Here is a 57,671-nt window from a genome sequence, read left to right on the forward strand (position 1 = left end):
CAATCTCAACCGCGACTACATGAAGGCCGACGCGGTTGAGATGCAGGCGATGCTGAACCTGATCGGTGCCTGGGATCCGATTGTCTTCGCCGACCTGCATGTCACCGATGGTGCGCAGTTCGAGCACGACATCTCGATCACGATGGAGCCGGTGCACTCCGGCGACGCCGCGCTGCGCAAGGCGGGCCTGGCCCTGCGCACGGCCGTGCTCGAACGCCTGTCGAAGCGCGGCTCGCTGCCGCTGGCGTTCTATCCCTCGTTCGTCGACTACGACAACCCCGCCTCCGGCTTCGCCGACGGCGTCGCCCCGCCACGCTTCTCCACCGGCTACATGCCGCTGCGCAACCGCTTCGGCATCCTCGTCGAGACGCATTCCTGGAAGGACTATCCGACCCGCGTGCGAGCAACCCACGACACGATCCGTGCCCTCATCGAACTGGCGATGCAGGAAGGCGCGCGCTGGCGCCAGCTCGGCGCAGAGGCCGACGCGCGCGCGGCACGCCTCGCCGGCAAGCCGTTCGCGCTGGCCTACAAGGCCACCGACAAGGCGCGCACGATCGACTTCCGCGGCTATGCGTACACGCGCACGCCGTCGGCGATCTCCGGCACGCTGATGACGCGCTACGACGAAAACACACCGCAGGTGTGGAAGCTGCCGCTGCGCGACGATGTGCAGCCGTCGCTGGTCGTGGACGCCCCGCTCGGTGGCTATCTCGTACCGGCGGCGTGGGCCACACGCATCAGCGCACGCCTCGACCTGCACGGCATCGAGTACCGGCGTCTCGCGCAGGCATGGCCGGGCGCCGAAACGGAAACCTTTCGCGCCACCTCGAAGAAGTTTGGCGACGCGTCCTTCGAGGGCCGCCAGACACTCACCCTCGAGGGGCGATGGTCGGCCGCTGTCAACGACATCCCCGCTGGCGCGCTGTTCGTGCCGATCGCACAGGCGAAGTCGCGCCTTGTCGTCGCCCTGTTCGAACCGCAGGCACCCGACTCGTTCGTCGCCTGGGGCGACTTCAACACCGCCTTCGAGCAGAAGGAGTACATGGAAGCCTACGTCGCCGAAGACGTCGCCCGCGCCATGCTCGACAACGACGAAGCCCTGCGCGCCGAGTTCGTGCAACGGCTCGCCGAAGACCCGGCCTTCGCCGCCAGCCCGGACCAGCGCCTCGAGTTCTTCGCACGGCGGCATGCGTCGTGGGACGAGCGCCGCGACCTCTATCCGGTGATGCGCATCGACACGGTTCCGGGCCACCGTTGAGAAGCGGCCGTAGGAAGCGGCTTCAGCCGCGATGCTCCTTCTGTACAACCCCACAAAGAAACAACATCACGCCTGAAGGCGTTTCCTACAGCTCAACATTTTCCGGGAGGAAAGCATCGCCCGTGAACGGGCTACTACGGAAGCAATGGATATGGCAGTTCCTGCGACGGCAAACGCCCCGCTTGTGATCCGCCCGGCGATCCGCCCAATATCGCACCCATGAAGCGCCTCGTCCTATCCGCCACGCTGGCCTGCCTTGTCGCGGGCTGCGTGAAGACCACGCCGGATCTCCTCCTCGGCAGTCTCGAACGCGACCGCATCGCCGTGACCGCGGAAGCCGCGGAAACGATCCTGCGCATCGAGGTTGCCGAGGGCGACGAGGTAGAGGCTGGGGCGGCGATCCTGTCGCTCGACGCACGCCGTATCGAAGCCGAGCTCGCCGCCGCGCGGGCCGAGCGGCAACGTGCGGCGGCCGCCCTCGATGAACTGCGTCGCGGCACACGCGCGGAAACAATCGCCGCCGCGCGTGCGCAACTCGCCGGCAACGCGGCAACGCTCGACAACGCGCGCCGCGAACGCACGCGTATCGCCGAAATCCGTGCACGCGGCTTGGTCGCCCAGGCCGAACTCGACCGCGCCGACACCAGCCTGCGCAACGCCAGGGCGCAGGCCGATGCGGCACGCGCGCAACTGACCGAACTGCTCAACGGCACGCGCATCGAAGACATTGAACAGGCCGAAGCGATGCTGGCCGCGGCGAACGCGACGGTCACGCGCCTGGAACTGGTCCGCGCCCGCTACGACATCCGTGCACCACGCGCGGGCCGTGTCGATGCGCTGCCGTTCAAGCTCGGCGACCAGCCGCCGCCCGGCGCGGTGTTGGTCAGCCTGCTCGATGGCCCCGCATACGCGCGCGTCCACGTGCCGGCGAGCCGGCGTGCGCGGATCGACGTTGGCACGACCTGCCGCGTGCACGTCGAAGGCATCCCCGGCGCGTTCGATGCGCGCGTGCGCAGCCTGCGCGCCGATCCGGCATTCACGCCGTACTACGCGCTGACCGGCGACGACGCGAGTCGCCTCGCCTATCGCGCCGAGATCGTCCTGGACGAAGCCGATACCCGCCTCGCCGTCGGCCTGCCCGCACAGGCCGAGTGCGGCACGAGCACGCCCTGAAATGCACATGGGCACTTCCGTACCCGACGCCGCTGCCGAAACCGCGACGCCGTCCGGCACGCGCGCCGACGCGGTGATCGTCGCCCGTGGTCTGACCCGGCGTTTCGGCGCCTTCACTGCGGTCGATCACCTGGACCTCGACGTGCGCCGTGCCGAGGTCTATGGCTTCCTCGGACCGAACGGCTCCGGCAAGTCGACGACGATCCGCATGCTGTGCGGCCTGCTCGATGCCAGCGAGGGCACGGTCGAGGTGCTCGGTCGCGCCCTGCCGGCCGGCGCCGAGGCGGTCAAGCGCCGCATCGGCTACATGACGCAGAAGTTCTCGCTGTACGAAGACCTCAGCATCGCCGAGAACCTCGAGTTCCTGGCCGCCGTGCACGAACTGCGCGGTGCGGCGGCACGTCGGCGCATCGACGAACTCTGCGCGCGCTATCGCCTCGACGAGTTGCGCACACGTCTCGCCGGCACGCTGTCGGGTGGCCAGAAACAGCGCCTTGCCCTGGCCGGCGCGGTGCTGCACGAGCCGGAACTGCTGCTGCTCGACGAGCCGACCAGTGCAGTCGATCCGCAATCGCGGCGCGATTTCTGGGATGCATTGTTCGATCTCGCCGAGGCCGGCACGACCTTGCTCGTCTCGACCCACTACATGGACGAGGCGGAACGTTGCCATCGGCTCGCCATCCTCGATCGCGGCCGGCTCGTCGCCGACGGCACACCGCACGAATTGATGGCCGCCCTGCCCGGCGCGACGCTGCGCATCGAGTGCGCGCAACCGCGGCGCGTGCAGCAGCTCGTCCTGAACGATGCGCACGTGCTCGGCGCGGCGCAGATCGGCAGCGACCTGCGCGTGCTGACCAACCGTCGCGATGACGGCGCGGACTGGCTGCGCGGCGTGCTTGCCGCGGCCGGCGTCGAAGCAAGGGTCGAGCCGGCGCCGGCGAACCTCGAGGACGTGTTCGTCGCGGCGACGCGCGCGCGCGCCGGAGGCGATGCATGAACCTCGTGCGCCTGTTCGCCGTGGTGCGCAAGGAGCTGCGCCAGCTCGCCCGCGACCGCCTGACCTTTGCCATGATCGTCGGCATCCCGACCCTGCAGCTGCTGCTGTTCGGCTTCGCCATCAACCTCGACGTGCGCCACCTGCCGGCAGCCGTGCTCGACGAGGCGAATACCTGGCGCTCGCGCGAACTGGTCGCCGAACTGTCCTCGTCGCAGGTACTCGATTTTCGCCATCGCGTGGCCGTTCCGCAGCAGGTCGAGATGCTGATGCGGCGTGGCGAGATCAGCGCGGCGGTGGTCGTGCCGCGCGATTTCGAGCACCGCCTCGAACGCGGCGGCGAGCCGGCCTGGCAGGTCGTCGTCGATGGTTCCGACCAGTCCGTGCAGGCCGCCGCGCGCCAGCTCGCCGCGTTCCCGCTGGCTGCGCTCGACTTCGGCGGACCCGCAGCGCGCCCCGGCACGCGCGCCAGCGGCAGCGTCGAGGTCGTCAACTTCTACAACCCGGAGCGGCGTGCGCCGGTCAACACCGTGCCGGGCCTGATCGGCGTGATCCTGACCATGACCATGGTCGTGTTCACGGCGATGGCGATCGTGCGCGAACGCGAACGCGGCAACATGGAGATGCTGATTGCCACGCCGCTGTCGTCGGCCGAACTGATGCTCGGCAAGGTGTTGCCCTACGTCGGCATCGGCTTCGTGCAGGTGAGCCTGATCCTGCTGCTCGGCTTGATCGTGTTCGCCGTGCCGGTGCGCGGCTCGTTGGTCGCGGTGTACGCCGCCTCGCTGGCCTACATCGCCGCCACGCTCGCCCTGGGCATGCTGATCTCGACGCTCACGCGCACGCAGTTCCAGGCCATGCAGATGGCGTTCTTCCTGTTCCTGCCGCAGATCCTGCTGTCGGGTTTCATGTTCCCCTACGACGGCATGCCGCGTCCGGCGCAATGGCTGGCCGAGGTGTTCCCGCTGACCCATTTCCTGCGCCTGATCCGCGGCGTCATGCTGCGCGGAGCCGGCCTGGCTGAGCTGTGGCCCTCGCTGGCCGCGCTCGGCGCATTCGTCGTCATCGTGCTGTCGCTGGCCGTACTGCGTTTCCGCAAGCGCCTCGATTAGCTGTCGGTCGCAGGTCTTGCGCGTGGGAGCGCATCCCGCGCGCGATCTTTTCTCGGAATGGAAAAGCAATTGCGCACACGGTGCGCTCCCATACCCGGGATGAGCAGGACCCCCGGTCATCAAACCCCGCGACGATACCCCCCGCGTTGCACCTCCTGTCACCAACACCCGGGGGGATTGCCATGACCGCCTGCCACGCCACCACCTCGAACGACTGGAGCCTGCCGCGCACCGTGAGCCTGGCCGGTGCGGTCAGCGTGCACGTCTTTGCCATGCTGTTGCTGGCCATGCCGGCGATGCGTCCGACCACCGTCGCGGCGATCGCCGAGACCGTGCAGGTCATCTGGCACGAACCCGAACCCGAGCCGGTCGCGCAACCGCTGCCACCCGAGCCGAAGCCCCTGCCCGTGCCGAAGCGACCGGCGACGCCCGCGCCGGTCGTGATCGAGACGCCGCTGACGGAGATGTCGATACCGGCGCCCGTGGTCGAGCCGGCACCGCTGGTCGATGCGGTGGGCATCGAAGCGCCGGTGGCGGTCGATGCCGAGCCGGGACGCGGTGTCGACGTCAATCTCGACTACGCCTCGCGCACCGCGCTGGCCTATCCGAAGGCCTCGGCGCGCAATCACGAGCAGGGCACGGTGCTGCTGCGCGTGCACGTCGATGCCGAAGGCAGGCCGGTCAAGATCGAAATCGTGCGCAGCAGCGGCCACGACCGCCTCGACCGCGCTGCGCGCGACGGCGTGCGCGAATGGCGCTTCCGCCCGGTGCAGCGCAACGGCATTGCGGTACCGGCGTCGGGGCTGGTGCCGGTGGCGTTCAGCCTGGCGCAAGGCTGAGCCTTGTGCGGCCGGGCACCCTGTCCGGCCGCACACAACCGACTCGCGTCCTTCAGCGACGGGGGTGGAGCCGCTGCCGGTACTCCCCATGGCGTAAAACGGCGTGGAAAAGGATCATGGCCCGGACGATCAAGAGCGTCCCTCGTCCGGCCTGTCGGCCACCTTCTCCCCGCTCATGTGGGGAGAAGGGCCAGCAGCGCTGTCCCGCACGCGACCCTGGCCCTCGTTGTCCCAGTAGCCGAACAGGCGCCGCGCGACGAGCTTGTACAGGCGCTTGCCGCTGGCCTTCCAGGCGCCGGCTATCCACGAGCGCTTGGCCAGCACGCGGTGTTCGACCGGAGTCAGCGCCTCGGGGCAATAACTGCGCTTGTGCTTGAGCAGGTGGCGCAGGTCCTCGCGCGCGAGCAGGCGGAACAGGCTGCCGCGGCGTCGGCTGACCCAGGCGATCTGGAAATCGACGACGGCCGGCGAACCATCCGCGCGTTGCAGCCAGTTCGGCTCCTTGGCGAGGTCGTTGTGGGCGACGCCGCGCGCGCGCAGGCGCTTGAGCAGGGCGTGCGCGGCGCGGTAGTAGCGCGGATCGCGCGGCTGCGCGCGCTGCATCGGTGCACCGTCCATGTAGCTGCGTTCGAGCACACCGCGTTCCCAGACGATCAGTTGCGGCACGCCATCCAGCCCGGTCAGCGCACGCAACACGCGCGCCTCGCGTGCCGCCGCCGAGCGCGCGAACCAGCGCAGGCCGAAGCGCGCGGCGCGCGTATCGCGGCGGATGCGCCGGCCCGCACCGTCATCGACGATCTCGATGCGGCCGAGCGCGTCGGCCTTGAGCAGGATGGTTTCCATGCCGCGCATTATCGCGGCAGAAGCGTCTACCCGCGCTCGAAGCGCTCCAGCTCCTCGATCTGCGCGCGCGCCCGGCGCAGGCTGGCGCCGGTGACGGCGGCATCCATCACCCGCGCCAGGCGCGGACGAGCCGGATCGCGCGACCAGCGATGGAACCACGCGGTCGCCAGCAAGCCAGCCGCACCGAGGCCGAGGCCGATCCAGATCACGCCAGGAGCCTTCGCGTGCAAGTCGACACCACCGAGGCCGGCCAGCACGGCGAGCAAGGGCACCCACAGGAACCACCACGGCAGGCCGGCGACCATGCCGCTGATGATGTAGGTGCGGCGCAGCGCGGCGAGCTGCTTCTGGATGGCCACGACCGGAGCCGCATAGTCGATCTCGCGGATGCGCCGGATCGTCTCGCCGGCGAAAGCGACCGTGGCGATGCCATAGACCTGGACGATGATGCCGGCGATCAGTGCGGTCAGCGGCAAACCCTCCGGCAGCGCGTGCGCACGCATCCACAGCAAGGACGCGAACAGGATGAACGGCACGCCGAACAGCGCCTGAGCGACCTGCCCCCAGAACAGCGGGCGCAGGCTTGAACGCGTACGGTCGAGCTTCTTCTCGCGCAGCAGGCCAAGGTTGTTCGCGTCCTCGCGTTCGAGGCGGCGGTTGAGAGTCTGCCAGGCGGCCTTGAGGTCATCATTTTCCATGAGGGCTTCCATCGTTCGTTTCCGGGTGGGTGGGGGAATCAGAGTTGGGAATCAGAGTTCGTCGCGCAGGCGCTGCTTGAGGCGGCCGATGCGCGTAGACACGTTGGTTTCGCTCAGGCCGAGGATCTCGCCGATCTCGCGCTGGCTGCGTTCCTCGAGGTAGAGCACGAGCAGGGCGCGCTCGAGCGGCGGCTGGCGCGCGATGAAGGCTTCGAGCAGGCGCGCGTGCTCGGCCGCCTCGTGGTCGCTGCCGTGTTCGTCGGCGACGTCGTGCAGGCTTTCGTCGAAGGCTTCCTCGCCACGCCGCGAGCCGGCGGCGCGCACGAAGCTGATCGCAACATTGAGCGCGATGCGGTACATCCAGGTGCTGAAGCGCCGCTGCGGGTCGTAGCCGGGCCAGGCGCGCCAGAGCTGGGCGGCGATCTCCTGGGCGAGGTCGGCGCGGTCGTCCGCGTCGCGGCAGTACGCGTTGGCGACCTTGAACACGATCGCGCGATTGGCCTCGAACAGGTCGTCGAAGCTGTCGTGCCGCGTGTCACTCATGTCGATGGCCTGTTCCATTGCGGGGGTTCCGGCGAGGGTGAGGAGCCTGCGCGGCAGAAGTTCTTCTGCCGCGCAGGCTCCTCGTTGCCGACATGATTCGCGGCGCGGCGCGATTCCTCACACGTCCGTCGGCAACCTATAGACTGCGCGCCTGCCCGCTGCCTGCAAAGCGCATGACCGCCGACATCCTGCTCTACGTGCTGTCCGCCGCGCTGATCCTCATCGGCATCGCCGGCACGATCCTGCCGGCCCTGCCCGGCGTGCCGCTGGTGTTCGCCGGCATGCTGCTGGCCGCCTGGACCGGCGACTTCGCCGAGATCGGCTGGGCGACCCTGGTCCTGCTCGGCGTGCTGACCGCGATCGCCGTGGCCGTCGACTTCATCGCCGGCGTGCTCGGCGCGCAACGTGTCGGCGCCAGCCGCTGGGCCCTGTTCGGCGCCGCGGTCGGCACGATCGTCGGCCTGTTCTTCGGCATCCCGGGCCTGCTGCTCGGCCCCTTCGTCGGCGCCGCGGTCGGCGAACTCGTCGCCGGCAGCAACCTGCACCGCTCGACCATCGTCGGCATCGGCGCCTGGCTCGGCTTCCTGTTCGGCACGATCGCCAAGATCGGCCTGTGCTTCACGATGCTCGGCGTGTTCGTGTTTGCGCTGGTGTTTTGACCCATCGTGCCGGGAAGAAAGGCCGCGCCCATGGCGCGGCCTTTCCGACTCGCTTACGACTCGAAGCCGTGCTTGAAGATGAGGTCGTAGGCCGAACAATTCGCTGCGGTCGGGCCGTCGCACGGATCGGAGACCGGCAGGCCCACCATCGGGAATTCGTCACCATCGCAGGCTCGAAGCCGTCCATCAGGCCGCCTCCATCGGTATCGACAGATGGATAGGCATAGCCCAGGTGCTTGTTGCTGCCGGAGGGGAATGCCGCCGTATAGCCTTGCGCCTCGAAGCTGACGCGATCGCTTTCAAGGAACGTCACACAACCACCGTCCGCGCTCTTGCACGCGCGGTAGAACTTCTCGGCACCGGGCGGAATGCACATCGGTTCCGGCGTGCAGGGCTGGTAGATATAGCCCTGGTTCGTGCGGAGGTTGTAACCGGCGATGCAACCCGCCGCGATCAATCCGGCATCACGTACAGCAGCACCGCGAGGAACTGCAGCACGCTGCCGGCGAGCACGAAGACGTGCCAGAGCGCGTGGTTGTACGGCAGTCGGCGCCACAGGTAGAACGGCACGCCGAGGGTGTAGCAGACACCGCCGCCGAACAGCAGCCAGAGGCCACCGGCCGGCAGTTTTTCCAGCAGGGGACCGATGGCGATGATGCCGACCCAGCCCATGGCGAGGTACAGCGCGACCATGACGAGGCGGTTGCGCACGCGCTTCAATTCCAGCGCGATGCCGAGCGCGGCCAGCGTCCACACGATCGCGAACAGCGCATAGCCCCACGGCCCGCGCAGGGTGACCAGAGTGAACGGCGTGTAGGTGCCGGCGATGAGCAGGAAGATCGCGGCGTGGTCGAGGAAGCGCAGCACCGGCTTGGCGCCGGCGTGCGGGATGCTGTGGTAGAGCGTCGAGGCGGTGAACAGAAGGATCAGCGTGGTGCCGTAGACGATGCCGGCGGCCAGCGCCCAGCCGTCGTCGGCGAGCGCGGCGAACGCAACCAGGGTGGCGAGGCCGGCGATGCTGAGCACGATGCCGAGCCCGTGGGTCAGGCTCGAAGCAATCTCCTCGGCAAGGGCATAGCGCGGTGCGAGCGCGGTCATCACGAACCCCGGCGATCGATCAGGCAACGATGTTGCGTTGCAAGAAAATACGCCGGAGCGGGCGCGATGACCAGCGCGATGTCAGCGTTTTTCGATGATGAAGCTGCCGAAAGCAACACCGAGATCCCAGCCACGGCCCTTGCCGGTCAGGGCCAGCGAAATCGGCCCCTTGGTGACGACCCGTGCAGTAGCCGACTTGACCGCGCCGGCATGCGCCTCGGCGGTGGCATAGCCACCGATGACGTCCTCGATGTTGTAGAGGTCGCTGAAGGTACCGATGCCATCGTCGATCTGCGACTTGCCGAAACTGAGGCCGCCGCCCTTGGCCGAGATCTTCACCTTCAGCGACTGGCCGTTCGTGCAGCGGACCACACCGGTGCCGGAGGCCTGCTTGTAGAAGGCCGACCATCCCGACATGGTGAACGTGAGCTTGCAGTCGAGCGGCTCGGCATGCGCGGCCGAAGTGGCGAACAGCACACAGGCGGCGATGGCGAGCAGGGGCATCCAGGGGCGCATGGGGGAATCTCCACGGAATTGACGCTGGTCATTCTCGCCGCGCAAGCGAGCGCAGACAATGTGCGGCACCCCTGCATTGCAGCAGCGTTCATGTGGCAACGTGCCGACCGACGCAGGATCATGCGAAAGCCAACGGCGAGGAATCCGTCATGAGCAAGCCCGACATCCTCATCCACTTGCGCCGCTGCGAGGGTGGCCTGCAGGCCGCCGAAGCCGGCCTGCGCCTGGCCCGGCGCCTCGGCGCGCATGCGCTCGGCCTGCACGTGGTCGCGCTGTCGCCGGTCGCGTTCGCCTCGCCGGAGGCGGTCGCCCTGCATGCCTCGGAGGCGCATCACCTGATCGCGGATGCGCGCGCCCGCGCGCCGTGGTGGCAGGGCGAACTCGACCGCTTCGGCGTCGCCGGCGATTTCCAGGTCGTGCAGGGCGACACGGTCGAGGCGCTCTGCCATGCCGCGCGCTGGAGCGATCTCGTCGTGGTCGAACGGCCCGTGCTCAACCCCGACGCACCGCTCGGCTGGGGCATCGTCTCGCGCACCGTGTTCGGCTCATCGGCGCCGGTCGTCGTCGTGCCCGAGGCGGCGCGCGTCGAACACATCGGGCGCCATATCGTCATCGCCTGGAACGCCAGCCGCGAATCCACGCTCGCCGTGCACGGTGCGCTGCCGCTGCTGGCCCGCGCGGAACGCGTGATCGTGCTCGAGGGCGAACCGGCCGGCGACGGTTTCGGCGCCGACATGCTGCCGAAACTCGACCTGCGCGCCTGGCTCGCGCGACGCGGCATCGAGGCCGGCTTCGAGGCCTTTCGCCCGGCGCGCGATGCACACGGCCACGCCGTGCTCGAAGCTGCGCACGCACACGACGCCGATCTCATCGTGACCGGCGCCTGGGGCCATTCGCGCATCACCGAACTCGTGTTGGGTGGCGTGACCCGCCATCTGTTCCAGCACAGCGATCTGCCATTGCTGGTGGCTCACTGAGGCGCGCCATCCATCGCCGTTAATGCGGACGCGTTCCCTTCCCCTGCTGCGTCGGGGAAGGGGCAAGTCCCTGCTGCGCAGGCTACTTCGCGTTGACCAGGGCGAGGGTCATGTCGAGCATGCGGTTCGAGAAGCCCCACTCGTTGTCGTACCAGGCCAGCAACTTGACCAGGGTGCCGTCGATGACGCGGGTCTGGGTGGCGTCATAGATCGACGACAGCGGGTTGTGGTTGAAGTCGATCGAGACGAGCGGCTGCGTGTTGACGCCGAGCACGCCCTTGAGCGCGCCGTCCGCGGCTTCCCTGACGATCGCGGTGATCTCGTCGGCCGAGGTCGCGCGCGCAGCATCGAACGTGAGGTCGACGACCGACACATTGATCGTCGGCACGCGCATGGCGAAGCCGTCAAGCTTGCCGTTGAGTTCGGGCAGGACCAGCCCGACCGCGGCGGCGGCGCCGGTCTTGGTCGGAATCTGGCTCATCGTGGCCGAACGCGCTCGGCGCAGGTCGGAGTGGTAGACGTCGGTCAGCACCTGGTCGTTGGTGTAGGCGTGGATCGTCGTCATCAGGCCGCGCTGGATGCCGATCTTCGCATGCAGCACCTTGGCCAGCGGGGCGAGGCAGTTGGTCGTGCACGAGGCGTTGGAGATGACTTCGTGCTTGGCGCTGAGCTGGTCGTGGTTGACGCCGTAGACGAAGGTGCCGTCGACGTCGCTGCCGCCGGGCGCCGAGATGATGACCTTCTTCGCCCCGGCGGCGATGTGCGCGCCGGCCTTGGCCTTGCTGGTGAACAGGCCGGTGCACTCGAGCACGACGTCGACGCCGAGGTCCTTCCACGGCAGCTTCGACGGATCGCGCTCGGCGCAGACCTTGATGCGGTCGCCGTTGACGACCAGGTCGCCACCGTCGACGGCGACTTCGCCGGGGAATTTGCCGTGCGCGGTGTCGTAGCGGGTCAGGTGCGCGTTCGTCTCGGCATCGCCGAGGTCGTTGACGGCGACGATGCTGATCTCGCCGTTGCGCTTGGCCTCGTACAGTGCGCGCAGCACATTGCGGCCGATGCGGCCATACCCGTTGATCGCGACCTTGACTGCCATGGAACGGCTCCTCGTTGGAAGGGGAAGTAGCGGAAACGCGCATTCTATCGGCCCTGCCAAGTGCACGCACAGCACCATTGGCATGGGGCCATTCGGGGCACCTCGACGCAGTGCGACCAGTCCATCGTGGATCGCCCCCTTTTTCGCAGCGCCCGGAGCCCGTTCACGGGCGATCGGGGGATTGCGATGGATCGAAGGGAAAGCATCGCCCGTGAACGGACTCCTACACGGCAAGGCCTTGGCAAACCGTGCAGCCTTGCGCGCCGACGCACGGCCTCCCACCATTGCCGGCGTCAAACCAAGGAAGCCTGCATGTCCGGACAAAGCCAGTTCCAGCTGCTGCGCACGCGCCGCTTCGCCCCGTTCTTCGCCACCCAGGCGCTCGGCGCGTTTAACGACAACGCCTTCCGCCAGGCGATGATCGTGCTGATCGGCGCCTTCCTCGGTTTCAGCTCGCAGCAGGCCGCCTTCTACGAAATGATCGCGCCGGCGATCTTCATCCTGCCGTTCTTCCTGTTCTCGGCGAGCGCCGGCCAGATCGCCGAGATGTTCGAGAAGACGCGCCTGATCCGTTACATCAAGCTGCTCGAGATCGCGGCCATGCTGCTGGCCGTGTACGCCTTCCATGCGCACCAGGTCTGGCTGCTGTTCGTCGTGCTGTTCCTGATGGGCCTGCACTCGACGATGTTCGGGCCGATCAAGTACGCGATCCTGCCGCAGGCGCTGAAGAACGAGGAACTGGTCGGTGGCAACGGCCTGGTCGAGATGGGCACTTCGCTGGCCGTGCTCGCCGGCATGATGGCCGGCGGCTCGTTGATGGCACTCGGCGACTGGGGCGCGAGCGCGGCGTCGGCGCTGGTGGTCGGCATCGCCGTGGCCGGCTACCTCGCCGCGCGCGCGATCCCGCCGGCGCCGGCGACCGCGCCGGGGCTGCGCTTCAACTGGAACCCCTTCAGCGAAACCCTGCGTGTGGCGCGCTACATCACGAAGAACCGCACGATCTTCAACTCGATCCTCGGCATCTCGTGGTTCTGGTTCTTCGGCACGATGTTCACCTCGCAGTTGCCGGCCTACGTGCGCGACTACCTCGGCGGCGGCCCACAGGTGCTCATCCTCGCGCTGGCCCTGTTCTCGGTCGGCGTCGGCATCGGCTCGCTGCTGTGCGAACGCCTGTCCGGGCGCAAGGTCGAGATCGGCCTGGTGCCGTTCGGCTCGATCGGCATGACCTTGTTCGCGGTGGACCTGTACTTCGCGCGCCCGCTCGCGACGGCCGCGACCGGACTCGGCGCCTGGGATTTCGTGCTGGCCGCCGGAAGCTGGCGCGTGATCGCCGACCTCGTGCTGATTGGCCTATTCGCGGGCCTGTTCATCGTGCCGCTGTTCGCCCTCGTGCAGAGCCGCACCGAGCGCAGCGAACTGTCGCGCGTGATCGCCGGCAACAACATCCTCAACGCGCTGTTCATGGTCGCCGCGGCCGGCCTCGGCCTCGGCCTGACTGCGCTCGGCCTTTCCATCCCGCAGATCTTCCTCGTCGTCGCCTTGCTCAACGCGGCGGTGGCGATCTACATCTACACGCTGGTGCCCGAGTTCCTGATGCGGTTCCTGAGCTGGGCCCTGGTCAACACGCTGTACCGCATCCGCACCGAGGGCCTCGACCACGTGCCCGAGGAAGGCCCGGCCCTGATCGTCTGCAACCACGTGAGCTACATGGACGCGCTGATCGTCGCCGGCAGCGTGCGCCGGCCGGCGCGCTTCGTCATGTACTACAGGATCTTCAACATCCCGGTGATGAGCTTCATCTTCCGCACCGCGCGCGCGATCCCGATTGCCGGCGCAAAGGAAGATCCGGCCCTGCTCGAACAGGCCTTCGAAGCGATCGATGCCGCACTCGCCGATGGCGACTTGGTCTGCATCTTTCCGGAGGGCGGCCTGACCGCAGATGGCAACATCGCGCCGTTCCGACCCGGTGTCGAACGCATCCTCCAACGCCGGCCGGTGCCGGTCGTGCCGATGGCGATCCGCGGCTTGTGGGGCAGCATCTTCAGCCGCAAGGACACCCGCCTCGGCCGCATGCGCCTGCCACGCCGCTTCCGCTCACGCCTTGTCCTCGCCGTCGGCGAACCGGTGCCGCCGGAGCAGGCCAGCGCCGCTGAACTTGAGCGTCGGGTGCGGGAATTGAGGGGGGAGTGGGCTTGAAAGCCGTGATTGGTGATTCGTAAAAGCGGAAAGCGCGAACATCAGCATGGCGTCGCAACCACGCTTCTTCGAATCACCAAACACGAATCACAGCCTTACCCAGCCCAGCCCCCGATCACCACGATGGCGATCACCGCCAGCAAGACGAGCATGACGCGGCGCAGGAGCTTGCGCGCGTCGGCCAACTCGATGACGGCGTCGGTGGTGCTGGCCTCGTCGGCGACGACGTCGGCATCGACACCGGCGCGGGCAACGGCGTCGAGGAAGCCGAGATCGAGACTGAACCAGCCGCGACCTTCGATGACGTGATAGTCGCGCCAGCAGCGCACCACCGCGTCGAAGTCGGAGACCACGGCCACCGACCAGGCCATCAGGTGCGCCGGCGCCCAGTCGAGCACGAGGGCCGTGCGTTCGAGCGTTTCCGCCGCCGCACCGGTCGATTCGCGGAAGCCCGCGGAACGCGTCAGCAATTGCACCAGGCGGTAGCCGAGCGCTCCGGCAGGGCCGAGGATGACGAACCAGAACAGCACACCGAAGTGGCGCGACAGCGCGGCACGAAAACTCGCCACGACCAGATCGGGTGCGTTGAAGGCGAGCGCACCAGCGCCCGTGTCGGCATTGAGTGCCTGCGCCGCGACCAGTCGGCGTTCGCTGTCCGGCGCCTTCAGTACCGCATCGATGTCGGCGTCGAGATCGCGCGGCCCCCAGCAGAAGTACAGAACGAAGACCATGAAGGCGAACTCGGGCAGGCCGAACCATGCGCCATGCAGCAGATGCTGCACCAGTGCCGTGGCCACCACCAGCAAGGCGGGCACGCCGAGCACGAAGCCGAGGCCACGGCGTTTCGCCTGCGCTTCGTCGAGCATGTCGCGCAGCCAGGCAAATCCGCGCAGGCGGGCAAGATCGGGCAGCGCCTGCGCGCTGGCGATGACGAGCAGGATCGCGATGAAGACCTTGGCCATCGTGGCTCCGCCTGCGGACTGTCCCGGATTGTAGCCACGTCGGCGCAAGCGTCCAGCAGAACGATCCGCACACGCGACCGGCGCACCCGGGACCGCATCACCGTCGGGCCAGCCCCGGGATCACCCTGATCCGAATCAGGCCGCGCCGCCGTCACGCAGAAACAGGCGATACGCCGGATTCGCGCTCTCATCGCGATGCGGATACCCGAGCGTCGCAAGGAAGCGGCGGAATGCCGGCATCTCGGCGGACGGCACCTGGATGCCGACGAGGATGCGGCCGTAATCGGCACCTTCGTTGCGGTAGTGGAACAACGAGATGTTCCAGTTCGGGCTCATCGCCGACAGAAAGCGCATCAACGCACCGGGACGCTCGGGAAACTCGAAGCGGTACAGCAGTTCGTGCCCGGCGCGCGTGCTGCGGCCACCGATCATGTGACGCAGATGCTGCTTGGCGAGGTCATCGTCGGTCAGGTCCAGAGTGGCGAAACCTTCACGACGCAGGGCACGCACGAGGTGACCCGAATCGCCGCGATCGCGGATCTGCACACCGACGAACAGGTGCGCGCGATCGCTCTCGCCGATGCGGTAGTTGAACTCGGTGATGCTATGTCCTTCGAGGACCGTGCAGAAGCGGCGGAACGAGCCGCGCTCTTCCGGAATCGTCACTGCGAGCACGGCCTCGCGCGCCTCGCCGACCTCGGCACGCTCGGCGACAAAGCGCAGGCGGTCGAAGTTCATGTTGGCACCGCAGGCCACGGCGACGAGGGTATCGCCACGCCGGCGATGTTCGCCGACCCAGGCCTTGAGTCCGGCGACGGCCAGTGCGCCGGCCGGTTCGAGGATGCTGCGCGTTTCCTGGAAGACATCCTTGATCGCCGCGCAGACCGCATCCGCATCGACGCGCACGATGCCGTCGAGGTACCGCCGGCACAGGCGGAACGTTTCCCTGCCGACCTGCTTGACCGCGGTACCGTCGCAGAACAGGCCGACATCCTTGAGGCTGACGCGGCGACCGGCTTCGAGCGAACGCGCCATCGCATCGGAGTCGGCGATCTGCACGCCGATCACGCGGATCTCCGGACGCACGGCCTTGACGCAGGCAGCGATGCCGGCCGCCATGCCACCACCGCCGATGGCGACGAAGATCGCCTCGATCGGCCCAGGATGCTGGCGCAGGATTTCCAGCCCGATCGTGCCCTGCCCGGCGATCACGTCAGGGTCGTCGAAGGGATGCACGAAAACGAGATTCTTGCGGCGCGCGATCACGTCGGCGTGTTCCTTGGCATCGCTGTAGGAATCGCCGTGCAGGACGATCTCGACATGCTCGCCGCCGAACGCACGCACGGCGTCGATCTTCACCTGCGGCGTGGTCACCGGCATGACGATGACGGCATGGCAGCCGAGCCGGGCCGCGGCCAGGGCCACGCCCTGCGCGTGGTTGCCCGCCGACGCGGCGATCACGCCACGTTTCAGCGAGGCCGCGTCGAGCTTCGAGATGCGGTTGTAGGCGCCACGCAACTTGAACGAGAACACCGTCTGGGTGTCTTCGCGCTTGAGCAGGACGCGGCAACCGGTGCGCGCGGAAAGCCCTGGCGCAGCCTCGAGCGCGGTCTCGCGCGCGACTTCGTAGACACGCGTGGTGAGGATGCGCTTGAGGTAGTCGATGGGCATGGCGGCGGCCGTCGTGGAAGCCGCAGCCTAAGCCGTGTGGCCGGCCGGAGGCAAAACCATCGCCCCGAACGGGCTCCCGCGACCTGACGGTTTTCCGCAGGAACCCCGGTGGGCCCGGTCAGGGGCTGGACATCACGGGAGCGGGGCGCAGTTGGCGCAGGTGCGGCGCCTACTGCGATTTGCGCATGTCGTCGATGTTCCAGTCGAACTGCAGGAAGATCACGGTCGGCTGACCATTTTCCTCACGCACGCGGCATTCGATCTGCTGGGTGTACTCGCTGGCCAGACCAGGATCGAACACGATCGGGGCGGTCAGCGCGGTGGCCGTTCCGGTCGGCGTTGCGCTCTCGGCAAGTCGATCGACGTCGACCTTGATGCTCTTGTCGGCGAGGCGGCCGCGGATCTCGGCCATGCAGGCGTCGGCGGCATCGCGGTTCGGATTGCCGCAAGCCGCCAGCAGGCCCGACAGGATGAGCAACAACGTGCTACGCATGACGGAACTCCGGCAAGTGCGGCGAGGATCGCGCACCGTGATGCGCTTCACGGCGCCACGATACGCCGGAGTATAGGCGTCTCGACCGGCCTGTCCAGCGGCGGCGCGGCGAATCGATCAGTAACGCGGAACCGACGGATCGACCTCGCGCGACCAGGCATCGATGCCGCCCTCGACGTTGTGCAGGGCGCGGAAGCCACGCTCGCGGAAATGCTCGGCGGCGCGCCGGCTCGAATTGCCATGGTGGCAGAGGAAGGCCAACGGCGTGTCCTTCGGCAGGGCGACCAGGCGATCGTGCGACTCCGCATCGAGCACCTCGGCACCGGCGAACGGGGCGCGCGCGCGATCCTCGGCCGGACGCACGTCGATGACCGTGATCCGTCCTTCGCCGATCAACCGCTGCAGCGACTTCACGTCGAGCGCGTGCACCTTCGGCGGTGCGGCCGGCAGATCGATCGACAGCCCTTCGCCCTGCGCGGTCTCCACCCAGTCGATGCGCGCGCCGCGTGCGCGCTGCGCGCTGGCAGGATCGAACAGCACGTCGATGCCGCCGGCGTGCGCGCGGATCTCGTGGCCGGTCACCTCACGCAACTGGAACTGGGGCTGGTACCGCGCGTCGATGGCGAGGAACAAGCCCATGCCGTCGGCATCGGCGAGCGCGGTGCTGATCTCCGCGGCGGCGCGCTCGCTGATCGTGATGTCGGGCGGCGTGCGATCCGGTTCGGGCAGGCCGAGCAGCTTGTGCAGCTCGCCGCTCGCGGCCATGCCCTGCACGATGTCGGCGCCACCGATCAGTTCGCCGTCGACATACAGCTGCGGGATGGTTGGCCAGTTGCCGTAGTCCTTGATGCCCTGGCGGATCGCCTCGTCGGCGAGCACATCGACGCTGAGGTAGTCGTCGAGCAGATCGTTGAGCACGCCCGCGGTCGCCGCCGAGAAGCCGCAGCTCGGCGCATGGCGCGTGCCCTTCATGAACAGGACGATGCGGTGCTCGGCCAGCAGGTTCTCGATGCGCTGGCGGACGGTGGACTCGGACATGACGGTTCCTCGATGGTGACCGGCCATGATAGCGGGCGAAGACCCTTCCCGGTTTGGCCGGGGCGGCAGAATTGCGGGATACTTTGCCGCACTGGGTGACATTCAACGAACGGGGAAGGACCGATGATCCGCAGACTGCCGCTTTGCATCACCCTCGCGCTGGCCTCGACCGCGCATGCGCAGCCACCGGCCGCTGGCGCCGAGGCGACGATCCCGCTGACTTACGTCGGCGCGAATGCGCGTGTCTCGCTCGGCATCAACGACGATGGCGACGTGCTCGGCGAGATCCTCGGCATCCTCGGCAAGACCGACGAATCGGCCTGGCTGGCTGAACTCTGGCTCGGCCAGGGCGGCGCTGGCGGGGTCAAGTTCGGCTACAACTGGCTGCGCGGCGAGCCCGAATCGGGCAGCGCGGCGGTGTGGAAAGTGTTCGTCGCCGGCGACCAGAACGCATTCAAGGACCGCAAGGCCACGCTCGGCCTTGGTCGCGAGCGCGACGACTTCTTCTGGAGCGCCTACGTGTCCCAGGCCGCCTCCGGCAAGCGCCTCGCCGGCAGCGTGCTCGACATCGACACCAACCAGCTGACCGGCTCGGATGCCAACGGCAACTGGACACAGACACAAACCATCGAGACCCTCACCCGCTTCTTCGAGCATCCGTACGAGCATGGTGTAGGTGTGCGCTTCGGCGGCTACTTCGACGATGCACTCCTGCGCGTGCGCGGCGGCCTCGACTACGAGGAGGGCAAATTCGACTCCGACCAGACCACGCTCTCGCTCGGCGTCGACAAGTATTTCCGCAACAGCCGTTTCAGCCTGAGCCTGCAGGGCGAAGCGTTGCGCAAGACCGGCGATTTCGTCACCGACAAGACCGACACGCGCGGCTGGCTGCTGCTGCGCTACGACCTCGGCAACAACTTCCGCGCACGCGAACCGTTCCGCATGGTCGAGGTGACGACGCCGGCATCGAGCGCCGCCGCCGCACCGGGCGAACCCCAGGTGGTGCGCAACGAGGTGCGCATGGACGGCGACGCGTTCTTTGGTTTCGACAAGTCGACCCTGCGCCCCGACGCGATCGCCGCGCTCGACGAGCTGGTCGCCAAGCTCGAATCGGTGTCACGCGTGAGCCGCGTCAGCGTGGTCGGCCACACCGATTCGGTCGGCACCGTCGAGTACAACCAGCGCCTGTCGGAACGTCGCGCCGAGGCGGCCAAGGCCTATCTGGTCAGCCGCGGCATTCCAGCCGAACAGATCGACACGCGCGGCGAGGGTGAACTGAACCCCTCCTTCCCGAACGACACGCCGGAGAATCGCCAGAAGAACCGCCGCGTCGACGTCGAATTCCTCACCATCGAGGAAACCACGATCCCGGCGGCGGAACCCGAGCCGATCCCGGCCAAGGTCGAATGGGTGCGTGAACCGGTCAAGGCCAATCCGGCCTGGATCGAGCGCGCGCTGCGCAATCCGGCCGAGCACAAGCGTAGCGTCGACGTCTACGCGTTCCAGCGTTCGACCACCACCGAGACACTGGGCCCGCGCATCTACGCCAACCGCCCGCCGGTGGCTGCCAACGACACGGCCATAGTCGAGGTGAACTCGCCCGGCACACTCATCGCGGTGCTCGCCAACGACAGCGATCCGGACGGCGATGCGCTGACCATCACCGCCGTGTCGACGCCTGCGCACGGCAGTGCGACGATCGGCGCCGGCGGCATCACCTACACGCCCGCTCCGGGCTACGCCGGTGCCGACAGCTTCACCTACACGATCAGCGACGGTCGCGGCGGCACCGCCACGGCGACCGTTTCGATCACGGTCGGAGCCGCCAACCGTCCGCCGATCGCGGTCAACGACAATGCCGCGGCGCTCAAGGGCTATGACACCTACATCGACGTGCTCGGCAACGACAGTGATCCCGATGGCGACAACCTGACGATCACCGCGGTCGAGCACACCGGCCCCGGCAATGCCGTGATCACGATCGAAACCGGCAACATGATCCACTACCAGTCGATCCCCGGTTTCGCCGGCATCGATCACTTCACCTATACGGTCAGCGATGGTCGCGGGGGTACGGCCACGGCAACGGTGACCGTGCTGGTCTGGGAGCTGCCGATCGATCATTGATGGCCGATGCCTGCTCCGGCCTGTCCGGCCGGAGCACAGCCTGTAGGAGACGGCTTCAGCCGTGCAGCCTTTCTTTACGGCGTGCTGCAGCCAGAGCATCACCGCTGAAGCCGTTTCCTACAGGCATTCTTCTCCGGGCATGCGAAGAAGCGGATTCGTCGGATATCAGGTGCCCCAGGCCCTGCGCGCGATCGGCGCGATCGCCTCGACCCACAGCGTGTATTGCGCGGCCGACGGATGCAGGCCATCGGCGGCGAGCAGGTCGCGGCCCGCGCCGCGCGAGATCGCCGTCACGTCAACCCAGTGCGCAGCGCGCGTGATGGTGATCCCGCGCGCAATGGCGTTGAAGCGGTCGATGTCCGCGGCGACCTTCGCCGCATCCGCGGCATGCGCCGCCGCGAAAGGCGTGACGCCCCAGTCGGGGATCGAGACGACGACCACGCGCGCGGCATCTCCATCCGCAAGCTCGATCGCACGATCGAGCAGGATGCTGAACTCGTCGCGATAGTTGTCGACGTCACGGCCACGGTACTGGTTGTTGACGCCGATCAGCAAACTGACCAGCGCGCGGCCGGCAGCCGGTCGCGCCGCTTCGATCGCCGCGGCGAGTTCGTCGGTGCTCCAGCCGGTCGTTGCGATGACTTCCGGCGTGCCGATCACCAGCCCCTCCGCGGCGAAGCGCGTGGCCAGCTGCAACGGCCACGCTTCTGCAACCTCGACGCCTTCGCCGATCGTGTAGGAATCGCCGAGGGCGAGGAAGGCCGCGACCATGCCGGTCAGGCGACGTTGCGCGACGGCCGCGCGTTTTCGGCGAGGCGTTCGAGCGCACGTTCGATGCGCGCGAACACGTCGGCGACAACTTCGGCCTGCGGCAACAGGGTGATGCGGAAACGGTTGCGGTAGTTCACGTTGAAGCTGGAACCGGGCACGACCAGCACGTCTTCGGTCTCGAGCAGATGCAAGGCGAAGGCCTCGTCATCGAGCTGCGGCAGCAGGTTCGGCGCAACGCCGGGGAAGGCATACAGCGCGCCGGTCGGCGCGACCACGTCGAGAAAGGCGCTACGCGCGACCGCATCGAGCACGGCGCGGCGCGATTCGTACAGGCGCCCGCCTGGCGCGGTCAGTTCCGCGATCGTGTCCGGCCCTTCGAGCGCCGGGCCAACCGCCCACTGGCCCGGCACGTTGCCGCACAGGCGCAGCGCGGCGAGCAGGTCGAATGCACGCAGCATGTCGTGCACGCGCGCCTCGCTGCCGGACACGGTGAACCAGCCGACACGATAGCCGCAGGCGCGATGCACCTTGCTCAGTCCGCCGAAGCTGATGCACGGCAACTCGCCCGCCAATGGCGCGAGTGGCTGGAAGCAGGCATCGTCGTAGAGGATGCCGTCGTAGATCTCGTCGGAAAGCAGCACGAGGCGATGGCGCTCGGCGACCGCAACGATCGCCTCGAGCAGGGCGCGCGGGTAGTTGGCGCCAGTCGGATTGTTCGGATTGATCAGCACGATCGCGCGTGTGCGCGGCGTGACCAGGGCGGCGATCTCGTCGGCATCGGGAAGATGATCGCGGTCGGCAGGGCACGGATAGTGGACGGCGTGGCCACCATTGAGGATCGTCGCTGCGGTCCACAGCGGATAGTCGGGTGCAGGCACGAGCACTTCGTCGCCTGGTTCGAGCAGCGCACGCAGGGTGAGGTCGATCAACTCGCTGACGCCGTTGCCGATGAAGACACGATCCGGCGTCGCCGTGGACGAACCGCGCGCAAGCTGCTGACGGGCGACTGCCTCGCGCGCCACCAGCAGGCCCTGCTGCTGGCAATAGGCCTCGCTCTTCGGCAGCGCGCGCGTCACCGCTTCGCGGATGTGCGCCGGCGCCTCGAAACCGAAGGCGCCAGGATTGCCGATGTTGAGGCGGACGATCTGCCTGCCCTCGGCCTCGAGCTCGCGGGCGCGATGGCTCAGCGTTCCGCGGATTTCATAGCGGACTTCGGCGAGACGGGAACTGGTAGGTACGGTTTGCTGCGGCATGGCATCGGTATTGGGGCGGCGGAATCGCGGCATCCTAGCATCTGGTGCTGCGCTGCAAGGCAGGCCACCACACAATGCCCCTGCAAGAGCCCCTTCAGGGGCGATGCTCCTTTCGCACAACCTCCGAAGCAGGGGCATCGCCCGTAAACGGGCTCCTGCGGAAGGGCAGCTCGCGGGCGCCGACCACGCTTTTGACCAAATCCCCGCCCCACCCGGTGCAACCCGCGCCTGCTCCAACGCATCCGAGTAGTTCCGAAGTCATTCCCACCTCCGGCAGGCGCGCCCGAGTTCGCTGCCGCCGAGAATGGGGCCATTGACACGATCAGTTATGGTGTTGTAGTTTAGTACAACACTAATCAAGGTGCCTGATCATGAACGCCCGCCCGCCCCTCCTCTGCACCCTCGCCGCCGGTCTGGCCACCGTGCTCGCGGGCTGTTCGACCGGCACGGCCTCGCCCAGTGCGGACAAGGAAAAGCCGGCCGGGCAACCAGTCGAGGTGGCCCGCGTCGAACGTGGTGAACTGACCGCCCACTACGCCGCCACCGCCACGCTCGAAGCCGAGCGCGAGGCCACGCTCGTCGCCGAAGTGCCGGGCACTGTGCTCGAGATCGTGGTCGAGGAAGGCCAGCGCGTGCGCAAGGGCCAGTTGCTCGCCCGCCTCGACGCCGACCGCAGCCGCTTGCAGTTACGTGAGGCCGAGGCCGACCTGCAGCGCCGCCGCAACGATGTTGAGCGCGGCGAGCAGCTGCTCGCGCGCAAGCTGATCCCGGCAACCCAGCACGACCAGGCTGTCTCCGACTACGCCATGCGCCGCGCCGACGTCGGCCTCGCCCGCGTCAATGTCGGCAAGGCCGAGATCCGCGCGCCGTTCGACGGCACCGTCACGCGGCGCTGGGTCAAGCGCGGCCAACTGCTCGCCCACAACGCGCCGGTGTTCGACGTCGCCGATTTCACCGACCTGCGCGCCGACCTGCGCGTGCCCGAACGCGATGCCAGCGCACTCGCCGCCAACCAGCCGGTGCGCTTCACTGCCGATGCGCTTGGCACGCGCGAGTTCGCTGCGCGGATCGAACGCGTGGCGCCGGTGGTCGACCGCAGCAGCGGAACGGTGGGCGTCACCGTGCGCATCGACAATCGCGATCTCGCCCTGCGTCCGGGCCAGTTCGCCCGCATGGACATCGCCTTCCGCCACTTCGACGACACCGTGCTGATGCCCAAGGCGGCCGTACTCGGCAGCCGCAACGCCGCCGTCGCCTATGTCATCCGGGACGGCAAGGCCGTGCGTACGCCGATCCGCCTCGGCTACGAGAACGGTGCCCGTGTACAGGTACTCGAAGGTGTCGAGGCGGGCAGCGAGGTCGTCGTTTCCGGCCATGCCGCGCTCAGCGACGGCACCGCCGTGCACGTGCTGCCGGCCATCGACACCACAGCCGCCGTGCGCAACCTCGCTGCGTTGGGCGGCAAGCGCAGCTGAGCCCGCGCCGCGGCCACGGCATCGTCGCTACAATTGCGCCGATGCCGAACCCACCCGCGACCCTCGACGCCCTCGCCCGCATCGGCTGGCAGGGTACGCTGCCGGCGGAGGAAGACGGCACACGCATCGCCCGCGTCATCGCCCAACACCGTGCCGGCTACGAACTGCACGACGGCACGACCGCCTTCAACGCGCAGCCAGCGCCGCGTTTTCTCAAACCCGACGTCGGTCCCGAGGCTCGCCCGGCGGTCGGCGACTTCGTGCGCGTGACGCCCGCAAAACCACCGCTGATCGAAGCCATCCTGCCGCGGCGCAGCCTGCTCGAACGCGCCGCCGCCGGCGAACGCCACCGCCGTCAGCTCATCGCCGCCAACATCGACACCGTGATGATCGTCTGCGGCCTCGACGGCGACTTCAATCCAGCACGCATCGAACGTTACCTGTTGCTGGTCGAAGGCAGTGGTGCGCGCGCCTGCGTGGTGCTGACCAAAGCCGACCTGGCCGGCGATCACACCGAGCCAATGGCGATCGTGCGCGAGCGTGTGCCGGCGACGGTCGACGTCATCGCCGTCAACGCGAAATCCACCGCCAGCGTCGCCCCGCTGCTCGCCCTGCTCGGCCCCGGCACATCGAGCGTGCTGGTGGGCTCGTCCGGTGCCGGCAAGTCGACCCTGACCAACACCCTGCTCGGCGAGACCCGCCAGGCCACCCAATCGGTCCGCGCAAACGACAGCCGCGGCCGCCACACCACGACCTCGCGCGCGCTGATCCTGCTGCCGAGCGGCGGCTGCCTGATCGACACACCCGGCATGCGCGAGATCAAGCTGACCGGCGAGGAAACCCTCGACGGTGCACAGTTTGCCGACATCGACGCGCTCGCCGCGGAGTGCCGTTTCGGCGACTGCGCCCACCACGGTGAACCCGGATGCGCCGTGCGCGCAGCACTCGATGACGGTCGCCTCTGCACCGAGCGCTGGCACAACTACCTCAAGCTGCGCGACGAACTCGCCGCCGCCGCCGAAAGCCTCGAAGCCCAACTGCGCCGCAAGAGCGAATCGCGCGTGCTGACCAAAGCCCTCAACAAGCGCCTCGCGGAAAAATACGGGCGCCAGTGAGAACCACTTCGCGCCAACCCGCGCCACATCATCAACCGCAACCACGCCGGAGCGGATGTCATCCGGCGATGCTGTCGACGACCCTGTGGCATCGACGTGACGGATGCAGATCAGGGCATCCCAAGACATGAACGGCGCCCGCAGACCCCGATACCGATATGACCAGACTGATTGCCCTGCTTCTGCTGACTGCCGCCATGCTTTCGTTCGGCTCGCTGGTTTCCGGTGCCGGCTATCTTGAGTTGCTCTTGCCCGGCGGCCTCCCCGTCGGCAACGCGCTGGCGGCGACCGGGCTCTGCGCACTCGCCGCCGCTGCCCTCCAGCTCAGCACGCCCGGCTCGACCTGCCGCCGCGTCGCGCAAGGTGCCGTGCTGGCCGCGATTCTTTGGCTTCCGGTTTCCGTGGCGCTCGCCGGCAATCTTGCGCTCAACTTCTCCGCAAACCGCGGTTCGGCGTGGCTGGTACTCAGCCTGCTCACTGCCGTAGTCGTGCTCGGCTCGCTGGCATGGTCTGTCATCACAGCGCTGGGAGCTATGCTCAAGCGGTCGGGTGCAGCCTGACCATCCTCAGGAGCCTTTCCAGCCTTCCCGATCGCGTGAAGCCTTTGCTGCCGGCAGTCGCTCTGATCGGGAAGGCAGCTCCTGGATTCACATCGCCGAAGGCTCCTCGGGTTCGGCTGGATCCGACCCTGAGCGAGGTGTCCGACCGTGCGCTCGACATGGGCGTGGAACGGCGGGCCGTGGCGCGGCATGGACCCGGTTTCCGGACTCGGACGACCGACGGGGCGTTGTGGCGGCCACGGTGTCGATGTCCGACAATCGCCGGGACGCCGCTTCGCGGCGCGGAGCAGACGCGCGACCAGGCCATGAACGATCACGCGCACGAGCCGCATGTGGCAAATCGTGCCTATCGGGTGAGCGGAGCCATTCTTGGCGTGCTGCTCGTCGCCTCCGGCATCTACGTTCTGTGGACCGATGCCGTCGACCTGCTCGCGCTGGGCGGCGTAGCGCTGCTGATTGCATTCGGCGGCAACCTTCTGTTTTCGGCCTGGCGCGGACGCGCATCCTGGCTCGGCAAGCTCGGCCCGTTGCCCTAGCCCGTGGGTGAAGGCGCGACGGGGAGAGGATGGCGTCGGCTTTCGTGCGCGCAGTCACCACGCCGGGCAGGCGCTTGCAAGCACCCACTCTTCGCCTATGCTCGGCGCCGCATGGCCAACACAACCACCGTGGATGCAAACCACGCTGCCCTCGACCGTCGCCTCGTCGCCGCGGTCAGGGGCATCCGCGTGCTCGGTGCGTTGAGCTGGCCTTCGTCCGCACAGGAACGATTCCTCGCCGACTGGCGGCGCGGGCAGGTGCACCTGCCCGTGATCGAGTACGGGCGCGCCGATCATGCCGCGACGAAGGCCGAGCTCGACGACATCCAGCGCAGCGCCGACCCGCATCACCCGGTCGGCGAATACCTGCAGCGCAGCGCTGCAGCATGGCGCACGGCGACCGACCTGCTCGAGGCGGCCGGCACGCCGGCACTGACCCGGCATTCGATCGAACTGTACGGCCGCCCCGGACACCGCATTCCGGGCAGCGAGCAGAGCAATCTCGATGCGGCGCGCCACTTCATCGAGCTGGCCAGCGAACTCGATGGCGAGCTCGCGCTTGGCGACGCCGACTACTGCATCCCGGCCGACGTCCTGCGCGAGGACCTGCAAACCCAGCTCGACGCGTTCTTCGGCAGCGGCCGCGTGCGTGTCGAGGTCGACGACAGCCTGATCGCCAAGGCCGCGGCGGGGGCCACACGCATCCGCCTGCGCTCAGCGACCTGCTTCACCGAGTACGACCGCACACAACTGCTCGAACACGAGGCCTACGTGCATACGCTGACCGCGCTCAACGGACGCCGCCAGCCGAACCTCGCCTCGCTGGCGCTGAACTCGCCGCGCATCACCGCGACCCAGGAGGGCCTGGCCGTGTTCGCCGAGCTGATGACCGGCTCGCTCGACATCGAGCGCATCAAGCGCATCAGCCTGCGCATCCTCGCCATCGACATGGCCCTGCACGGCGCCGATTTCGTCGAGGTGTTCCGCTTCTTCCTCGATTCCGGCCAGTCGGAGACCGACAGCTTCTCGTCGGCCCAGCGCGTGTTCCGCGGCTCGCCGACGGGCGGCGGCTCGGCCTTCACCAAGGACACCGTCTACCTGCACGGCCTCTTGTCCGTGCACACGTTCTTCCGCTGGGCGCTCAAGCACAAGCGCCTCGACCTCTGCCGCAACCTGTTCGCCGGCAAGATGAGCCTGCACGACGTGGTCTCCCTGCAGGGCGAGTTCGCTTCCGGCTACATCGCTGCGCCGACCTGGCTGCCGCGCTGGGTGCAGCATGCCAACGGGCTGGCGACCATGCTCGCCTTCTCGCTGTTCGCCAACCGCATCCGCCTCGACCGCGTCGCGGCCGAGGATCTCGTGCTCGCCCTGTGAGCCGATCCCTTGCGTACACTAGCCGCTCGCCGCCGCCCCTCGACCGACATGTCCCAGAAAAAGACCGACGACCTCAAGCAAGCCGCCCTCGAATACCACCGCCGCGCACCGGCCGGGAAGATCAAGGTGGTACCGACCAAGTCGGTGGTGACCCAGCGCGAACTGTCGCTGGCCTATTCGCCGGGCGTCGCCTTCGCCTGCAACGAGATCGTGCGCGATCCCGGCGAGGCGGCGACGCTGACCGCGCGCGGCAATCTCGTCGCCGTCATCACCAACGGCACCGCCGTGCTCGGCCTCGGCAACATCGGCCCGCTGGCGGCCAAGCCGGTGATGGAAGGCAAGGGCATGCTGTTCCAGAAGTTCGCCGGCATCGACGTGTTCGACATCGAGATCGACGAGAACGACCCGGACAAGCTCGTCGACATCATCGCCAGCCTCGAACCGAGCTTCGGCGGCATCAACCTCGAGGACATCAAGGCGCCGGAGTGCTTCGCGGTCGAGCGCAAGCTGCGCGAGCGCATGAAGATCCCGGTGTTCCACGACGACCAGCACGGCACCGCGATCATCGTCGGCGCGGCGCTGATCAACGCGCTCACGATCGTCGAGAAGGACATCGCGAAGATCAAGGTCGTGCACACCGGCGCCGGCGCGGCCGGCATCTCCTGCCTCAACATGTTGGTCAGCCTCGGCGTCGATCCGGCCAACATCTGGGTGGCCGACCGCCTCGGCGTGGTCTGGCGCGGTCGCACCGAGGAGATGGACGAGAACAAGGCGCGCTTCGCGCGCGATACCGACGCCCGCACGCTCGACGAGATCATCGATGGCGCCGACGTCTTCCTCGGCCTGTCCGCGCCGGGCGTGCTGAGCCCGGACATGGTGCGGCGTATGGCCGACAAGCCGATCGTGTTCGCCCTGGCCAATCCGACCCCGGAAATCCTCCCCGAACTGGTGCGCGAGGCGAACCCGGACGCGATCATCGCCACTGGCCGCTCGGACTATCCGAACCAGGTCAACAACGCGCTGTGCTTCCCTTACCTGTTCCGCGGTGCGCTCGACGTCGGCGCGACGGCGATCAACGAGGAGATGAAGATCGCCTGCGTGCATGCGATCGCCGAACTGGCGCGTCGCGAGATGTCCGATGTCGCCGCACGGGCCTACGGCGGGCAGACGCGCTCGTTCGGGCCCGATTACCTGATCCCGCAGCCGTTCGATCCGCGCCTGCTGACCGAGTTGTCGCCGGCGGTCGCGCGCGCGGCGATGGCCTCGGGCGTCGCCACGCGCCCATTGGCCGACGCCGAGGCCTACCGCGAGCGCCTCAACAGCTTCGTGTTCCGCAGCGGCCTGGTCATGAAGCCGGTGTTCGACCGCGCACGCAGCGACCGCCAACGCGTCGTCTTCGCCGAGGGCGAGGAGGAAACCGTGCTGCGCGCGGTGCAGCACATCGCCGACGAGCACCTGGCCTGGCCGATCCTGATCGGTCGCCCTGCGGTGATCGAATCGCGCATCCAGCGCATGCGCCTGCGCCTCAAGCCCGGCATCGATTTCGAGGTCTGCAACATCGAAAACGACCCTCGCTTCAAGGACTACTGGAGCGAGTACCACGCCCTGCTCGAACGCCGCGGCGTCACCCCCGACAGCGCCAAGGCGATCGTGCGCTCGCGCCCGAGCGTGATCGCGGCGCTGATGCTGCGACGGGGCGAAGCCGACGCGATGCTGACCGGCATCGTCGGCCGCTACCACAAGAAGCTGCGCTACATCCTCGACATCATCCCGCTCGAACCCGGCGTGCAGTCGCCCTCGGCGATGACCGGCGTGGTCAACGACAAGGGACTGTTCTTCTTCATCGACACCCACGTCAAGCTCGACCCGACCGCCGAACAGGTCGCCGAGGCGACCCTGCAGGCAGCGATCCGCCTGCGCCTGTTCGGGGTCAACCCGAAGATCGCCCTGCTCTCGCATTCGAACTTCGGAAGCCACGAGGACGCCTCCGCGGCGAAGATGCGCCGCGCGCTCGAACTCGTGCGCGAGCGCGACCCGGATCTCGAGATCGAGGGCGAGATGCATGCCGACACCGCATTCAACGAGGAAGTGCGCGAACGCCTGTTTCCGAACTCGCGGCTCAAGGGCCTGGCCAACGTCTATGTCTGTCCAAACCTCGACGCCGCCAACATCGCCTACAACATCACCCGCGTGATGACCGAAGGCGTCGCCCTCGGCCCGGTGCTGATGGGCATGTCCAGGCCGGCCCACATCCTGACTCCGGCCGCGACCGTTCGCCGCGTCGTCAACATGACCGCGATCGCCGCGGTCGAAGCGCAGATCCGTGCGGCGAGGGAGCGGTGATGGGAATTGCTCCGTAGGAGACGCCTTCAGGCGTGATGCTTCTTCTTTTTGACGTTGTACGGCAGGGGCATCACGGCTAAAGCCGTTTCCTACGGCCGTTTCCTACGGCCGTTTCCTGCGGCGGTTTCCTACGGCCGTTTCCTGCGGCGGTTTCGTGCGGCCGTTTCCTACGGCGGTTTCCTACGGCGGTTTCCTGCGGCCGTTTCCTGCGGCGGTTTCCTACGGCCGTTTCCTGCGGCGGTTTCCTACGGCCGTTTCCTGCGGCGTTTTCGTGCGGTCGCCCTCGGCCCGGTGCTGATGGGCATGTCCAGGCCGGCCCACATCCTGACTCCGGCCGCGACCGTTCGCCGCGTCGTCAACATGACCGCGATCGCCGCGGTCGAAGCGCAGATCCGCGCGGCGAGGGAGCGGTGATGGGAACAGCTCCGTAGGAAACGCCTTCAGGCGTGATGCTCTTTCTTTTTGACGTTGTACGGCAGGGGCATCACGGCTAAAGCCGTTTCCTACGGCGGTTTCCTGCGGCGGTTTCCTGCGGCGGTTTCCTACGGTGTTTTCGTGCGGTCGCCCTCGGCCCTGTGCTGATGGGCATGTCCAGGCCGGCCCACATCCTGACTCCGGCCGCGACCGTTCGCCGCGTCGTCAACATGACCGCGATCGCCGCGGTCGAGGCGCAGATCCGCGCGGCGAGGGAGCGGTGATGGGATTTGCTCCGTAGGAGACGCCTTCAGGCGTGATGCTCTTTCTTTTTGACGTTGTACGGCAGGGGCATCACGGCTAAAGCCGTTTCCTACGGCCGTTTCCTGCGGCCATTTCCTACAGCGGTTTCCTGCGGCGGTTTCCTGCGGCGGTTTCGTGCAGTCGTTTCCAGAGACGGTGATTGGGCGGGCGCGGGCTTCACCGCCACGCAGCATGCAGTCGCCACAGCCGACGGCTACACTCGGACGTCCGCGGGCGGCGATGTGCCGCCCCCTGCCCATGGCGACACCTGAGGAATCCGCATGAACCCGTTGCAGGACATACTCGATCAGGACCTCGACCCGGTCGAAACCCGTGAGTGGACCGATTCGATCAAGTCGGTCATCGATGCGGACGGTACCGACCGCGCGCACCAACTCCTGCAGCGCATGGTCGAGGAAACACGCCGTGCCGGCGGCCACCTGCCATTCCAGCCGACCACCGAGTACATCAACACCATCCCACCACACCTCGAGGCCAAGTCGCCCGGCGACGCGGCCATGGAATGGCGGATCCGCTCGCTGATCCGCTGGAACGCGATGGCGATGGTCGTGCGTGCGAACCGCAAGCCGGGCGAACTCGGCGGCCACATCGCCAGCTTCGCCTCGTCCGCCACGCTCTACGACGTCGGCTTCAATCACTTCTGGCGCGCACCGAGCGACGGCCACCCCGGTGACCTGATCTTCCACCAGGGCCATTCCAGCCCGGGCGTGTACGCGCGCTCCTTCCTCGAAGGCCGCATCAGCGAGGAACAGCTCGACCATTTCCGCATGGAAGTCATCGGCAAGGGCAAGGCACTGCCCTCGTATCCGCACCCGTGGCTGATGCCCGACTACTGGCAGGTGCCGACCGTATCGATGGGCCTCGGCCCACTGCAGGCGATCTACCAGGCCCAGTTCATGAAGTACCTCGAGCACCGCGGCCTGATCCCGGTGAGCGACCGCAAGGTGTGGTGCTTCGTCGGCGACGGCGAATCGGACGAGCCCGAGACGCTCGGTGCGATCTCGCTGGCCGGTCGCGAGGGTCTCGACAACCTGATCTTCGTGGTCAATTGCAACCTGCAGCGCCTCGACGGCCCGGTGCGCGGCAACGGCAAGATCATCCAGGAACTCGAAGGCGTGTTCCGCGGTGCCGGCTGGAACGTGATCAAGCTGATCTGGGGCAGCTACTGGGATCCGCTCCTTGCGCGCGACCACAACGGCACGCTGCGCAGGGTCATGATGGAAACCGTCGACGGCGAATACCAGAACTGCAAGGCCTTCGGCGGCGCGTACACGCGCGAACACTTCTTCGGCAAGCACCCGGAGACGCGCGAGATGGTCGCCAGCCTTTCCGACGAAGACATCTGGCGTCTCAACCGCGGCGGCCACGATCCGCACAAGGTCTATGCGGCCTACCACGAGGCGGTCAACACCAAGGGCATGCCGACCGTGATCCTCGCCAAGACGGTCAAGGGCTACGGCATGGGCGGTGCCGGTGAATCGCAGAACATCACCCACCAGCAGAAAAAGATGGACGACAACGCGGTGCGTGCGTTCCGCGATCGCTTCAACATCCCGGTCGCCGACGCCGACCTGCCGCAGGTGCCGTACTACCACCCCGGCAAGGATTCGCCCGAAGTCGAATACATGCTGGAACGCCGTCGCGCGCTCGGCGGCTTCCTGCCGCAGCGCCGGCGCACCTCGGCTTCGATGGCCACGCCGGAGTTGGCCACGTTCGACGCGCTGACGAACGGCACCGGCGAACGCGAGATCTCCACGACCATGGCCTTCGTGCGGGCGCTCAACCTGTTCCTGCGCGACAAGGAGATCGGACCGCGCATCGTGCCGATCGTCGCCGACGAGGCCCGCACCTTCGGCATGGAAGGCCTGTTCCGCCAGATCGGCATCTACGCGCCGTTCGGCCAGAAGTACAAGCCGATGGACGCCGACCAGCTCATGTACTACCGCGAGGACCAGTCAGGCCAGGTGCTCCAGCAGGGCATCAGCGAACCAGGCGCGATGTCCTCATGGATGGCCGCGGCAACGAGCTATTCGTTCAGCGACGTGCCGATGCTGCCGTTCTACATCTACTACTCGATGTTCGGCTTCCAGCGCATCGGTGACCTCGCCTGGGCCGCCGGCGACATGCGCGCGCGCGGCTTCCTGGTCGGCGGCACCGCCGGCCGCACCACGCTCAACGGCGAGGGTCTGCAGCACGAGGACGGCCATTCGCACGTGGTCGCCGGCACGATTCCGAACTGCCGCAGCTACGACCCGACCTTCTCCTACGAGGTTGCGGTGATCCTGCAGGATGGCGTGCGCCGCATGCTGACCGAGCAGGAGGACACCTACTACTACCTCACCGTGATGAACGAGAACTACGCGCACCCGGACATGCCGGCAGGCGCGGAGGCAGGGATCATCAAGGGCATGTACCTGTTCAGGGAATCGGGGACGGGGAATGGGGAATCGGGCAAAGGCAAGAGCAAAGGGAAACGCCCGACCGTGCAACTGCTCGGGTCGGGCACGATCCTGCGCGAGGTGATCGCCGCGGCCGAACTGCTGGAGAAGGAGTTCGGCGTGGCCGCCGACATCTGGTCCTGCCCGAGCTTCAACGAACTGCGCCGCGACGGCTTCGACGTCGAGCGCTGGAATCGCCTGCACCCGCTGGCGAAGCAGCCGCGCAAGTCCTGGGTCGCCGAATGCCTCGATGGTCGCAGCGGCCCGATCGTCGCGGCGACCGACTATGTGCGCGCGTATTCGGACCAGATCCGGGCCTTCATCCCGGCCGGACGCAGCTTCATCGCGCTCGGCACCGACGGCTACGGCCGCAGCGACACGCGCGCGCACCTGCGCTCGTTCTTCGAGGTCGACCGCTGGTGGATCGCCCACGCCGCCATCGCTGCGCTGGCAGCCGATGGCCAGATGAACCCCGAGGACGTCGCCCGCGCGATCCGCGAATGGAAGCTCGATCCCGAGAAGCCGAATCCCGTGACGGTGTGAAAAACGTCGCGCCCGAAGGCGCTCCCACAGGCGCACCTACGGAACAAAAAATGCCGTAGGAGCCCGTGCACGGGCGATGCTTTTCGTCGCGACCATCGGCAGGCATCGCCCCCGAAGGGACTCCTACGGGAGGCGGTCGGCGACCGCGCAGGATACGCGCTTGCGTTGGGCGTCGTGCTTCGGCGATTGGTAGGGCTGGCCGATCTTCGGCAGACGGGCGGCAAGCGGAACGACGCTGGCATTGAGGCGCCAGTCGTAGATGACGCTGAAGGCGAGCACGCGCGCCACGTACTCGCGGGTTTCCTTGTACGGGATCGTCTCAATGAAGAAATCCGGTTCGAGGCCGCCGCGCGCGGCCAGCCAGCGCTTCACCGGCGCGCTACCGGCGTTGTAGGCCGCGCTGGCCAGCCACGGGCTGCCCGAATACTGGCCGGCCATCTGCGCGAGGAAACGTGTGCCAAGCTGGACGTTGTAGGCCGGATCGAACAGGTCGCCCGGCTTGTGGTAGGGCAGTTGCGCCCGCTGCGCGACCTCCTTGGCAACACTGGGCAGAAGCTGCATGAGGCCGTAGGCGTCGGCATGCGAACGCGCGTCGGTCATCCACGCGCTCTCGGCGCGGATGATCGCGTAGGACCAGGCAGGATCGATGCCGGCGCTGCGCGCCTCGCGCGTCACGTGCGGTTTCATCGCCAGCGGAAAGCGCTGCTCGTAGTGGCGCTGTGTCGTAGGTGAGGCCGACAACAGGAACACGGCACGGTCGTACCAATCCTTGCGATAGGCGATGTCGGCGGCGAGGCGGCGGTCGGCCGGCTCCAGCTTCGTCATCGCGAAATCCCATTCGCGACGCGCGTTGTCGAGTTGGCCAAGGGCGTGAAACTCGAACGCACGGGCGAGATCGGGCTGGGCGAGCAGGCGCTTCTCGGTGTTGCGGTCGGCGGCGAAGACATCCGCGCAGATCGAGTAGTCCGCGCCGATCCAGTCGGCGGCGAGGAAGCCGTGGAAGTTCGCCTCGCGCGCGACTTCAGCGAACAGCGCGCCGGCTTCATCCTTGCGGCCGAGCTTGTCAAGCATGCGCGCGCGCAGGTAGCGCCAACGCGCATCGGCCCGCTGCGCCTCGCTCATCGCTTCAAGCGCCGCCAGCGTCTCGTTCCAGTCGCCGGTCGCCAGCGCCACGCGCACGTGCCACTCGCGCGAGGCATCGTCGGCGGCTTCGATCGGCAAGGCCTTCAGGCGTGCGAGTGCATCGTCTTCATAGCCGGTCGAGCGGTACACCGCGATCGCATTGAGGATGCGGTACTTCTGCGCCGGATCCCACTGGAACTTCGCACCGAGTGCGGCCCAGCGCGTTTCCGCGGTGGCGCTGTCGCGGCGGGCCAGACGCATGAAACCGAACGACAGCGCATCGCGGTTGCGTGGCGTGTCGGGCCAGGCCGCGGCATTGGCGAGCACACTGGCCGGATCGCGCACGGTGGCGGCGACGCGGTCGGCGGCGGCCTTGCCGGGTGCGTCGAGGCGCGTGCCGATCATGGCAACGGTTTCGGGATTGGCGGCGGCGGCAGCCGCTTCGATGCGCGCCCACACCTCGGCATCGGTCAGGCCACCGCTCGTGCGCGCCCAGGCGAACAGCGGTTCGCACAAGGCCGGTGTCGCGCGCGGCTGCATCCACAGCGCGGCGATGTCCTGCGCGTAGTCCGGTTTCTCTCCGGCATCGATGCGCGCGCGCTGCCAGGCGCATTTCAGTTCAAGCGATCCACTGTCCTGCCAGAGTCGGCGGAAGGTCGCCCAATCGCCGGCATTGGCGAGGCGGCGCAGGGTCTTCTCGCGCAGGTTGCGCGCCACGAGACTGTCCGGCCAGCGCGCGAGAAAAGCCTCGACTGCGGTGGTCGATGGCGGCGTCTTGCCGCGCTCGAGCACGCCAAGTTCCACGTAGGGCAGCAGCGGATAGTCGGCGAGGTCGATCGCGTGGCGCTTCCAGGCATCGCCGGATTCGCGTGCGACCGCTTCGAGGGCGCGGCGGTACTGACTGCGCTGCTGCTCGCGGTCGGCGGCCTGGGCCGGTGAGACAACCGCGACGAGAGCGACGACGAACGAGGTGGCGAGACGGATGCAGATCATTGCTTTGGTGGGGTCTTGCAGATGTCGTGTGGGCGATTCTGCCAGTAGGCGTGACGCTGGATAGCACGAATCTTGTAGTTGAGCACTTCGACGAAGCCGAGCGATAGCGGCGTCCATGTCGCGGCACATTTAAGGACACTGCGGTAAGGAACAGGATCGCCGACAACGCCTGGTTCTACGTGCTCGCCGCCACGCGACCCTGCACGGCCAGTCCGCTCAGGAAGGCTTCAAGCTCCGCCGCCCCCAACTCCCGAGGGTGTCGACGGCCACTGGCAAGGATGAACCTGCGGATCCATCCGGTGTACGCCCTTTCGGTGTACAAGCTGTAGCGTTTGAGCCGCAATATGCGCCGAATCTCGTCGAACAGGCGCCGAGCGGGCCGGTCCGCCGCACCACTTGCTACCCCTCCGATCCATCGTGATATTCCATAACACCCCGCATCCGTCGACAACGCAGGGACGTTCAGTGAAATCCGTCGCCCCTGGAATCGGACAAAGGATTGATTTCATGCAGGAAAACCGCTTGACGCGCACCGCGCCGATGCTGAACGATCCATGCTATGCCTCGGATTCGGGGTCTACTTGTAGTTAGAAACCTCAGGGGGAGTCTATGGCAACGGGATGGCATACAAAACTGACTGGCCAAGTCGGTGAGCATCTCGTCACGGCGGAACTCGGGAGGCGGCATATTCTTGCGGCCCCGTTCTCTGGCAACGTCCCAGACATTGACATCCTCGCGTACGCAAATGGCATCACGGGCCTCATTCAAGTAAAGACCATAACTGGCGACTCGTGGCAGTTTGACGTTCGTAGGTTTCTTAGCGTCGAGCTCGAATCGGGGCGTCAGGTTGTGCACGGCAAGAGCCCGGAGCTCGACCGCAAGATCATTTGCGTGTTCGTCGCCCTAGGCAACCAGCTCGGTGAGGATCAGTTCTACATCTTCAAGCAGGGTTGGCTGCAAGACCATTTTGCCCAGAAGTACAAAGGTAGGGCTGCACCCAAAAACATTAATTCTTTTCATTGCGCAATCTGGCGGCGTGACATGGCAGTGCATCTTGGCAAATGGCGTATCATCACCAACAAGTTCAAGGTGTGAGTCGGTTTCTAACTATTCGGTCAACCGGACGCAAACCCGCTGCGCGGGTTCGCGCCGGTTACCTCAAGCGTTAGGCATCTGTGACAGAGAATCGCGTCCGCATAGTCTTACCAGAGCCGCATTACACGCTCTTCGACGCTAATCGCAACGACCTGCCAGAGGTCATTGTGGTCAATGACTCGCTCCTGACCTTCCGACACACCGAAATCTTCCCCTGGCACCTCGAGGTCAACATTCAGGCCCAGGACCTTGCTGAGGAAGGCATGCCTACCCCAGAAGAAAGCAAGCTTCTCTTCGAGATCGGCGACCGAATTGAGTCGGCCATTGAGGGGAACAACGCACTGTTCCTTGCACGTAGTACTTGGAATGGTCTCAGGCAATTGTCATTCCGCGTGCACAACCCAGAACTGGCCAATGACGCCCTGCAAGGACTCCTGGCAGAAAAGCCGCACACTCGGTTCTGGGAATTTCGCATGCACCATGACCCGGACTGGCATGACGCTGGCTACATCTTCAAGCTATTCCCGCTAGCAAGTGGAGCAGATGCCTAACAATTCGTTCAAGCCGAAACTGCTTCGCTCCGGCATCGGCGTGGCAGGTTAAGCTTGCCACGCCGCTACCTGCGCTACGCAGTTCGGCTTAACTCAGGTGTTGGGCCTTACGGGGAATGGTATGAACGAGCAGTGGTTGCTTCAAGCAGACGAGACGCTTACAAAACTCGTCGCTAATATTTTGCAGGTGTCGCACAAGGATTCATCAAAACTCGCTAGTGTCCTGATAGCAAAAACCTCCGGCGCTGCGGGCGCTGCGGGGGTGCTGGGTCTGATCGGCACTTTCGGCACAGCATCTACAGGAACAGCTATCGCCGGTCTCTCGGGGGCCGCAGCGTCAAATGCCACCCTATTTTGGCTAGGTTCCCTCGTCGGTGGCGGTGTCTTTGCCGGCACAGTTCTCACTGGTGGCATTGGTCTGGTTGTCGGATATTTGGGGCTAAAGTTCTGGAAGGGAAAGCCACGATCTGTGGAATCCATTACTGATGAAGAAAAAGCCCTCGTTGATGCCAGTCTCGGGTTGGTCAAGGCATTTCGCGAGCAGCGAGATTCGAAGGTTGCAGTAAAGAAAGCTGATGCCCGCTTTGTGCTCGAAAAGGCTTGGAGGCCACTTGTGAAGCGGTTTATGGACTACCACGAGCATAGGGCAGTAAAGACACTGAATCTGAAGAACTGCCTTGGTCTAGTAAACCGTAAGCATGAATTCGAAAAACTCTCTAAGGAGCTTGAGTCATGGGCATCCTGAAAACTAAATCTTCAACAGCGGTTACCACCGTAGCAACTGTGTTTGCTAACCTGATAAACAAGGCACAACTGCAGCTTTCAACTGACGAGCAACTCGTTGTTGAGGCACTGCGCCGCTCCAGTAATGCACTTTCTGATATGTCATTGTCCGAGATGGGGAGCTATCTGCGGAGTATGGACGATGATTCCCTGCGAGGCTTGGCAAACAACGTTAAGGGTATTTACCACGAACTCCAATTCGTCCGCCGAGAAAACCTGAACGGAGATGCAATTACTGCCAGAATTTTTCCAAAAACAAATCATCCGGGAGCGGATGTGGTGCTAAGCCGTGATGGAAAAGATCTCGCAGAACTTCAACTAAAGGCAACAGATAGCAGTTCTCTATTGGCGAAGCACCTCGATAAATATCCCGAAATTTCTATAGCCGCAACTGACGAAGTGGCCAATTCAATTTCTGGGGTGAAAAGCTCCGGCTTTAGTAATGCGGCGCTGGAAAATGATGTGGGAAATGCGTTCTCCAGCGTTTCCGACCAAGCGCATATCTCGCAGTTGCAAGATGCAGCAGCAGTGTCAGGGCTTCTTGCCGCAGCTGTGAATGCTGGCAATGTGCTTTCTGGCAAGGCGACAGCGAAAGAAGCGTCGAAGAACACGTTGAGAGACATGGGGGTGGCAGTTTCTTCCACGTTCTTGGTTGACCTGCTTTTTTCGTGAACGTAACCCAGCCCAACAAGGCACTCCAGCCGACGTCCTTGCCGCCGCTTCGCGTCGTCAAGGGCGCGGCTGAGTTTGGGCGTTATACGCCACGGATATGGTTCCGCAGATTTACAGAGTGCTAGCGCAGGACGGTGGTTTTCTTGCCGTCATGGCACGACCGCGATCCGGCGAGTGGCTTCGTGACGAGCTGCGCGGCTTAAGCCAGATTGGCGTCACAACAATTGCTTCGTTGCTCGAGCCTCGAGAAGAGTCGGAGCTCGAGCTTACGGCGGAGCGTTCGGTCGCAGAGAAAGTAGGGCTTACGTTTCTTAGCTTCCCCATTGCTGATCGTGGTGTTCCCCTGGCAACACGCGAGTTCCATACGTTCACGAGCCGGCTCGCGGGTGATGTGCGCGCCGGCCGTGGCGTTGCCGTGCACTGTCGCGCAGGAATCGGGCGTTCTGGTATCGCGGCTGCAGCAGTACTCGTATCCTTGGGCCACGAGCCGCGCGACGTGTTCGCAATGGTGTCAAAGGCCCGCGGCGTCACCGTTCCCGACACCGAAGAACAGATCGAGTGGTTTCGCAAAAACTGTAGCGGTGTGTCACGTGGCGTATAACAACCAGTTGCAGCGGACGGTCCCACCCGCATCGCGGCGCACCGCGTGTGCGTCATTTCATTATGCGCACGCCGTGCGCTACAACCGGCAGCGGGCCGCCGCTGAACTGCGGCGTTAGGTGCGCTTAGGAGCATCAATGCGATTGATAGTTCTCTTCATCGCCAGCCTGCTCCTTGGCGGTTGCGCGACGACCGGCAAGGTGGCTCTGACCAGTAAGGACCTTATCGGAACTTGGCGCTGCGGTCCCACGGTCATGCACGGCCCAAACTTCGACATTTCAGTTACAACAGAGACCGTCAATGCGTCTGACGGCACGTATTCGACCCTCACAACGTCGGTCATAACGCCGCATGGCAAACCTTCCATCACCACCACCGACAGAGCGTGGGGGACATGGCTGCTGGAGGATGACGTCATTACCTCTACCGTTCAAAGGGTGGAGTTTTTGACATCTTCTGACCCATCTATCACCAAAGAGATCGGGCAGCAGGCGCAGGATGCTCAGGTGCGCAAAAAATCTATTTATCAATCGCGCATACTAGAGTTTACGGGCCATTCCTCGCGCTCTATTCCCGTCAACTCGATGTACAAAGAGGCAGCAGTCGAGTCTACCTGTGAGCGCACCTAACAATTCGTTCAAGCCGAACCTACTTCGCTCCGGCAACGGCGTGGCAGGTTAAGCTTGCCACGCCGTCACCTGCGCTACGCAGGTCGGCTTAACTCAGGTGTTAGTCCCGCTGAAAACCCGCTTTATTCAGGCCATGCTTTTTCCAACGGCATTCAGTTTCTCAGGCGTTATTCAGCGCCTGGTTTGCCGTTTCTCCGGGCTACGCCTGCGGGCAGTTTACTTGTTTCAAGCTTTTTTGGCCTCTGGCGCTTTCACAGCAAGCGCAAGCAGCTATCATTTTTCATGCTTTGCGTCGCCTCGGTGGCGCAGTGCTTTTTCGCAGTTTGCGCCCGTCGCCAAGTTGGGGTTTCCCGTTTTGGCCATCGGGTCTAACTGTTCGTCGCAGCCGACCGCCTACGGCGGCGGCTGAACCGATCGGCCCTTTCTTGCCGGCCTGCGCATAGCGCTTGGCGAGCGCCGCGAAGGCAGCCGCCAGCTCGGGCGGGCCGATCACTTCCATCGCCACCTCGAACCTTCCAAAGGAAGCGGCCAGGGAGCCCCAGGACCACGAGCCCAGTTCAAGCGTGCAGGTATGCGAATCGACAGCCGTGACCTTTCCATCGCCGACGAAGGGAAGAACTGCCCGCGCTGGCAAGTGAAGGCGAACGGTTCCGCGGCATGCCCAATCGTTGGCGTTCGAGCCTTTGAACCGGGCGGAGACGAATTCCTTGACATCGCCGCCTGGTACCGGGCGCGGAATGAACCGGGCACCGAAGGGAACGCGAGGGCGGATTCGGTCGGCACGAAAGAGGCGCCAGTCCTCACTGCCATTCTCCCAGGCGACAAGGTACCACCGGCCACTGGAGAGAACCAGGTGGTGAGGCTCCACATGTCGCTGTGGACGTAGGTCGCAGTCATCTGCATCGTCGTGGGGCGCGTAGTCGAAGTGCAGGGTCTGACGGTCGTGGATGGCTTGTGCAAGGGTCACGAGCACGTCGAGCGATGCTGTCACGGCGTGGGCATCGCCGGGGCGCCCGATCGCTGTGAGCTCCAGTGCGTCGAGACGCTGCCTTAGTGGCAATGGCATGACTTGGCGGATTGTGCCGAGCGCGCGGATGGCGGCCTCTTCGAGTCCTGCGCCGATGGTTTTGGCCGCACGCAGCGCGATGGCCACCGCCACTGCCTGGTCGTCATCGAAAAGCAATGGTGGCAACGCATGCCCGGCTTCGAGCCGGTATCCGCCCTCGGGGCCGACGGTGGCCTGGATGCTGTAGCCCATGCCGCGGAGGCGATCGATGTCTCTGCGAATCGTGCGGTCGCTGGTGTTGAGGCGGGATGCCAGCAGCGGACCAGGCCACTCGCGACGGCTCTGCAGCAGCGACAGCAGGCGGAGCTGCCGTTCTGTCGTTTTCATGTTTCTGACTGTATTGCATATTCAGGACAGAAACTGACCTAATCGGGTGGGAAACTGGTGAAGTTGGCCAATGGGGCCAATCTCACTTCAGGAGCAAAGATGCCAATTCAGACGACCACCCACCTCAATTTTTGTGGAAACGCACGCCATGCGCTGGCGTTCTATCAGTCCGTCTTCGGTGGCCACCTGGTCATCAAGACCTATGCAGACTTTGGCATGCCGGCCAACGCGCCGGACGCCGACAAGGTCGTGTTTGGCCTTGTCACCGCCCAGAGTGGCTTCCGTGTGATGGGCTATGACATCCCCGGCCAGACCGAGGGTGGCATCGCCGCGGGCGGCTGGACCCGTCGCGAAAACGGCGTCACGCTCACCAACCAGGCGCTTTTTGTCTCGGTCAGCGCCGACAGCCTCGAAGAATTGCAGACCTACTGGAACGCGCTGGCCGTCGACGCCACGGCCGTGGAGCCGCTCGCAGCGTCAGCGTGGAGCGCAGGCTTTGGCATGCTCACGGATCGCTTTGGCGTGACCTGGGCTTTCAGTGTCTCCGCTTCCTGATCCTGCTCGCCCCCGAATGTCGAACGCGGGATTGCGTGTTCCACGCTGATGGCGGACACTTCGGCTACGATTGGAACGTCACTCAGGACACCTGCGCAGAGTGTCCGCCATCGCATGGAACGCTGTCCGCGATGGGAATGGAATCGCTGTCCGAGATCAGTGGAATGCGCATTGGCCATCGGGTCTAACTGTTCGTCGCAGCCGACCGCCTACGGCGGCGGCTGAACTCAGGACGTTAGACCGCACAATCCTCATCATGGGACACCACGACATACAGCAGGTCTGCCTCAACGGGCACCAGATCACCGACAGCTTCAATTCGTCTCCCCAGTTTCGAAAGAATTTTTGCGCGACCTGCGGGGCTGCGACGATTCACAAATGTCCGGAGTGTGGTCAAGGAATCCCGGGCGACTACAAAACCGATGGAGTGATTGCCATTGGGTTTAGCACCCCAGTGCCAACTCACTGTTCGGGCTGTGGCAAGGCATTCCCATGGGCCGCCCTCAAGGCAAAGCTAGCTAACGGTGCTGGCTCACAAGCTATGGACGCACTTGCTCTGGTGGAACAGGTCTGCGGTCGCTTCCACCTGATCGCACGCCAAATCAGGTCTCGTCACTCGAACCGCGATACGCTTGTTGTCAACGACGAGTACGACGTTCAGGACTTGCTTCATACGCTCCTGCACATCTATTTCGATGATATCCGCCGAGAGGAATGGACGCCAAGCTACGCTGGTGGAAGTTCGCGGGTGGACTTCCTACTCAAGAGCGAGCAGATCATCATCGAAGTAAAGAAAACAAGGGCAACTCTCAAGGCTCGTGAGCTCGGTGACGAACTGCTGATCGATTGCCAGCGATATAGAGCACATCCCGATTGCAAGCGACTTCTTTGCTTTGTGTACGACCCGGAGGGTTGGGTTTCCAATCCGCGGGGCCTAGAAAGCGATTTGAGCCAAAAAGGCGATGACTTCGAAGTCAGGGCCGTCATCGTCCCCAAGGGCCACTAAAGGTTGGGCGCGGTGCGGTCTAACCCCTCAGTCAACCGGACGCCTTGCGCTTACGCGCAAGTCGCCGGTTACCTCGAACGTTGGGCAACGAGAGCGGAATGAGAACGGAAAGCCCCATGAGTGATTGGTGGCAAACCGCCGTCGTGCGGGCAAACCAGCGCTACGCTATCGGCATAGTTGCGTCTTCCGGTTTGTCATTCTTTGCGCCCTACGTCCTGGGCAGGTTCGTTCCCTGCGCGGAGTTCATGGAGGTCGAATGGATCATGGTCGCATTCCTGTGTTTGGCCGGTGTTGGGCTGCTAAACATCCTCTTCTCATTCGCTCCAGCTCTTGAGGGCAAGCTACCCAGACGTCTCGCTCAGCCGATGAGGCATTGTCTCGTAACGGTCCTGCCGCTTTTCATAGTGGCCTACGCAATCTGGCTTGCGTTCTCACCCTTTTGGTACGCGTTGCTCAATGATCCAGAGCTACTCTGTGATTAGAGAAGGATGCCCAACAAATTCATGCACGCGACGTGCGAAGACGAACGCGCGTGATGAATGGCGTTAGGCAGCAGGGGCAGCGTGATGGCAAACGAAGTGAAAGATTTCTATCCGTTACTTCGGGAAGCTATTGCCGAAGCTCGGGCATCCGGTCTCGTGTCTCTTGCAGACTCCCTGGAGTCGCATTCTTCGGCAGCGTACGCAACATCTTCCGAGCTTCTCGGCGAGACAGGTCAAGCGATTGTCGAGTTTCTCCGGCTCGGTGGCGCTGACGTTCAACCAGCGGTCGCGGCCAAGCTCCAAGAATGCCTGCGGCAGGTTCAACGGGTCTGGCCGGAACTTCGAGTACGACAAGGTGCTGCTGCCTAACAACTCATTCCAGCGGACGCGCTACGCGCGCCGCTGAATTCAGGCGTTAGGCCTCATGTTCAAGTCCAACCGCACCCCAAAGATCGCATTGCTGCTGTTCTTGCTTTCCTTCGCATACCTGGCGGTGTTGGTTCTTCTCGGGCAGGAGCGAGCAAACACAGATTGCCGAACACCGGTTCGACGGTGGCGTGGCGTTGGCCGTACTGCGCTTTGCCCGCGTCGGTGTCGATGCGTTCGCGCATGCACTGCGTGTGCGTGGCGACCACCTTCCGGGCCAGCACAGCAACCTGTCGCGGGGGTGTGGTGTCGGGTTTGCGCAGGCGCTGGGCGCGCAATGCGCAGACCTTGCAGACCGAAGCGGGCGCGCGGAACTTGATCGCGGCGTAGCCGCCGATCGTGCAGTCATTGCCGTTGCGATACAGGCGTTGTCCGGCTGGACACGTTGCCGGCGGCGTCGCAGCCGTAGGTGCGCGCGGGGGTTGGTGCGTTGCGTGCCACCGAGGTCACCGCGTGCGGGCCGCAGCCGTTGCCGCCGTAGCCGTACGCCCCCGGGAGAGAAATTTGGACATCCATGGCTTGTATCTCTGGCAATTTGCTGCACAAGGGTTTACGGTTTTTTAACCGGGTGTCCCCTGTCCCCGGTATGGACCCGCGACAACCACCATCATCGGAGAGAGTACATGGCAGCTCGCAGTTTCAATCTTGCCCTGGCAGTCCGCGCAGGCCTCGCAGCCGGTCTGGTTGCGGTACCCGCGACGGCCGTCCAGGCCCAGCCCGCCACCGGCGACGAGGCACAGACCCTGGAGGCGATCACCGTCACCGGTTCGCGCATCCGCAAGGCCGAAATCGAAGGTCAGGTGCCGGTACAGGTCATCACCTCGGCCGACATCGAGGCAACCGGCCTCGGCACGATCGGCGACATCATCCAGCGCCTCTCGGTGAGCGGCTCGTCACTCAACACCAAGTTCAACTCGGCCGGCAACTTCGGTTTCCCGCCCGATGGCGGTGGCGTCGGTTCCGGTTCGACCACGATCTCGCTGCGCAACCTCGGCGCCAAGCGCACCCTGATCCTCGTCGACGGCCTGCGCTGGGTCAGTGAGTCCTCGGCCTCCGGCGTGTCCGCTGCGGTGGATCTCAACACGATCCCGGCCAGTGCGGTCGACCGCATCGAAGTGCTCACCGATGGCGCCTCGTCGCTGTACGGCTCCGACGCGATCGCCGGCGTGGTCAACATCATCACGAAGCGGAAGCAGGAAGGTGGTGCCGCGCGTCTCTACTACGGTGACTACTCGAAAGGCGACGGCCAGACCAGGCAGGGCAATGTCTCGCTTGGCGGCAGCGGTGAGCGCTTCGATTTCTTCGCCGACATCAGCTACTACAAGCAGGACTCGATCAGCTCGAGCGTGTGGGAACAATCGCGTTTCCCGGTGCCCGGAACCGGCGTCGACAACGGCAGTTCGGCAACGCCGACGGGGCGCTTCGTGTTCGCCGCGCCATCCGACTTCGGCGGACTGTGTCCGAACAACTTCTGCAACATCGCGGGCAATGGCACCTCGGGCATCCCGACGATCAGCGATTTCCATCGTTGGGTCGGCAGTGGCCCGAACAGCGACCGCTTCAACTTCGCGCCATACAACCTGCTGCTGACGCCGTCGGAGCGCAAGGCCGTGTTCGTCAACGGCAGCTACCGCATTGCCGACTCGGTCAACTGGAACCTCAAGGGCGCCTACACGCAGCGTGAGTCGGCCAACCAGGCTGCGCCGGAACCGATCTTCCTCGGCTCGGAAGCGGGCACTTACGGGCTTGGCGATTACGTCGCGATCGACGTCACCAATCCATACAACCCGTTCGGCATCACGATCGGCCCAGACGGCACGCTGGTCGCACGTCGTCCGGTCGAGGGCGGGCCGCGCATCTTCCGGCAGGACGTCGACACGCGCTATTTCTCGACCGGCCTCAATGGCGACTTCGAGGTGGGCGGGCGCAACTTCTTCTGGGACGTCAACTACGTCAACGCCGACAACAAGGCGACCCAGACCGTCACCGGCACCTACAACATCGCCCACATCCAGCGCGCACTCGGTCCGGTCGCCGACTGCACGGCGCCGTGCGTACCGCTGAACCTGTTCGGTGGCCCCGGCACGATCACCCAGGCCATGCTCGACTACATCCTGTTCACCGAGCTCGACCGCAGCCGGCAGAAGCTGACCACGTGGACGGCAAACCTGTCGGGCGACCTGTTCGAGCTGCCCGCCGGTGCGCTCGCCTTCGCGACCGGCTACGAGCACCGCGAGCAGAGCGGCTCCTACCAGCCCGACGCGATCGTCGTCGCCGGCGAGTCCAACGGCGTGCCGTCCGGTCCGACTCGCGGCGCGTACGACGTCGACGAGGTCTACCTCGAGCTCAACGTGCCGCTGGTCGCCGATACCGCCTTCGCCAAACGCCTCGATTTCAGCGTGGCCTCGCGCTATTCGGACTACTCGAACTTCGGCAGCACGACCAACAACAAGCTCGGCCTGCGCTGGCAGATCGGCGACGACCTCACCCTGCGCAGCACCTGGGCGGAAGGTTTCCGCGCACCGTCGATCGGCGAGCTGTACGGCACGTTCTCGCGCTTCGACGCGACCATCCAGGATCCGTGCAACTTCGCTACCGGTCAGACCGCGACGAACTGCATCGCCCTCGGCGTGCCGGACCCGGCCACCTTCGAGCAATCCAACACGCAGATCTCGGTCGTCACCGGCGGCAATCCGGACCTGCAACCGGAAACCTCGAAGAGCCTGACCATCGGCGGCGTCTACAGTCCGTCGTGGGCCGCGGATACGAGTTGGGCGCAGAAGCTCGACTTTGAACTGACCTGGTACCGCATCCGTATCAAGGACGCGATCCAGGCGTCCGATGCGCAAACCCAGCTCGAGCGTTGCGTGGCCACGCTTGATCCGGTGTTCTGCAGCGGCATCGGCCGTTCCTCGGGCGGCAACATCAACGCCTTCGACAACACGCTGTACAACCTGGGCCGCGTCGAGACGCGCGGCTTCGACTTCGGCATCAACTGGCTCGGCAACGAGACCGGCATCGGCACCTTCGGCGCCAGCCTGCAGGCGACCTACGTGAAGAAGTACGAGGCCATCGCCACCGACTCCGGCGAAGCCGAGCCGCGCGGCGTCGGCATCGAGGTCGCCGACAGCGCGATCCCGAAGTGGAAGGCGACGGCACGCCTGAACTGGGCGCTCGGCAACTGGAGCGCGGGCTGGACCGCGCGCTACATCTCCGACCTCACCGAGAGTTGCGCAGGTGCCGAGGGCTACCCCATCTGCGGCAACATCGCTGCAAACACCAACCATCTCGGTGCCACCACCTTCCACGACGTGCGCGCAAGCTGGACGGTTCCGTCGGATCTCAAGCTGACCATCTCGGGCGGCATCAACAACGTGTTCGGCAAGGAGCCTCCGATCTGCCTGAGCTGCTCGCTCAATGGCTACGATGCGTCGAACTACGACCTGCCTGGCCGCATGAGCTACATCGAGGCCAGCGTCAGGTTCTGACCCACCGCCACGCCGGTGCTTCGTGCACCGGCGTGGTTCCTGCGATGTGTCGAACGCGTCGCCCTGGAAACACTCCTTTCCGCAGGAGCGCAGCCGGGGCGCGTTCGGGGTGTCTCCGCGTCAAGAAAATCGCGCACAGGGTGCGCCCCTGAAGGCGTGATACGCCTCACAACCGCTCGAAGCCGTCGGCAAAGATGACGTCGGCGCGGTTCTCGACCGCGCCGATGTCGGCGGGCCCGGCTCCCGGGTAGTAGACGACGCTGCCGAAGGGCTTGCCGTAGAAATCATCGGCGACCGACTTCGTGCACCAGTCGACGAGACCATATCCCGGCGCGAAGGTGCCGGGCTGGAGCGAGAACGCGCCCGCCGCGATCACCTCGAAGGTGCCGCTGGTCGGATCGTTGACGACGCTGTGCGTGGCGAAGTCGTCGGTGCGCTGGAAGTAGCCGCACCATTCGCGCTGGAAGTTGACCGGCGGTGCTGCACCGCCGACATTGGCCGGCGCCGGGATGGCGGTCGAGGCGAAGATGTTCGCGCGCACGTTCGCCGTCGAGGTCTCGTAGGCGAGGTTGACGAAGCGGTCGAGCGGGGTCGAGAACAGCACCGTGGTATGGCGCACGGTCAGGCTGCCGGGATACAGGTTGCCGCCAACTTCGAAGGCCGAGCGTGTCGAGCCGACGCCTGTGCCGGCCAGTTCGACGCGGTTGTCGACGATGAGGCTGCTGGTGACGAAAGACTGTCCTGCGTAGTTGCGCAGCAGGGCCGATCGCGCGAGGTTGTTGCGGATCGACGCGCGCACGAGTTCGAGCGTGCCGATGTTGTCGACGAGAGACGCTCCCGGGCCGGTGCCGGCCGTGCCGCTCGCCGTGTTGTTGGTGAACGAGACGCAGGGGGTGGGTTCGAAGAACGTGCAGGCGACGTTGCGACCGGACGGTTGCACGCGCAGGCGCAGTTCCTCGCGGCCTACCGAAAGGCCGAGCGTGCCGGTGCCTTCCTGCCCGGTGACGACGAGGTTCTGCAGGCGGAAGGAACTCTGCCCGCTCGGGTAGTCGTCGGTGCCGATCGTGCGGCTCGCGGTCAGGCACAGGCCGGGACGCGAGCCGGTGTTGTTGGCGATCGCGAGCAGGCCGTTCTCGCCGTCGGCCGCACCGAGCGGGCGATAGCCGTCACCGCCCATCGGGATCGCGGTATCGAGCGTGCCGGAGCCAGCCGCGCAGGAGCCGCTGCCGGTGGTGGTGTTGCCGATGATCAACGCGGCCGCGTTGGCGCGCGGCCGCGGCTGGAAACCGCCGCCGCCTTCGACCGTGCCGTAGCACGAAAATGCGCTGCCCAGTCCACCGGCACTGTTGAAGCCGATGATCGTGTCGATGGCGACGATGCTGGCGTGGCGCAGGCCGAACGTCGGTGCGCCGGGCACGGTGTTGCCGCCGCAGTAGATGCCGCCGCCTTCGTTGGTGGCGGTGTTGTTGAGGATGCTCGCGCCTTCGTCGAGGTAGAAGTCGACCCTGTCCGCCGTGGTCGACGCGAGCAGGCCGCCGATCAGGGCGACGCCGCCGCCGCGCACGGCCTGGTTGTTGCGCACGACCGTGCCGCGGCCGAGCAGCACCGAAGCCGGACCGCGGATCGCGATGCCGCCACCGGCACCGTTGAAGGCATTGCTGGTGGACAGTGCATCGCCACCCTGCATCACCGTGCGCCGGATCTGCAGGGTGCCGATGCGGCCATCGACCAGCAGGCGCAGGGTCGGCGCCTGCGCGCCGCCGGAACCGTCGATGATGCTGACGTCGTTGATGCCGTTGCCGGGCGCCGCATCGCCGCACTCGACATAGCCGCCTTCGATGAACACGCCGCCTTGGCTGACCGAAGGGTCGTAGCTGGCTCCGTTCGGCACCGCGAAGGTTTCGCGACGCAGTTTGAACGTGTGTGTCCCCGAAACACCGTCGAGGGCATCGAAGGCGGCCTGCAGGGTTGCATAGGTGCAGCCGGCGCCGGTGCCGACCGATACCGTTGCGGCACGGGTCAGGGATGGCGGCAACAGCAGGATGGCGACGGCAAGGAGACTCTGGATCGGCTGGCGCATTGGGGGCACTCCGCTCATTGGCACAGGGGGAAGCGCAAAGGAGTGCCGCGGGAGGACATGGCGAAACGACGTTTCGCCTTGCGCCCGGCGCAGCCGGTATGGAATAAGGCGGCGTCCCCACCCGTCCTTCCCCATGTCCGTCCTGCCGACCTTCGCCCTCATCCTCGTCCTGCTCGCCGTCGGTGGCGTGCTGCGCTGGCGCAGGCTGGTGCCGGACAATGCGCCGGACGTGCTCAACCTCGTCGCGCTCTACGTCTGCCTGCCGGCGTCGATCCTGCTGTACGCGCCGAAGCTTGAGTTCGCGCCCGAACTGCTCGGCTTCGTGGCGATTCCATACCTCGTGCTGCTGGCGACGATCGTGTTCGTCTGGCCGTTGGCACGGCTGCTGCGCTTCGACCGCGGCAGCACCGCCTGTCTGCTGATGCAGGTGCCGCTCGGCAATACCTCGTACATCGGTTACAGCCTCGTGCCGGTGCTGGCTGGCAGCGGCGCCCTCGGCTATGCCGTGGTGTACGACCAGTTCGGCACCTTCATCCTGCTGCTGACCTGGGGGCTGGTGATCATTGCCGCATTCGGCGGCACCGAACGCCCGACGATGCGCGGCATCCTGTGGCGCATGCTGACCTTTCCGCCATTCCCGACCCTGGTCTTCGCGCTCACCCTGATGCCGGCCGATCCACCCGCCGCGGTCGCGCAGTCATTGCAGATGGTCGCCGGCATGTTGTTGCCGCTGGTCATCATCGCGCTCGGCATGCAGTTGCGCCTGCGCCTGCCGCGCCAGCACCTGTTGCCGCTCTGCATCGGGCTGGTCGCCAAGCTCGTGCTGATGCCGCTGCTCGCACTCGGCCTGTGCATGCTGTTCGGCATCACCGGCGACATGCGCCTGGTGGCGGTGTACGAAACCGCGATGCCCTCGATGATCACCGCCGGCGCCCTGCTGTCGATGGCTGGCCTTGCCCCGGAACTCGCCGCGGCGATGATCGGCTACGGCATCGTGTTGTCGATGCTGACGCTGCCGCTGTGGCACCACGTGCTCGGCGGCGGTTGAGGGGCACCACAACGAACCGGAGCACGCTGATGACACCGAACCCTGGGCCGCGCATGGCGGACGGTTTCCGCAAACGCGGCGGCGAGATCACGCGCATCGAAGCCTTCGTCGACGCCGCCTTCGCCTTCGCGGTGACGCTGCTGGTGATCTCGGTCGATGCGATTCCCGAATCACGTGCCGAACTCGTCGCGGCACTGAAGGGCATTCCGGCCTTCGCCGTCAGTTTCGTGATGATCGCCTGGTTCTGGTACGGCCATGCGAGCCACACACGCCGCTATGGACTCGACGACCGCACGTCGATCCTGCTGAGTCTGTTGCTGGTCTTCCTGGTACTGGTGTTCGTCTATCCGCTCAAGGTCATGTACGCGAGCTTCATGCAATGGATCAGCAGCGGGTTTCTCGTCGCCAGGTTCAAGCTGGAGTCGACCGCCGACCTGCGCCTGATCATCGTCGTGTTCGGGCTCGCCCTCGGCTCGATGGGCGCAGTGATGGCGCTGCTGACCGAACACGCTTGGCGCCGGCGTGACGCGCTCGGTCTCGACCGCGACGAGCGCATCGCCACCCGGCTGCACGCGCTGTCGTGGTGGTTCGTGCCGGTGGTGGCGCTGGTCTCGATGCTGGTTGCGCTGTTCGTGCCCGCACTCGATGGACATGCGTGGACGCATGGCCTCGGCGGCATGGTCTATGCGTTGCTTGGCCTGCAGGGGCCGGTGATCGCCTGGCGGCACCGACGCCTGCTCGAAATGCCCTGATCAATCCGGCGAGGCTGGCGCAACCGGCGGCGATGTCAAGGCTGCCATGCTTCCACGCACGCTGATCTCCTGCGGCGTGCTCAAGACGATGCCGGCTTCGCGCAGGCGTTCGAGCAGGTCGATCAGCAGGGCGCTGCGCACGCCGCCGGCACGACGCGGGCTGTCGACATAGGCGATCAGGATGAACACGAGGCTGTTGCCCTCGATGCCGTCGAGCAGCACTCCGGGCTCGGGCTTGGCCAGCACGTCGCCGCGCGCCTGGATCGTGTCCAGTACGATCTGGCGCACGCGCCGCGCGTCGGAATCGAGCGGCAACGGCAGGCGCACGCGGATGCGGCCTTCGGCATTCGCCTGGGTGACATTGCGCACCGTCTTGGTGATCAGCTCGGAATTCGGCACGATCACGGTCGAACGGTCGCCCATCTGGATCTCGGTCGCGCGCACGTTGATGCGGCGGATGTCGCCCTCGACATCGCCAAGCGCAATCCAGTCTCCGACCTTGACCGGGCGCTCGACCAACAGGATCAGGCCCGAGATGAAGTTCTGCACGATCGCCTGCAGGCCGAAGCCGATGCCGACCGAGAGCGCACTGGCCACCCAGGCGATGCGCTCCAGCGACAGGCCGAGTGCGGACAGGGCGAAAGCGAACACGAAGATGCCGCCGGCATAGCCGAGCAGGGTCGAGATCGACGAGCGCAGGCCCGGATCGAAGCGCGTGGTCGGAAGATAGCGTGTATCGAACCAGTTCTTGACCGTGCGCAACAGCAGCATGCCGACTGTGAACACGGCGATTGCGCCGAACACCGCACGTGGCGCGACACGCACTTCGCCGATGGCGAAGCCGCCGCCGAAACGCAGGCCCTGCGCCAAAAGTTCCTCGGGATTCGTGCCGAGCGGCACGAGCACGAGCGCGAGTGCGCAGGCGAGCACGAACAGGCGGAACAGGCCGGACAACAGCACCTGGATCTGCTGCAGGCCCTGCGGGGTCAGGCCGGTCGTGCGCTGCATCCAGCGCGCCCGCTCCGACAGCACTGCACCAACCGCATCTTCGACCACGCAAACCACCACATAGGACACGCCGGCGACGAGTGGAATCCAGATCATCTGACCGACCACGAAACTGGCGAACGCGACATAGCCCAGCGCCGCGGCAATAAGCACCACCAGCACGCCAACCGCGAGCGCGCCAAGCGCAGCCACCATCCAGGCCGGGCGTGTGCCGGCCTTGTTTCCAACATCGCCATCGCTGAAATGCGCGCGTTGGATGGCTATCAGGCCCAGCGCGACCGTCAATGCGTACAGCACGGCGACGACGAAGCCCGTGGCGATCGTCGCCGTCAGGCTCATGCCGATCACGCTGTTGATGCGACTGAGGGTGAAGCCGAGCACGACCACCACGGCGAGTGCGAACGGGAAGTGGCGCAGGCGCGCGGCGACCGCGTCGGAGATCGGCGGCAGGCGCCATGACGGTCGGTTGGTTGACAGCAGGGCACGGCCCAAGCCGGTGACCATGCCACCGAAATAGACCGTGCCGACGAACACCCAGGCCAGCGTGGCGAACGGTTCGGCGAAGTGTCCGTTCCAGTTGAGCCCGTAATAAATGGAGTGCGCGCCGAGGCCAGGCAGGATTGTCGACACCACCAGCACGGTGAAGGCGAGCGCGGAACGGCGCAGCCGGCCTTGCGGCATGTGGTCGGCGGTCGCGCGCAGCCATAGCCGCTCGGCACCCCAGCGGCCGAACACGAGCAGCAGCAGGCCGGCACCGAGGCCGATCAGCGAGGGCGTGAGGTTGGCGCCCTCAAACGAGGTGGCGAGACTCGTGGCGAGCGCATCGCGCAGCACGTCGAGGCGCGGGCGGTCACGCTCGGCCGCTGCCGCCACCTCGTTCCAGAACGTCGGCAACAGCGGCGAATTCGTGCGCTGGCTGAGGTGGTGCCTGAACAGCACACGGCGCGCCTCGGCGACCTCGCCGGCCAGCTGCTGGCCATCGGCAACGATGAGCTTGGCGCGCTTGATCTCGGCATCGAGCGTGGCGCGCTGGTGCGCCAGCGCCCTGCGTTGCGCGGTGATGTCGGCCGCCTCGGCCGGCTGGCCCTTCGCCGGCGGCTCGCCGAGTTCGGCCAGGCGCGTCTCGATCGCCTCGAGTCGCGGAATGCGGTCGGCAAGCAGTCCGTCGGCGGTGCCGGCGAGGCGTCCGGCCTCGCTGCGCAGCCGTGTCAGTGTCTCGGCGTCCAGCTCGGTGGTGCTCACCTGCTTGCGCATCTCGGCGATCTGCTTCATCGCCGCGTCGAAGAACTTCGCCGATTCCTTGTGCGCATCCTGCGCATGCACGCAGGCGGCGACGACGGCGAACACCAGCAACAACGCGCGCAGGACGGATTTCATGCGGCCATTATCGGGAACCGCGGCGCCGCGGCCAATGGTGGCGTGATGGGATCGGCCGCGACGCGCGCTTCGGCAGGAGCCCCTTCAGGGGCGATGCTCCTTCCGTACAACCTCCAAAGCAGAAGCATCGCCCGTGAACGGGCTCCTACCGGCGCGTTGCAACGATCAACCAGTTCTCGAACGGCGTCTTTCCGCGCAGCGGTTCGAAGCACGCATCGAGACCGAGGTCCGCGAAGCGCGCCTCCAGTTCCTCGCGCCGTGGATAGCGCGGCGGCTCGCCGCGCATCCAGCCCAGCCATTCCGACATTCGATCGACCGCGCCCGTCACGCGCGAGCGCCAGCCATCGTGTGCGAGGCCGGTGCGGATGACGAGGCGCGCCGATGCGGTCAGGCAGGCAGCCGCCGCGTCGAGGATGCTCGCCTGCACGGATGGCGGCACGAACTGCAGCACGTCGAGCAGGGCGACGCTGCCGCGATGCGCGGGGAAGCCGCTGGCGAGGTCGAGCGTGTCGAAGCGCACCCGTTCGAGGCCGGTGTTCAGCGCCGCCGCGCGCGCCGCGGCGATCTTCCGCGCGTCGATGTCGACGCCGGCATAGTCCCCGGCAAAGCCGCGTGCGCGCAGCGTCTGCGCGAGCAGGCCGAGCCCGCAGCCGACGTCAAGCAGCGGTTCCTCGCGATCGTCGAGGACCGCGCCGACACCGGCGTAGATCGGATCGCTGGCGAGCTTGCTGCGCGCGTACCAGTAGTGATAGCGGCTCGGCAGGTAGGCGCGGGCAATCTCGAGCGGGGTCGTCATGCGCGAAGCCCAGGGATGTGCTGTTCGATCCTGCAATGACGGCCGGGCATGCGCAAGGTTCGCAAGCCTGCGGACGCGGCCTGCCTGGCGCTGCGCCCCCGGCCGTTCGAGCGGCCGGGGACGAGTGTTGCGGGATCCGCCACCGCTTTGCGTAAGAATGAACCGCGTGGCATCGCGCGCGCGGACAGGATCTGGAGCCCACCATGCGTCGATACCGGGATTGCACCACCCTCCTTCTGGCCGCCGCGCTGCATCTGGCGCCACCGCCGCTCGCGGCGCGGGACGGTGTCCCCGATCCCGCATTCGGCAATCATGCGCCCGGCGTCAGCATCATCGACGTCGTCGCCAATCCAGCGATCTCGATCGACATGGCCCGTGCCGTGCTGGCATTGCCGGATGGCCGCCTCCTGGTTGGTGGCACATCGGCCTACGCGTCGAACCTGCCGACGGCGCTCTCGCTCGTGCGCCTCGACGCCAACGGCCAGCGCGACATGGCTTTCGGCGATGGCGGCAAGGTCCTGGTCACGGTCGCACCCGGGGTTGTCCTGCAAAGGCTTGCCGCCCTGCTCGCCACTGCCGATGGAGGCCTGCGTCTCCTGGTCACCGGCGTGGTCGGCAACGTAAGCAGGCTGTGGCTGTGCCACGTCGATGCCGCGGGTGTGGTCCAGGGCGCCTGCGTTGAACTGCCCGCACCACCGGGGCTCAGCTTCCGCCTGGGACGAGCCGCCGCGGTGCTCGACGACCAGGGCCGCATCGTCACATTGGCGCCGATCATCCTCCCCGGACGCGGTCTTTCCGTGGCGCGCTGGCAGATCGACGGCAGCAGCGACACGAGCTTCGGCAATGGCGGCGCGATCACCATCACGCGCTTCGACGAACTCGCAGGCCAGGCCTCGAACAACAGCGTGGGTGACGTGAAGATCGACACCCAGGGCCGCATCGTCGTCGCTGCGACCTCGGAACTGCACACCACTTCCATCCCCGTGCCGACATTCGCCGCCGCGCGCCTGCTCGCTTCGGGGCAACCGGACACCACGTTCGGCGACGGCGGTGCGCGCCTCGTGCCGACGAGCGAGTCGCTCGATGCGACGGCGCTGGCGCTGGACGCGAACGATGGCCTCGTCATCGGCGGCAACCGCCTCGTGATCACGCCGACCTCACCACCCGTGCTCGAATCCGAATTCGCGCTCGCCCGCATCGATGTCGATGGCGATGTCGATGTCGGCTTCGGCGACGCCGGCCTGCGCCGGATCGTGTTCCGCAGCGGCATGCCGCCCGACGACGCCTGCGCGGCCGTCATCATCCAGCCCGATGGCCGCATCGCCGCGGCCGGTCATTCGCGTGCGCCGGGAAGCACGGGCGGCTTCGACCTGGCGATTGCGCGACTGTGGCCCGACGGCCGCCTCGACGAGGGCTTCGGCAATGCCGGCAGCGGCCGCTTCATCGGCCCGATCGACCTCGCCGACGGTTTTGGCAACCTGGACGCGATCGCGGCGATCCGCTGGCACGACCAGCACCTCGTCGCCGCCGGTTATGCCCGCAGCGGCTACGACCAGGATGAGTTCGCCGTCGTCCGCCTGCGTGCCGACGGCCTGCTCGATGCGGGTTTCGAATGAAGCCTGGCGACCGCCATCGCGCGCGCCCATGACCGGTGCCGGCAGGCACCGCTGAGCGCGCCCCATCAGTGCCTGTCCAGGCGTGCGCTGTCCACCCCCCGCACGCATTCCCGGAAACACGTCACGCGAACACCATCCCTCACTTGAACGGCCGGCGCACAGCCGCGAGACTCCCCGCGCTGGTCCGTCGAATGGTCCCGAAGCCGTGATGAATCCCGGTCGTTCCGCCCTCGCACTGTTGTTTGCGATCCCTGCCGTGGCCGCCGCTGCCACGCTGCGTGTCGGACCGGGCCAGCCGTTCGCCACTCCCTGCGCAGCGGTCGCGGCCGCCAATCATGGCGACACCATCGAGGTGGATGCGGCCGGCAACTATGCGGGCAATGTCTGCACCTGGACCCGCAATGGCCTGACCCTGCGCGGAGTGAATGGTCGTCCACACATCCCGGCAAACGGCCAGCACGCACAGGGCAAGGCGATCTGGGTGATCGCCGGCAACGACACCACGATCGAGAACGTGGAAATGTCCGGCTGCACCGTCCCCGACGGCAACGGTGCGGCGATTCGCCAGGAAGGCACCAATCTCACCCTGCGTGGCGTCCATTTTCACCACAACCAGAACGGCATCCTGACCAGCGCCAACCCGGCCAGCACGATCACGATCGAGTACAGCGAGTTCGCCTACAACGGCACCGGCACGGGCTATACCCACAATCTCTACATCGGCCATGTCGGCCGCTTCGTGTTCCGCCACAGCTGGTCGCATCATGCGAACGTCGGGCATCTGCTCAAATCGCGCGCCATGCGCAACGACATCCTCTACAGCCGGCTCACCGGCGAAACCGGCGCGAATGCCAGCTACGAGCTCACCCTGCCCAACGGCGGGCTGGCCTTCGTGATCGGCAACCTGATCCAGCAACCGGCGACCTCGCAGAACGGCGCGATGCTCGACTATCTGAGCGAAGGGGCCGGTGCCAACACCGACCACCGCCTGTTCGTGGTGAACAACACCTTCGTCAACGCCCGCAGCAACGGCACCTTCCTGAACATTCATCCGGGCACCTCGGAGGCACCGCTGGCGCGCAACAACATCTTCCATGGGGCCGGCACGGTCACCTCGCACGCCGGCACGGTGCTCGACCACAACTACACCGGCAGCGCGGCCCTGTTCGTGGATCCTTCGAACTACGACTACCGCCTGCTGCCCACGGCCGCCGCGGTGATCGACGCCGGCGTCGCACCGGGCAACGGTGCCGGCGAATCGCTGGCACCGGTGTACCAGTACGTGCATCCGGCCGACGCCATGCTGCGCCCGCTGTCGGGAGCGATCGATATCGGCGCCTACGAGTACCACGCGGTGGCTGATCTGATCTTCCGCGACGGCTTCGAAGCCAACTGAGCGCGCCTGTCGCGGCTTGGACCGCCTGTCCGCATGCGCAGCAGCCGAGCGATCGCTCGAACTCGCCGACCATGGCCGCACGCCGCTGCGCGCCTTAGAGCCATCCGGCGGCCGTTCGCCGGACCGGATCGAAAGCATCCGCCCATTCCACACCGGCGACAGCCTGTGCGTCGACGGATATGACCACGCGGGGTTCCGCTACGCCGCAGCGCGAGAGATGCCCCGGTCCATTCCACAAACGGCACCGGGAAGGACCAGCTGACACCGCCGCTGCCCCGCGTTGCTGACAACCACTTCGCTTGACCACGCTTCCGTAGCAACCCAGCATGGGCCATGCCCAACTCCGACCACTGGCTGCGAA

Annotated in this window: 48 protein-coding genes and 5 pseudogenes (2 of these 53 cut by a window edge); 34 read left to right on the forward strand and 19 right to left on the reverse strand. The window is 66.1% G+C overall.

Features of this window, described 5'->3' with window-relative positions; all coding sequences use genetic code 11:
• The 5 genes from KF907_RS01960 to KF907_RS01980 all read left to right on the forward strand — a co-directional run.
• Positions 1–1,261: the 3' portion of a M14 family metallopeptidase gene (locus KF907_RS01960; RefSeq protein ID WP_291217635.1), read on the forward strand. It extends 518 nt beyond the left edge of the window; only the last 1,261 of its 1,779 coding nucleotides appear in the window; the start codon falls outside the window, past its left edge; the stop codon is at positions 1,259–1,261.
• Between the two features lie 219 nt (positions 1,262–1,480).
• Positions 1,481–2,434, forward strand: coding sequence for an HlyD family secretion protein (locus KF907_RS01965; protein ID WP_291217637.1), 954 nt, complete (start codon positions 1,481–1,483; stop codon positions 2,432–2,434).
• 76 nt (positions 2,435–2,510) lie between these two features.
• Positions 2,511–3,431 carry an ABC transporter ATP-binding protein gene (locus tag KF907_RS01970; protein ID WP_291220210.1) on the forward strand — a complete coding sequence of 307 codons (921 nt, stop codon included), beginning with the start codon at positions 2,511–2,513 and terminating at the stop codon, positions 3,429–3,431.
• Positions 3,428–4,540: an ABC transporter permease gene (locus KF907_RS01975; RefSeq protein ID WP_291217639.1), complete on the forward strand. Its 1,113-nt coding sequence runs from the start codon at positions 3,428–3,430 to the stop codon at positions 4,538–4,540. The genes KF907_RS01970 and KF907_RS01975 overlap by 4 nt, the downstream gene beginning before the upstream one ends.
• A gap of 182 nt (positions 4,541–4,722) precedes the next feature.
• A complete protein-coding gene (locus tag KF907_RS01980; RefSeq protein ID WP_291217641.1) occupies positions 4,723–5,379 on the forward strand; it encodes an energy transducer TonB in 657 nt (218 codons plus the stop codon).
• 213 nt (positions 5,380–5,592) lie between these two features.
• Here KF907_RS01980 and KF907_RS01985 read toward each other — a convergent pair.
• The 3 genes and pseudogenes from KF907_RS01985 to KF907_RS01995 all read right to left on the reverse strand — a co-directional run.
• Positions 5,593–6,222: pseudogene (locus KF907_RS01985) on the reverse strand (protein kinase family protein); the annotation flags it as partial.
• 26 nt (positions 6,223–6,248) lie between these two features.
• Positions 6,249–6,920, reverse strand: coding sequence for a serine/threonine protein kinase (locus KF907_RS01990; RefSeq protein WP_291217644.1), 672 nt, complete (start codon positions 6,918–6,920; stop codon positions 6,249–6,251).
• Positions 6,921–6,971: 51 nt separating this feature from the next.
• A complete protein-coding gene (locus KF907_RS01995; protein ID WP_291220212.1) occupies positions 6,972–7,463 on the reverse strand; it encodes an RNA polymerase sigma factor in 492 nt (163 codons plus the stop codon).
• Between the two features lie 173 nt (positions 7,464–7,636).
• Here KF907_RS01995 and KF907_RS02000 point away from each other — a divergent pair, with 173 nt between their 5' ends.
• Positions 7,637–8,122 (forward strand): DUF456 domain-containing protein, encoded by a 486-nt coding sequence (locus KF907_RS02000; protein WP_291217646.1) that lies wholly within the window; start codon positions 7,637–7,639, stop codon positions 8,120–8,122.
• A gap of 453 nt (positions 8,123–8,575) precedes the next feature.
• On the opposite strand, the gene trhA is transcribed toward KF907_RS02000, so the two are convergent.
• Together trhA and KF907_RS02010 are read right to left on the reverse strand one after the other, a co-directional pair.
• A complete protein-coding gene (gene trhA, locus KF907_RS02005) occupies positions 8,576–9,220 on the reverse strand; it encodes a PAQR family membrane homeostasis protein TrhA (RefSeq protein ID WP_291217648.1) in 645 nt (214 codons plus the stop codon).
• An 81-nt stretch (positions 9,221–9,301) separates the two neighbouring features.
• A complete protein-coding gene (locus tag KF907_RS02010; protein WP_472843847.1) occupies positions 9,302–9,724 on the reverse strand; it encodes a hypothetical protein in 423 nt (140 codons plus the stop codon).
• A gap of 161 nt (positions 9,725–9,885) precedes the next feature.
• On the opposite strand from KF907_RS02010, the gene KF907_RS02015 reads away from it, so the two are divergent.
• Positions 9,886–10,713 (forward strand): universal stress protein, encoded by an 828-nt coding sequence (locus KF907_RS02015; RefSeq protein ID WP_291217652.1) that lies wholly within the window; start codon positions 9,886–9,888, stop codon positions 10,711–10,713.
• A gap of 82 nt (positions 10,714–10,795) precedes the next feature.
• Here the strand turns inward: KF907_RS02015 and gap are convergent, their stop codons facing one another.
• On the reverse strand, positions 10,796–11,809 hold the full coding sequence (gap, locus tag KF907_RS02020; protein ID WP_291217654.1) for a type I glyceraldehyde-3-phosphate dehydrogenase: 1,014 nt from the start codon (positions 11,807–11,809) through the stop codon (positions 10,796–10,798).
• Between the two features lie 312 nt (positions 11,810–12,121).
• On the opposite strand from gap, the gene KF907_RS02025 reads away from it, so the two are divergent.
• Complete coding sequence (locus KF907_RS02025) at positions 12,122–14,005, forward strand: MFS transporter (protein ID WP_291217656.1); 1,884 nt, start codon at positions 12,122–12,124, stop codon at positions 14,003–14,005.
• 95 nt (positions 14,006–14,100) lie between these two features.
• On the opposite strand, the gene KF907_RS02030 is transcribed toward KF907_RS02025, so the two are convergent.
• The 4 genes and pseudogenes from KF907_RS02030 to grxD all read right to left on the reverse strand — a co-directional run bounded on the left by KF907_RS02030 (position 14,101) and on the right by grxD (position 18,169).
• Positions 14,101–14,967, reverse strand: a complete 867-nt coding sequence (locus KF907_RS02030) for a cobalamin biosynthesis protein (protein WP_291217658.1) — start codon at positions 14,965–14,967, stop codon at positions 14,101–14,103.
• 135 nt (positions 14,968–15,102) lie between these two features.
• A pseudogene (gene ilvA / locus KF907_RS02035) lies at positions 15,103–16,650 on the reverse strand (threonine ammonia-lyase, biosynthetic); the annotation flags it as partial.
• A 157-nt stretch (positions 16,651–16,807) separates the two neighbouring features.
• Positions 16,808–17,131, reverse strand: coding sequence for a hypothetical protein (locus tag KF907_RS02040; protein WP_291217659.1), 324 nt, complete (start codon positions 17,129–17,131; stop codon positions 16,808–16,810).
• A gap of 117 nt (positions 17,132–17,248) precedes the next feature.
• On the reverse strand, positions 17,249–18,169 hold the full coding sequence (gene grxD / locus KF907_RS02045) for a Grx4 family monothiol glutaredoxin (RefSeq protein WP_291217661.1): 921 nt from the start codon (positions 18,167–18,169) through the stop codon (positions 17,249–17,251).
• 123 nt (positions 18,170–18,292) lie between these two features.
• Between grxD and KF907_RS02050 the strand changes: the two genes are divergently transcribed.
• Positions 18,293–20,296: an Ig-like domain-containing protein gene (locus KF907_RS02050; protein WP_291217663.1), complete on the forward strand. Its 2,004-nt coding sequence runs from the start codon at positions 18,293–18,295 to the stop codon at positions 20,294–20,296.
• Positions 20,297–20,461: 165 nt separating this feature from the next.
• Here KF907_RS02050 and KF907_RS02055 read toward each other — a convergent pair whose 3' ends face one another.
• Positions 20,462–21,067 (reverse strand): SGNH/GDSL hydrolase family protein, encoded by a 606-nt coding sequence (locus tag KF907_RS02055; protein WP_291217666.1) that lies wholly within the window; start codon positions 21,065–21,067, stop codon positions 20,462–20,464.
• Between the two features lie 5 nt (positions 21,068–21,072).
• The gene (locus KF907_RS02060; RefSeq protein ID WP_291217668.1) at positions 21,073–22,320 is read right to left on the reverse strand and encodes an aminotransferase class I/II-fold pyridoxal phosphate-dependent enzyme; all 1,248 of its coding nucleotides are present in this window, start codon (positions 22,318–22,320) and stop codon (positions 21,073–21,075) included.
• 371 nt (positions 22,321–22,691) lie between these two features.
• On the opposite strand from KF907_RS02060, the gene KF907_RS02065 reads away from it, so the two are divergent.
• The 9 genes and pseudogenes from KF907_RS02065 to aceE all read left to right on the forward strand — a co-directional run bounded on the left by KF907_RS02065 (position 22,692) and on the right by aceE (position 33,442).
• A complete protein-coding gene (locus KF907_RS02065) occupies positions 22,692–23,795 on the forward strand; it encodes an efflux RND transporter periplasmic adaptor subunit (RefSeq protein ID WP_291217670.1) in 1,104 nt (367 codons plus the stop codon).
• 41 nt (positions 23,796–23,836) lie between these two features.
• Entirely contained in the window at positions 23,837–24,910 is a 1,074-nt protein-coding gene (rsgA, locus tag KF907_RS02070) for a ribosome small subunit-dependent GTPase A (protein WP_291217672.1), read from the forward strand.
• A gap of 158 nt (positions 24,911–25,068) precedes the next feature.
• On the forward strand, positions 25,069–25,470 hold the full coding sequence (locus KF907_RS02075) for a hypothetical protein (protein WP_291217675.1): 402 nt from the start codon (positions 25,069–25,071) through the stop codon (positions 25,468–25,470).
• A 305-nt stretch (positions 25,471–25,775) separates the two neighbouring features.
• Positions 25,776–26,006: a hypothetical protein gene (locus KF907_RS02080; RefSeq protein ID WP_291217677.1), complete on the forward strand. Its 231-nt coding sequence runs from the start codon at positions 25,776–25,778 to the stop codon at positions 26,004–26,006.
• 111 nt (positions 26,007–26,117) lie between these two features.
• On the forward strand, positions 26,118–27,380 hold the full coding sequence (locus tag KF907_RS02085; protein WP_291217680.1) for a flavohemoglobin expression-modulating QEGLA motif protein: 1,263 nt from the start codon (positions 26,118–26,120) through the stop codon (positions 27,378–27,380).
• Between the two features lie 48 nt (positions 27,381–27,428).
• Positions 27,429–29,723 (forward strand): NADP-dependent malic enzyme, encoded by a 2,295-nt coding sequence (locus tag KF907_RS02090; RefSeq protein ID WP_291217681.1) that lies wholly within the window; start codon positions 27,429–27,431, stop codon positions 29,721–29,723.
• Between the two features lie 54 nt (positions 29,724–29,777).
• Complete coding sequence (locus KF907_RS02095) at positions 29,778–30,137, forward strand: phosphate acyltransferase (protein WP_472843848.1); 360 nt, start codon at positions 29,778–29,780, stop codon at positions 30,135–30,137.
• A 155-nt stretch (positions 30,138–30,292) separates the two neighbouring features.
• Positions 30,293–30,421, forward strand: a pseudogene (locus KF907_RS02100) (phosphate acyltransferase); the annotation flags it as partial.
• Positions 30,422–30,721: 300 nt separating this feature from the next.
• The gene (gene aceE / locus KF907_RS02105; protein WP_291217685.1) at positions 30,722–33,442 is read left to right on the forward strand and encodes a pyruvate dehydrogenase (acetyl-transferring), homodimeric type; all 2,721 of its coding nucleotides are present in this window, start codon (positions 30,722–30,724) and stop codon (positions 33,440–33,442) included.
• Positions 33,443–33,565: 123 nt separating this feature from the next.
• On the opposite strand, the gene KF907_RS02110 is transcribed toward aceE, so the two are convergent.
• Both KF907_RS02110 and KF907_RS02115 read right to left on the reverse strand, forming a co-directional pair.
• The gene (locus KF907_RS02110) at positions 33,566–35,557 is read right to left on the reverse strand and encodes a transglycosylase SLT domain-containing protein (RefSeq protein ID WP_291217687.1); all 1,992 of its coding nucleotides are present in this window, start codon (positions 35,555–35,557) and stop codon (positions 33,566–33,568) included.
• Positions 35,558–35,732: 175 nt separating this feature from the next.
• Positions 35,733–36,008, reverse strand: coding sequence for a phage integrase N-terminal SAM-like domain-containing protein (locus KF907_RS02115; protein ID WP_291217689.1), 276 nt, complete (start codon positions 36,006–36,008; stop codon positions 35,733–35,735).
• A gap of 158 nt (positions 36,009–36,166) precedes the next feature.
• Here KF907_RS02115 and KF907_RS02120 point away from each other — a divergent pair, with 158 nt between their 5' ends.
• From KF907_RS02120 to KF907_RS02145, 7 genes are all read left to right on the forward strand, one after another.
• Positions 36,167–36,652 (forward strand): hypothetical protein, encoded by a 486-nt coding sequence (locus tag KF907_RS02120; RefSeq protein ID WP_291217691.1) that lies wholly within the window; start codon positions 36,167–36,169, stop codon positions 36,650–36,652.
• Between the two features lie 80 nt (positions 36,653–36,732).
• The gene (locus tag KF907_RS02125; RefSeq protein WP_291217692.1) at positions 36,733–37,203 is read left to right on the forward strand and encodes a DUF695 domain-containing protein; all 471 of its coding nucleotides are present in this window, start codon (positions 36,733–36,735) and stop codon (positions 37,201–37,203) included.
• 121 nt (positions 37,204–37,324) lie between these two features.
• On the forward strand, positions 37,325–37,948 hold the full coding sequence (locus KF907_RS02130; protein ID WP_291217694.1) for a hypothetical protein: 624 nt from the start codon (positions 37,325–37,327) through the stop codon (positions 37,946–37,948).
• A complete protein-coding gene (locus KF907_RS02135; protein WP_291217696.1) occupies positions 37,936–38,658 on the forward strand; it encodes a hypothetical protein in 723 nt (240 codons plus the stop codon). The genes KF907_RS02130 and KF907_RS02135 overlap by 13 nt, the downstream gene beginning before the upstream one ends.
• 97 nt (positions 38,659–38,755) lie before the next feature.
• On the forward strand, positions 38,756–39,259 hold the full coding sequence (locus KF907_RS15415; RefSeq protein WP_472843816.1) for a protein-tyrosine phosphatase family protein: 504 nt from the start codon (positions 38,756–38,758) through the stop codon (positions 39,257–39,259).
• Between the two features lie 136 nt (positions 39,260–39,395).
• A complete protein-coding gene (locus KF907_RS02140; protein WP_291217698.1) occupies positions 39,396–39,887 on the forward strand; it encodes a hypothetical protein in 492 nt (163 codons plus the stop codon).
• A 133-nt stretch (positions 39,888–40,020) separates the two neighbouring features.
• Positions 40,021–40,296: a DUF1010 domain-containing protein gene (locus tag KF907_RS02145; protein ID WP_291220213.1), complete on the forward strand. Its 276-nt coding sequence runs from the start codon at positions 40,021–40,023 to the stop codon at positions 40,294–40,296.
• Positions 40,297–40,665: 369 nt separating this feature from the next.
• Here the strand turns inward: KF907_RS02145 and KF907_RS02150 are convergent.
• Positions 40,666–41,280 (reverse strand): annotated as a pseudogene (locus KF907_RS02150) (helix-turn-helix transcriptional regulator); the annotation flags it as partial.
• Between the two features lie 57 nt (positions 41,281–41,337).
• Here KF907_RS02150 and KF907_RS02155 point away from each other — a divergent pair.
• The 3 genes from KF907_RS02155 (at position 41,338) to KF907_RS02165 (ending at position 43,323) form a co-directional block, all read left to right on the forward strand.
• Positions 41,338–41,835, forward strand: a complete 498-nt coding sequence (locus tag KF907_RS02155; RefSeq protein ID WP_291217700.1) for a VOC family protein — start codon at positions 41,338–41,340, stop codon at positions 41,833–41,835.
• A gap of 256 nt (positions 41,836–42,091) precedes the next feature.
• A complete protein-coding gene (locus tag KF907_RS02160) occupies positions 42,092–42,841 on the forward strand; it encodes a DUF2321 domain-containing protein (protein ID WP_291217701.1) in 750 nt (249 codons plus the stop codon).
• 116 nt (positions 42,842–42,957) lie between these two features.
• Positions 42,958–43,323, forward strand: coding sequence for a hypothetical protein (locus KF907_RS02165; protein WP_291217703.1), 366 nt, complete (start codon positions 42,958–42,960; stop codon positions 43,321–43,323).
• A gap of 428 nt (positions 43,324–43,751) precedes the next feature.
• Here KF907_RS02165 and KF907_RS02170 read toward each other — a convergent pair.
• Positions 43,752–44,123, reverse strand: a pseudogene (locus tag KF907_RS02170) (transposase); the annotation flags it as partial.
• Between the two features lie 249 nt (positions 44,124–44,372).
• On the opposite strand from KF907_RS02170, the gene KF907_RS02175 reads away from it, so the two are divergent.
• Positions 44,373–47,237 carry a TonB-dependent receptor plug domain-containing protein gene (locus KF907_RS02175; protein ID WP_291217705.1) on the forward strand — a complete coding sequence of 955 codons (2,865 nt, stop codon included), beginning with the start codon at positions 44,373–44,375 and terminating at the stop codon, positions 47,235–47,237.
• Between the two features lie 166 nt (positions 47,238–47,403).
• Here KF907_RS02175 and KF907_RS02180 read toward each other — a convergent pair whose 3' ends face one another.
• Positions 47,404–49,317, reverse strand: a complete 1,914-nt coding sequence (locus KF907_RS02180; protein WP_291217707.1) for a hypothetical protein — start codon at positions 49,315–49,317, stop codon at positions 47,404–47,406.
• A 133-nt stretch (positions 49,318–49,450) separates the two neighbouring features.
• Between KF907_RS02180 and KF907_RS02185 the strand changes: the two genes are divergently transcribed.
• Together KF907_RS02185 and KF907_RS02190 are read left to right on the forward strand one after the other, a co-directional pair.
• Positions 49,451–50,365 (forward strand): AEC family transporter, encoded by a 915-nt coding sequence (locus tag KF907_RS02185; RefSeq protein ID WP_291217709.1) that lies wholly within the window; start codon positions 49,451–49,453, stop codon positions 50,363–50,365.
• Between the two features lie 29 nt (positions 50,366–50,394).
• Entirely contained in the window at positions 50,395–51,117 is a 723-nt protein-coding gene (locus KF907_RS02190; protein ID WP_291217711.1) for a TMEM175 family protein, read from the forward strand.
• Here the strand turns inward: KF907_RS02190 and KF907_RS02195 are convergent, their stop codons facing one another.
• Both KF907_RS02195 and KF907_RS02200 read right to left on the reverse strand, forming a co-directional pair.
• Entirely contained in the window at positions 51,118–53,502 is a 2,385-nt protein-coding gene (locus KF907_RS02195) for a DUF3772 domain-containing protein (protein WP_291217713.1), read from the reverse strand. It abuts the gene before it with no gap.
• 145 nt (positions 53,503–53,647) lie between these two features.
• Positions 53,648–54,298, reverse strand: coding sequence for a class I SAM-dependent methyltransferase (locus KF907_RS02200; protein ID WP_291217715.1), 651 nt, complete (start codon positions 54,296–54,298; stop codon positions 53,648–53,650).
• A 203-nt stretch (positions 54,299–54,501) separates the two neighbouring features.
• Here KF907_RS02200 and KF907_RS02205 point away from each other — a divergent pair, with 203 nt between their 5' ends.
• The 3 genes from KF907_RS02205 to KF907_RS02215 all read left to right on the forward strand — a co-directional run.
• Entirely contained in the window at positions 54,502–55,914 is a 1,413-nt protein-coding gene (locus KF907_RS02205) for a delta-60 repeat domain-containing protein (RefSeq protein ID WP_291217717.1), read from the forward strand.
• A 208-nt stretch (positions 55,915–56,122) separates the two neighbouring features.
• A complete protein-coding gene (locus KF907_RS02210) occupies positions 56,123–57,310 on the forward strand; it encodes a right-handed parallel beta-helix repeat-containing protein (protein WP_291217719.1) in 1,188 nt (395 codons plus the stop codon).
• Positions 57,311–57,643: 333 nt separating this feature from the next.
• Positions 57,644–57,671: the 5' portion of a serine/threonine-protein kinase gene (locus KF907_RS02215; protein ID WP_291217721.1), read on the forward strand. The gene runs 2,186 nt beyond the window's last position; 28 of the gene's 2,214 nt are visible here — the first part of the coding sequence; its start codon is at positions 57,644–57,646; its stop codon lies off the right edge, out of view.

The sequence above is a fragment of the Dokdonella sp. genome (assembly GCF_019634775.1).
Taxonomy (GTDB): Bacteria; Pseudomonadota; Gammaproteobacteria; order Xanthomonadales; family Rhodanobacteraceae; genus Dokdonella.

Excerpts from the sequence above, each read along its gene's own strand:
- KF907_RS02185 (WP_291217709.1), top strand. The coding sequence starts at position 49,451 with ATGTCCGTCCTGCCGACCTTCGCCCTCATCCTCGTCCTGCTCGCCGTC.
- KF907_RS02110 (WP_291217687.1), bottom strand. The coding sequence starts at position 35,557 with ATGATCTGCATCCGTCTCGCCACCTCGTTCGTCGTCGCTCTCGTCGCG.
- KF907_RS02195 (WP_291217713.1), bottom strand. The coding sequence starts at position 53,502 with ATGAAATCCGTCCTGCGCGCGTTGTTGCTGGTGTTCGCCGTCGTCGCC.
- trhA (WP_291217648.1), bottom strand. The coding sequence starts at position 9,220 with ATGACCGCGCTCGCACCGCGCTATGCCCTTGCCGAGGAGATTGCTTCG.
- KF907_RS02090 (WP_291217681.1), top strand. The coding sequence starts at position 27,429 with ATGTCCCAGAAAAAGACCGACGACCTCAAGCAAGCCGCCCTCGAATAC.
- KF907_RS02130 (WP_291217694.1), top strand. The coding sequence starts at position 37,325 with ATGAACGAGCAGTGGTTGCTTCAAGCAGACGAGACGCTTACAAAACTC.
- KF907_RS02190 (WP_291217711.1), top strand. The coding sequence starts at position 50,395 with ATGACACCGAACCCTGGGCCGCGCATGGCGGACGGTTTCCGCAAACGC.
- KF907_RS02200 (WP_291217715.1), bottom strand. The coding sequence starts at position 54,298 with ATGACGACCCCGCTCGAGATTGCCCGCGCCTACCTGCCGAGCCGCTAT.
- KF907_RS02055 (WP_291217666.1), bottom strand. The coding sequence starts at position 21,067 with ATGGTCGCGGCCTTCCTCGCCCTCGGCGATTCCTACACGATCGGCGAA.
- KF907_RS02040 (WP_291217659.1), bottom strand. The coding sequence starts at position 17,131 with ATGCGTAGCACGTTGTTGCTCATCCTGTCGGGCCTGCTGGCGGCTTGC.
- KF907_RS01995 (WP_291220212.1), bottom strand. The coding sequence starts at position 7,463 with ATGAGTGACACGCGGCACGACAGCTTCGACGACCTGTTCGAGGCCAAT.
- KF907_RS02015 (WP_291217652.1), top strand. The coding sequence starts at position 9,886 with ATGAGCAAGCCCGACATCCTCATCCACTTGCGCCGCTGCGAGGGTGGC.
- KF907_RS02165 (WP_291217703.1), top strand. The coding sequence starts at position 42,958 with ATGAGTGATTGGTGGCAAACCGCCGTCGTGCGGGCAAACCAGCGCTAC.
- grxD (WP_291217661.1), bottom strand. The coding sequence starts at position 18,169 with ATGTCCGAGTCCACCGTCCGCCAGCGCATCGAGAACCTGCTGGCCGAG.
- KF907_RS02175 (WP_291217705.1), top strand. The coding sequence starts at position 44,373 with ATGGCAGCTCGCAGTTTCAATCTTGCCCTGGCAGTCCGCGCAGGCCTC.
- KF907_RS02065 (WP_291217670.1), top strand. The coding sequence starts at position 22,692 with ATGAACGCCCGCCCGCCCCTCCTCTGCACCCTCGCCGCCGGTCTGGCC.
- KF907_RS02145 (WP_291220213.1), top strand. The coding sequence starts at position 40,021 with ATGCTTTTTCCAACGGCATTCAGTTTCTCAGGCGTTATTCAGCGCCTG.
- KF907_RS02080 (WP_291217677.1), top strand. The coding sequence starts at position 25,776 with ATGAACGATCACGCGCACGAGCCGCATGTGGCAAATCGTGCCTATCGG.
- KF907_RS02085 (WP_291217680.1), top strand. The coding sequence starts at position 26,118 with ATGGCCAACACAACCACCGTGGATGCAAACCACGCTGCCCTCGACCGT.
- KF907_RS01990 (WP_291217644.1), bottom strand. The coding sequence starts at position 6,920 with ATGGAAAATGATGACCTCAAGGCCGCCTGGCAGACTCTCAACCGCCGC.
- gap (WP_291217654.1), bottom strand. The coding sequence starts at position 11,809 with ATGGCAGTCAAGGTCGCGATCAACGGGTATGGCCGCATCGGCCGCAAT.
- KF907_RS15415 (WP_472843816.1), top strand. The coding sequence starts at position 38,756 with ATGGTTCCGCAGATTTACAGAGTGCTAGCGCAGGACGGTGGTTTTCTT.
- aceE (WP_291217685.1), top strand. The coding sequence starts at position 30,722 with ATGAACCCGTTGCAGGACATACTCGATCAGGACCTCGACCCGGTCGAA.
- KF907_RS02025 (WP_291217656.1), top strand. The coding sequence starts at position 12,122 with ATGTCCGGACAAAGCCAGTTCCAGCTGCTGCGCACGCGCCGCTTCGCC.
- KF907_RS02050 (WP_291217663.1), top strand. The coding sequence starts at position 18,293 with ATGATCCGCAGACTGCCGCTTTGCATCACCCTCGCGCTGGCCTCGACC.
- KF907_RS02120 (WP_291217691.1), top strand. The coding sequence starts at position 36,167 with ATGGCAACGGGATGGCATACAAAACTGACTGGCCAAGTCGGTGAGCAT.
- KF907_RS02075 (WP_291217675.1), top strand. The coding sequence starts at position 25,069 with ATGACCAGACTGATTGCCCTGCTTCTGCTGACTGCCGCCATGCTTTCG.
- KF907_RS02210 (WP_291217719.1), top strand. The coding sequence starts at position 56,123 with ATGAATCCCGGTCGTTCCGCCCTCGCACTGTTGTTTGCGATCCCTGCC.
- KF907_RS02160 (WP_291217701.1), top strand. The coding sequence starts at position 42,092 with ATGGGACACCACGACATACAGCAGGTCTGCCTCAACGGGCACCAGATC.
- KF907_RS01975 (WP_291217639.1), top strand. The coding sequence starts at position 3,428 with ATGAACCTCGTGCGCCTGTTCGCCGTGGTGCGCAAGGAGCTGCGCCAG.
- rsgA (WP_291217672.1), top strand. The coding sequence starts at position 23,837 with ATGCCGAACCCACCCGCGACCCTCGACGCCCTCGCCCGCATCGGCTGG.
- KF907_RS02060 (WP_291217668.1), bottom strand. The coding sequence starts at position 22,320 with ATGCCGCAGCAAACCGTACCTACCAGTTCCCGTCTCGCCGAAGTCCGC.
- KF907_RS02135 (WP_291217696.1), top strand. The coding sequence starts at position 37,936 with ATGGGCATCCTGAAAACTAAATCTTCAACAGCGGTTACCACCGTAGCA.
- KF907_RS02030 (WP_291217658.1), bottom strand. The coding sequence starts at position 14,967 with ATGGCCAAGGTCTTCATCGCGATCCTGCTCGTCATCGCCAGCGCGCAG.
- KF907_RS02140 (WP_291217698.1), top strand. The coding sequence starts at position 39,396 with ATGCGATTGATAGTTCTCTTCATCGCCAGCCTGCTCCTTGGCGGTTGC.
- KF907_RS02000 (WP_291217646.1), top strand. The coding sequence starts at position 7,637 with ATGACCGCCGACATCCTGCTCTACGTGCTGTCCGCCGCGCTGATCCTC.
- KF907_RS01980 (WP_291217641.1), top strand. The coding sequence starts at position 4,723 with ATGACCGCCTGCCACGCCACCACCTCGAACGACTGGAGCCTGCCGCGC.
- KF907_RS02180 (WP_291217707.1), bottom strand. The coding sequence starts at position 49,317 with ATGCGCCAGCCGATCCAGAGTCTCCTTGCCGTCGCCATCCTGCTGTTG.
- KF907_RS01965 (WP_291217637.1), top strand. The coding sequence starts at position 1,481 with ATGAAGCGCCTCGTCCTATCCGCCACGCTGGCCTGCCTTGTCGCGGGC.
- KF907_RS02205 (WP_291217717.1), top strand. The coding sequence starts at position 54,502 with ATGCGTCGATACCGGGATTGCACCACCCTCCTTCTGGCCGCCGCGCTG.
- KF907_RS02010 (WP_472843847.1), bottom strand. The coding sequence starts at position 9,724 with ATGCCCCTGCTCGCCATCGCCGCCTGTGTGCTGTTCGCCACTTCGGCC.